Origin of the sequence: Streptomyces sp. GESEQ-35 (genome assembly GCF_017948485.1) — a bacterium.
In the GTDB taxonomy this organism is placed as follows: Bacteria; Actinomycetota; Actinomycetes; order Streptomycetales; family Streptomycetaceae; genus Streptomyces.
Genome location: NZ_JAFFSX010000002.1, coordinates 402684 through 458982, shown reverse-complemented (window position 1 = coordinate 458982; position 56299 = coordinate 402684). Strand labels below are relative to the sequence as shown.

The window sequence follows — 56299 nt, the reverse complement described above, 5'->3', positions numbered from 1 at the left end:
GGTCGCTGTGGTCGATGGCGCCGCCGGGGAGGTCGACCGCCAGGTGACCCCTATCCGCGGCGAAGTCGAAGCCGCCGGTGACGGTGAGGCCGTACACCTGGCCCTCACCCTCCAGTTCGATCTCCTGGCGGAACCCGGCGCTGTCCTCGCGGAGAGCCGCGACGGCCGCTCGTACGGCGGAGCGGGGGCCGGACGACGATGTGGAAGACGGTGACGCGGCCGCGGGCTTGTCACGGCTTCCGGCGTCGGCCGTGGAGCAGCCGGCGCACAGCAGCGCGGCGGCAGCGGTGAGCACGAGAGGACGGCGCATGGGATTCTCCGAACTTCATGGGCGAGCACTCGGCCATTGCGACACCGCCTCGCGCGGAGATCTTACGAAGTTGCGCACAACAGTGCGAACCAAATGTGGTTGGAGCGTGCAGAGACGGCCATGAGGGAAACCTCCGTGCTCTGCGTCGTCATGAGCTGATTGATCAGGCATGGGCAGGCATGGGCGGTCATTGAGCCGTTGCCGGCTCCGCCTCGGATGGGCCGCCCGGTCCGTGACCGGCGGCAGGTCCTCAACGGCATCTTCGTCGAACTGGCTGCCCTGACATTGCGGAAACGACCAAGGGCCCGTGTGATGTCAGCGCGTGATCTTCGAGCGGCGGGACTGGCTCCAGACGTTCCGCCAGGGGGTGCGGCAGGGCCCGAGCCGGGCCATCCTGAGGGCGTGAGGTGCGGCGGTCATTTCACCGCGGCTCTCGGTGACCCGAGTCAGGAGGACACCCCGCCATGGCCGACACGGTCGCTGACCTCATCGTGTCCACGCTCAAGGCGTCCGGGGTGCGGCGGGTCTACGGTCTGCCCGGAGACTCCCTCAACGGCTTCACCGACGCCCTTCGCCGCGACGGCACCATCGCGTGGGGACATGTGCGGCACGAAGAGGCCGCTGCATTCGCCGCCGCTGCCGAAGCGGGCGTGACGGGGCGCCTCGCGGTCGCGGTCGGCAGTTGCGGACCGGGAAACCTGCACCTGATCAACGGGCTGTTCGACGCGCAGCGCAGCCGGGTGCCGGTGCTCGCCGTGGCCGCGCAGATTCCGCAGGAGGAGATCGGCAGCGGCTACTTCCAGGAGACCCATCCGCAGCTGCTGTTCCGCGAGTGCAGCGTGTACTGCGAACTGGCGAGCATCCCCGAGCAGGTGCCGTGGCTGCTTCAGATGGCTGTTCGCGCCGCCCTGGAGCGCGGCGGAGTGGCGGTGCTCGTCGTCCCCGGCGAGCTGTTCCTGGCACCGGCGCCCGACCGGCCCGCTCACCACCCGGTGCTCAAGACGTCCTCCCACATCCGGCCGGACGACACCTCACTGGCCCGTGCGGCGGAGGTCCTCAACGCGGCCGAGCGGGTGACGATCCTGGCCGGGGCCGGCTGCGAAGGGGCACACGACGAGGCCGTGGCGCTGGCCGACGCGCTGAAGGCACCCATGGTGCACTCGCTGCGGGGCAAGGAGTTCCTGGAGTACGACAACCCCTACGACGTGGGACTGACCGGGCTGATCGGCTACAGCTCCGGCTACCGGGCGATGGAGCACTGCGACGCGCTGCTGATGCTGGGCACCGACTTCCCGTACCGCTCGTTCTATCCGCAGAAGGCGTCCGTCGTGCAGGTCGACGTGCGCGGTGAGCACATCGGCCGCCGCACACCGGTGGACGTCCCCCTGGTGGGGACGGTCAAGGACACCGCCCGGGCGCTGCTTCCGCTGCTCGATCGTCGAGACGACGACAGCTTCCTGAAGACGATGAACCGCCACTACCAGCGGGTGCGTTCCCGTCTGGACAAGCTGGCCGAGGGCAGGCCCACCGACTCCCCTCTGCACCCGCAGTACGTCGCCGCCACCATCGACCGGCTGGCAGCCCGCGACGCCGCGTTCACCGCCGATGTCGGATCACCCACCGTGTGGGCGGCGCGCTATCTGCGGATGAACGGGGAGCGGCGGCTCATCGGCTCCTTCAACCACGGCTCGATGGCCAACGCGCTGCCGCACGCGGTCGGGATCCAGGCCAGCCATCCCGGCCGCCAGGTGATCGCGCTCTCGGGTGACGGTGGCCTGGCGATGCTGCTCGGCGAGCTGAGCACGCTGCGGCAGTTGGACCTGCCGGTGAAGGTCGTCGTCTTCAACAACTCGGCCCTGGCCTTCGTCGAGCTGGAGATGAAGGCCGCCGGCGTCGTCACGTACGGCACCGAACTGCACAATCCCGATTTCAGCGCCCAGGCCCGCGCCGCCGGCCTGCACGCGTCCCGTGTCCAACGCGCCGACGAGTTGGAGGACGCGTTGCAGGAGGCCTTCCGGCACGACGGGCCCGCACTGGTCGACGTCCACACCGAGCGCCAGGAGCTCTCGCTTCCTCCGAAGCTCACCCTTGAGCAGGTCAAGGGCTTCACCCTGTTCGCCACCCGCACCATCCTGTCCGGCCGCGGCGACGAGATCCTCGAACTCACCAAGACCAACCTGCGCCAGCTCAGCATTGAGTAAACGGAGTTCGTCGTGATCTTCCTGCTGTCGAACATCGTCCAGAACGCGGTGATCGGCCCGGACGACAGCGTGACCGGCGGGGCCGTAGGAGCGGTGACGCTGATCGTCATGAACGCCGTCATCACCCGTTGGCTCGCCGCCGACGATCGCGCCGCGCGCTGGCTGGAGGGCACCAGCAGCCCCGTCATCGACGACGGCCGGCTCATCCCGGGCACCCTGCGCCATCTCGCCATCCGGCGCGAGGAGATCGAGCACGCGGTCCGCCTCCAGAACGGCGACGGGATCGACGACGTCCAGTCCGCCTGGCTGGAGCCGAGCGGGCACCTGGTCATCGTGCTCACGCCCGCCGCCCAGACCGCCACGCGCGGCGATCTGGAACAGATCGAACGCCGCCTGTCCGCGATGGAAGCACTGCTCGACCGTCGTTCTCAGTAGCCGATGGCGTTGGTGACGAGTTCGCCGACCACCGGCTCACCGACCGGAGTCCGCGTACTCCTCGCCCCGGTCGCCCGCCGCCGGCTCCTCCTGGCGGTGCTTGTCTTCGGCCTTGCGGCCGGGCAGGACCACGACGACGATCACCGTTCCGACGGCCATGATGACCGCGCCGATGAGGCTGGTCTGGGCGACGGCGTGGGCGAAGGATTCATGGACCGCGTCGACCAGGGTCTGGGCCTGCTGGGGTCCCGCGGACGGCGTCTTCGCGATCTGCTCGGCCACGGCGAGGCCGCCGCCCACCGAGTCCTTGGCGGTGTCCATGGCGGTGGCCGGGAGGTGGCCGCCGACCAGGTCGGTCAGCTTGTCCTTGTAGGACGTGGCGAGGAGCGAGCCGAGGATGGCGATGCCCAGGGAGCCGCCGAGTTCCAGCGCGGTGTCGTTGGCGCCGCCGCCGACGCCCAGCTCCGACTCCGGGAAGGAGCCCATGATGGTGTCGGTGGCCGGGGACACGCTCAGGCCGATCGCGAGGCCGAGCAGGAGCAGGGGCGCCAGGAAGTCGGTGTACGTCGAGCCCGACTCGATCTGCGTGAGCAGGAAGACGCCCGCCGTGCCGATCACCATGCCGGTCCCCACCACCAGCTTCACGCCCAGCTTCGGGGCCAGCCGGCCGGTCACCGCGGCGCCGACGAAGACGGCTCCGGCCAGCGGCAGCAGCCGTATGCCGGTCTCCAGCGCGTTGTAGTCGAGGACGAACTGGAGGAACTGGGTGGAGTAGTAGATCGAGCCGAAGGTGCCGAAGAAGAAGAACAGCACCGCGAGCATCGAGCCGCTGAAGGGGCGCTCCCTGAACTTGCGCACGTTCAGCATCGGGTGCGGGTGCTTCAACTCCCAGGCCACGAAGGCCAGCAGGCCGACACCGGCGACCACGGCCGCGGTGACCGGGCCGACGCCCCAGCCGAAGTGCGGGCCCTCGATGGTCGCGTAGACCAGGCTGCCGACGGAGACGATCGAGAGCAGACCGCCGATGTAGTCGATCCGGCCCATCTTCTCCGCCTTCGACGGCGGCACCAGGAGCAGTGCGCCGACGACGCCGACCAGCGCGAGCGGGACGTTCATCAGGAAGGTGGAGCCCCAGGCGTGGTTCTCCAGCAGCCATCCGGCGGCGAGCGGACCGACGGCGATGGCGAGACCGGAGGTGGCGCTCCAGGCGGTGATGGCCTTGGCGCGCTCACCCCTCGGGAACATCGCGACCAGCAGGGACAAGGTGGCCGGCATGACGACGGCGGCTCCGACGCCCATGATCACGCGGGCGACGACGACCAGGCCGGTCTCGTCGACCAGACCGCCCATCACCGCACCGCCGGCGAAGATCAGCAGACCCAGGATCAGCGCACCGCGGCGGCTGTACTTGTCGCCGATCGAGCCGAGCACGAGCATCAGCGCGGCGTACGGGACGGTGTAGCCGTCGATGACCCACTGAAGGTCGCTGCTGGACAGGCCCAGGTCCTTCGTCATGTCCGGTGCCGCCACGATCAGCGACGTGTTCGCCATGACGACGATCAGCAGGCTCAGGCAGAGCACGAGCAGTGCCCACCAGCGCCGGGCGTAGGGCCCGGTCATCTTCTCTACGGGTGTGTCGGCGAGGAACGGCACGGGAGGCTCCCAGAGGCAAGACGTTAATTGCACATCGATGAGCAGACTAGTTTATTGCCCGCCCATGTGCAAGTATCGAGATGCCCGCCTCCATCGACCGGAGATCACCTGCCGAGGGGAACGTCATGCACCAGTCCCAGTCCGACGAGGAGCAGTACGGTCACACGGCCGTTCACGTGAGCTCGCCGGCCCCGGGGAGGCGGCGCAAGATCGTCGCCGTCGCGTCCCTGGCGACGTTGCTGGTCGGCGCTGTCGTCGTCGACCGTGTCGCCGCGGGCCGCGCGGAGAGCCGTACGGCTGAGGCGTTCCAGGAGGGAATGGGAACGCCTCAGCGCCCTTCGGTGCACGTCGGCGGGTTTCCCGTACTGACCCAGCTGGCCCGGGGCACCCTGCGGCACGTCGACATCACCGCCCACGACATACCCGCCCGTGGCACGACCCGGCCGCTACCGGTGACCGAGCTGACCGTCGGCCTGGACGGACTGAAGACCTCGGGGAGCGCCGACGAAGCCCATGCGCGCAGCGTCGACGCGACCGCCTTCCTGTCGTACGAAGACGTGTCGCAGGCGCTCGGCGTGGACATCTCGCAGGGCGACGAGCCGGGCCGGGTGGACGCGACGGTCAGCCTGCCGCTCGTCGGCGACGTGACCGTGAGTGCGGCCGTCTCGGCGGCCTCCGGAAACCACATCGCCTTCACGGACATCCGCGTCGCTCAGGGCGAGTTGATCCCGCCCGCGAAGGCGCTGCTCGACAAGGCCCTTGAGGAGCCCGTCCCCCTGCGGAACATTCCCGAGGGACTGCGCCTCCAGTCGGTCACCACGTCGCAGAGCGGGATCAGCGGCCGCTTCACCGGCGAGGCGGTCACCTTCCGTCCGGGCTCCACGACCGCGTAACCCCCGGAGATGTACGTCAGTCGACGTCGGGCAGGGCGCGCCGGGCGACGTCGCGGGCATCCTCCGGCGGGACGCCCAGCATGCGCAGCAGCATCTCGGCCAGGTTCGACGCGGCCTCGTCGCCGTCGAGGTCGGGCCGGGCGAACCTCAGCTCCACCAGCGCCAGCAGGGAACCGCCCAGGACGGTCAGCGCGACGGTCGGGTCGGTGATGGAGAAGCGGCCGGAGGCGATACCGGCCTCCAGGTCACGCACGGCGCGCGGCGCCAGGCCCGATTCGGCGTGGATGTGGCCGAGGCCGCGATGGCGCAGGACCTGCATCAGTTCAGGTCGGGAGTCGGCCAGGCGGGCGCTGAGACGGAAGCCCGCGGCGACGAGTTCCGCCGGGTCGTCGATGCCCCGCAGGTGCTCGTCGAAGGCTTGGCCGAGTTCTTCGAGGGCGTCTCGCACCGCCGCGTCGAACAGTTCCGTCTTGGACGCGAAGTGGTTGTAGAAGGAGCCGAAGCCGACGTCCGCGCGCTCCGCGATCGTCTGGATGCTCGCGCTGGTGTCCCCGGTCTCGGCGAGGATCTGCCGGGCCGCACGGACGAGCGCCTGACGGGTCTCGGCGCGGCGCCGTTCGAATCGGTTGCGGGGCGGGGCTGACGTCGGCATGCGCGCGAGTCTAGCAACGGCTGCCCGAGGATCGCAGATCTGATGAAACTCTCAGTTAATCACCGGCGAGCTCTTGACGAGGGAAGTCTCAATGCTGATGATTTCCTCATTACAGCAATGTTGCTTGGAGGACGTCATGTCCAAGACGGCTCATCAGGACCTCCACAGTGAGCAGGGCGCCCTGCGCGGCGAACACCCCGGCCGCTCCCGGAACCCGGTGATCAAAGTGGCCGACCTGGCCTGGCTGGAGTTCGAGAAGCCCGACCTGGACCGGGCGGAGCTCTTCGCCCGCGACTTCGGTTTCGGGATCGCCGCCCGCACCGAGCGGGAGCTGTGGCTCCGGGGCACGTTCGCGGGCTCGCCGTGCATGGTGATCCGGCGCGGTCGGACCTCTCGCTTCATCGGCCCGGCGTTCCGCGCGGCCGAGCGGGCCGACCTGGACCGGCTGGCACGGGCGACGGGGTCGGCCGTACGGGACGCGGACGTCCCGGGCGGCGGCGGGACGGTCGGCCTGCTCGACCCCTCGGGCCTCCCGGTGCGCGTGGTGCACTGCGGCGAGCAACTGCCGGCGCTGCCCGAGCAGCAGCCGCTGCTGCTCAACTTCGGCACCGATCACCGTCGTACGAATGCCACGCAGCGGCCTCCGCGGGAACCGTCCCGTATCCAGCGGCTGGGCCATCTGGTGCTGGAGACACGGGTGTTCGCCCGCGCCCTGGACTGGTATCTGGACACCCTGGGGATGGTCGTCAGCGACTTCCTCTTCCTGGACGGGCAGCGGGACCGGGGGCCGACCATGGCGTTCGTCCGCTGCGACCTGGGCAGTGTCCCGGCCGACCACCACACCCTGGCCATGCACCTGGGGCCGGGCAACGGCTATGTCCACTCCGCCTACCAGGTCACCGACCTGGACTCGATCGCCGCCGGCGGCGAGTACCTCAAGGAGCGCGGCTACCGGCGCAGTTGGGGCATCGGTCGGCACATCCAGGGCAGCCAGCTCTTCGACTACTGGCGCGACCCCGACCACTTCATGCTGGAGCACTTCGCCGACGGCGATCTGTTCTCCTGCGACGTCGAACCCGGCTGGGCGCCCATGTCCACGAGCGGACTGGCCCAGTGGGGACCGCCGGCCACCCGGGACTTCCTCGGCGCCACCCCCTCTCCCGCCAAGCTCCGCGAGGTGCTGCACGCCCTGCGCGGTGACAACGAACTCGACCCCGCCCGACTTCTGGGCCTGCTGAAAGCCGTGAACTCATGAGCACCGACGTCCTGCGCACCGCCGACGGGTGGTGGGTCGTCCTCGGCGACCGCGCCGTCCCCGTCGCCACCTTGGCCGGCACCACCGCCGAACTGCTGGCCGACCGGGCCGCCGTCACGGAGGCCGCGGTCTCCGGCGCGGCCGGCACACCCGTCGCCGACCTGGTGGCCCTCTCCCCGGTCACCACCCCCTGCCGCGTGGTCGCCCAGATGGTCAACTACCGCAGCCACGCCCGCGATTCGGGCTTCACCGGCGACATCCCGCCCGCCTTCTTCCGCAAGGCGTCCGGCTCGGTCAGCGGCCCGGGCGAGAGCATCGTCCGCCCGCAGCATGTGCGGTTCCTCGACTACGAGATCGAACTGGGCCTGGTCATGGGTGCGCCCCTGCCGGTCGGCACCGTCGTCGAGGAGCGCGACCTGCCCGGCTACGTCGCCGGGCTCGTGATCACCAACGACGTCAGCGCCCGCGAGGTCCAGCTGACCAAGACGCAGTTCTACGAGAGCAAGTCGTACCCCACCTTCACGCCGACCGGCCCGTACCTCTCCCTGCTCGACCCGGAGGACTTCGCCCACCTCCTCGACCTGCGGCTGAAGCTGTCCGTCAACGGCGAGCTGCGCCAGGACCGCACCCTGGCCGACATGATCGTCCGCCCCGCGCAGGCGCTCACCCTGCTCGCGCGCTTCCAGACCCTGGCCCCCGGCGACCTGCTGCTGACCGGCACGCCCGGCGGCACGGCGCTCAAGGCTCCGCCGAAGGCCGTCGAGAAGATCGGCGCGCTGCTGCCGCCCGCGGTGAAGTGGAAGGCGTTCTTCAAGAGCCAGGCGAAGAACCCGCACTACCTGCGGCAGGGCGATGTGGTGACCGCGACCATCGCCACGCCGGACGGCCGGATCGACCTCGGTGAGCAGCGCACCCCCGTGACCGACGCGAACCGACCGACGCGAACCGAGACCTGAAGTGAGCCGCACATGACCGTCGAGCCCAACTCGGCTGACGTACCCGTGGTGATCGTCGGAGCCGGACCCGTGGGCGTAACCGCCGCCCTGCTGCTGGCCCGGCGTGGCGTGCGGACCGTCGTCCTCGAACGCCACCACGACGTCTACCCCCTTCCGCGCGCCGTCGCCACCGACGACGAGGTGCGCCGCATCCTCCAGGCCGCGGGTGTCGCCGAGGAGTTCGCCGCGGTCGCCCGCCCCGCGCGAGGGCTGCGGCTGCTGGACGCCCGGCACCGGGTGATGGCCGAGTTCCCGCGTGCGGCGCAGGGTCCGCACGGCTTCCCGCAGACCAGCATGTTCGACCAGCCCGAGCTGGAGCGGGTGCTGCGCGAGGCCCTGGCCCGTGCACCGGAGTGCGAACTGCGCGGCGGGGCCGAGGTCGTCGGTGTCGAGCAGGACGGCGACGGGCCGGTCCACGTGACGTACCGCGACGACGAGGGCGAGCATCTGCTGCGGGCGGACGCCGTCCTCGGGTGCGACGGCGCGGGCAGCCTCACCCGTGACGCCATCGGGGCAGGGTGGGAGGACCTGCGCTTCGCGGAGCGCTGGACGGTCATCGACGTGCGTACCAGTCTGCCGGTCCGGTGCTGGGAAGGCGTCGAGCAGATCTGCGATCCGCGGCGCCCTGCAACCTTCATGCGGGTCGGTGAGGACCGCTACCGCTGGGAGTTCCGGCTGCCGGACGACTCAGAACTGGATCACGAGCGCCTGCGGGAGCTGATCGCTCCGTGGGTGGATCTCGCGCACGGCGCCGACTTCACGGTGGTGCGGCAGGCGCAGTACACCTTCCGGGCGCGTCTCGCCGACCGCTGGCGCCGCGGCCGGGTCTTCCTCCTCGGCGACGCGGCCCACCTCACCCCGCCGTTCGTCGGGCAGGGGCTGTGCGCGGGCCTGCGGGACGCCTACAACCTCACCTGGAAGCTCGCCCGTGTCCTCCAACAGGGCGCCGACGAGCGGCTGTTGGAGACATACGAGAGCGAACGCAAGCCGCACGCCCGCCATCTGATCCGGCTCGCGGTCGCCATGGGCTGGGCCATGACAGGCGGCCAGGACGGCGCCGCCGCCCTCCGTCGTGGCGTCCTGAACGCCGCTGTGCGCATCCCCGGTCTGAGTACGGCGGCCGCCCGCGACCTCGGTCCGGCGCTGATCGCCGGCCCCCTCGTGCGGCGCCGTATCCGCCGGGGTCTTGCAGGCACCCACTGCCCGCAGCCGTGGGTGACCGCCGACGGACGGCGCGCCCGCCTCGACGACCTGCTCGGCGACTCCTTCGCCGTCCTGACCGCCGTACCGCTCTCCCCCTCGCTGAAGGCGGTCGCCGACGGACTCGGCGCCCGGACCGTCCCGGTGGCCGGTCTCGGCGACGACGGCCGCCTCGCCGCCTGGTTGCGCGAGGGCCGGGCGGACGCCGTGCTGCTGCGGCCGGACCGCGTCGTCATGGACGTGGTCCCGTCCGGCGGCCGGGAGTTCACGGCCATGGCCGACTGGGCGGCCCTGCTGCACACCACGCGAAGCCCCCGCCCTTCCCCACGGACCGTCGAGAAAAGCCTGCTGAGGAGCGCCGTACGATGACCGAGCCGGACCCCTTCATGGTGCCTGATCCGCAGGCCGTCGCGAGCAGTCGCATCGTGGACTTCGCCCGCCACGTCGGGGTGGACGCCACCGACTACGCCGTTCTGCACCGCTGGTCGGTCACCGACCTGGAGGGCTTCTGGGGCGCGGTGTGGGAGTACTTCGGCATCGACGCGGACACCCCGTACGAGCGGGTGCTGGCCGAGGAGACCATGCCCGGCGCCCGCTGGTTCCCCGGCACCACCCTCAACTACGCCCAGCACGCCCTGCGCAACCTCGCGGACGACGACGTGGCGATCGTCGCCCTGGACGAGGCCGGGTCCGCGTACGAGGTGACCGGGAAGCGGCTGCGCTCCCAGGTCGCCTCGGTCGCCGCCACCCTGCGCGACCTGGGGGTGGGGCGGGGCGACCGGGTCGTCGGCTACCTCCCCAACACCCCGCACGCGATCGTCGCGTTCCTGGCCGCCGCGAGCCTGGGCGCCGTGTGGTCGGTGTGCGGGCAGGACTACGCCCACCAGGCCGCCGCGGACCGGTTCGCGCAGCTCGAGCCGACGGTCCTGGTCGCGGCGGACGGCTATCTGTTCAACGGCACCGCCCACGACCGTCGTGACGCGGCCCTCGAACTGGCCCGCGCGCTGCCGACGTTGAAGGCCATGGTGCTCGTCGACCACGTGGGTCTGCCGTGGCCGTCCGGGATCCGGTCGACGCTGTTCGTCCCCTGGGAGGACGCGGCCACCCGCACCGAGCAACTCGCCTGCACCGCCGTGCCGTTCGACCACCCGCTGTGGGTCGTCTTCTCCTCCGGCACCACCGGCCTGCCCAAGGGCATCGTCCACGGCCACGGCGGCGTCCTGCTGGAGCATCTGAAGACCCTCGGCCTGCACTCCGACCTCGGCCCCGGCGACCGACTCCTCTGGTACACCACCACCCACTGGATGATGTGGAACCTGGTCGCCTCCACCCTCCTGACCGGCGCCACGACCTGTACCTACGAGGGCAGCCCCGCGCCGCTCGCCCGGCCCGGCATCCTCTGGGAGCTGGCCGCCCGCCACCGTGTCACGGTCTTCGGGACCAGCCCCCAGTACCTGCTGGGCATGGCCAAGTTCGGCATCGACCCGTCGGTGTACGACCTGTCGGCCGTCCGCGTCGTCGGCTGCACCGGCTCCGCCCTGCCCGCCTCCGCCTACCCCTGGGTTCGCGATCACGTCGGCGGCCGCGTCCTGCTCGCGTCCATCAGCGGGGGCACCGACATCGTCTCCGGTTTCGCGGGCAGCGCGCCCACGACCCCGGTCTGGGCGGGCGAGCTGTCGGCTCCCCACCTCGGCGTGGCACTGGCCGCGTACGACGGGGAGGGGTTCCCGGTGGTCGACCAGGTCGGCGAACTGGTCGTCACCCGCCCGATGCCCTCGATGCCGCTGCACTTCTGGAACGACCCCGACGGCACCCGCTACCGCGAGGCGTACTTCTCCTCGTACCCCGGCGTATGGCGGCACGGCGACTGGATCACGGTCACGGGTCACGGCTCGGTGATCGTGCACGGACGCTCCGACAGCACGCTGAACCGCAACGGCGTACGCCTGGGCAGCGCCGACATCCACGACGTCGTCGAACGCCTCCCTGAGATCACCGAGGCCCTGGTCATCGGCGCGGAGGAGCCCGACGGCGGCTACTGGATGCCGTTGTTCGTGGTCCCCGCGGCCGATGTGACCCTGGACGACGGTCTGCGCGAGAAGATCAAGGAGGCGATCCGGACCGGCGCCTCACCCCGCCATGTTCCCGACGAGATCCTCGAAGTGCCGGCCATCCCGCACACCCGCACCGGCAAGAAGCTCGAAGTCCCCGTCAAGCGTCTCCTCCAGGGCGCCCCCGCCGAACAGGTCGTGAACCTGGGCGCGGTGGACGCCCCTGAACTCGTCGACCACTTCGCCCGCCTGGGGGCCGAACGCCGCGGCCGGAGAAGCAGCTGAGCCTGAGCAAGCAGCCCGGCCCCCGATCGTGGCTCCCCTTCCGACAGGTCAGCGCACCGGGATCGCCAAGTACTGGTATTCCAGGAACTCGTCGATTCCGACCCGGCCGCCCTCCCGGCCAAGACCGGACTGCTTGACGCCGCCGAACGGAGCGGCCGGGTTGGACACGAGACCGGTGTTGAGGCCGACCATGCCGACCTCCAGGCGTTCGCTGACGCGGATGGCTCGGTCCAGGCCCTCGGTGAAGACGTAGCCGACGAGGCCCCAGGGGGTGTCGTTGGCGCGGTGGACGACCTCGTCCTCGTCGTCGAAGGTGAGGATCGCGGCGACGGGGCCGAAGATCTCCGTCTCCATCAGGCGGCTGCCGGGGTCCACGTCGGTGAGTACGGTCGGCGGGTAGAAGCAGCCGGGGCCGTCCGGCGTGGTCCCGCCGACCAGCACCCGGGCGCCGCGCTCCACCGCGTCGGCGACCAGCTCCTCGACCTTGGTGCGTCCGGCGGTGTCGATCAGCGGGCCGACGTCGACTCCGTCCCGCGTTCCGGGGCCGACGACGAGCGCCCCCATCCGCGCACTCAGGCGCTCCGCGAACTCCTCGGCCACCGACCGGTGGACGAAGAACCGGTTCGCGGCGGTGCACGCCTCGCCCATGTTGCGCATCTTGGCCGTCATCGCGCCGTCCACGGCCACGTCCAGGTCCGCGTCGTCGAAGACGATGAACGGCGCGTTGCCGCCCAGCTCCAAGGACGTGCGTACGACGGTGTCGGCGCACTGCGCCAGCAGCAGCCGGCCGACGGCCGTGGAGCCGGTGAAGGACAGCTTGCGGATACGGCCGCCGCGCAGCAGGGGCTCGCACACCTCGCCGGCGCGCGAGGTGGTGACGACGTTCAGCACACCGTCCGGCAGCCCGGCCTCCTTGAGGATCGCGGCCAGCGCGAGGCTGGACAGCGGGGTCTGCGGGGCCGGCTTGAACACCATCGTGCAGCCCGCCGCGATCGCCGGTCCGATCTTGCGGGTACCCATGGCCAGCGGGAAGTTCCACGGGGTGATCAGCAGACAGGGACCGACCGGGCGGCGGGAGAGCAGCATCCGGTTGCGGCCGTCGGGCAGGGTGCCGTAGCCGCCGTCGATACGGACGGCCTCCTCGGAGAACCAGCGGAAGAACTCGGCGGCATACGCCACCTCTCCCCTGGCCTCAGCAAGGGGCTTGCCCATCTCGGACGTCATCAGACGGGCGAGGTCGTCGGTGCGGTCGAGGATGATCTCGTGGGCGCGGCGCAGGATCTCGCTGCGCGCCCGGGGTGCCGTACGGGCCCACTCCTGCTGCGCCTGGACCGCCGCGTCCTCCGCGAGCCGGGCGTCCTTCGGACCCGCGTCGGCGATCTGGCAGAGGATTTCCCCGGTCGCGGGGTCCTCCACGGGCAGGGTGGCACCGTCCGCGGCGTCCACCCAGGCCCCGCCGATGAACAGTTGCTTCGGTACGTCGGTCATGGGGTCGCTCCCGGTCATGAGGCCGCTCCCGTCTCCACCGCGGCCGCCCACGCCCGCAGGCCCTCGTCGATCGCGGTCTCGTCGATGACGAGCGCGGGGATCATCCGTACGACCTGGTTGTAGGCGCCGCACAGCAGCAGGAGCAGGCCCTCGTCGACGGCGGCCCGCTGCACCCGGGCGGCGGTCTCCGGGTCGGGGCCGCCGTCCTCGGTGACGAACTCGCTGGCCAGCATCAGCCCGAGGCCCCGGACGTCACCGATGCCGGGGGTCCGGCCCGCCACCGCCTCCAGACCCTGCCGCAGCCGCGCGCCCATCGCCTCGGCGTTCTCGACGAGCTTCTCGTCGCGTACGACGTCGAGGGTGGCGCAGGCTGCCGCGCAGGCCACGGCGTTGGCGCCGTAGGTGCCGCCCTGCGAGCCCGGCCACGCCCTGCTCATCAGCTCCTCGGAGGCCGCGATGCCGGACAGCGGGAAACCGCTGGCCAGCCCCTTGGCGGTGATCAGGATGTCGGGGGTGACGCCGAAGTGGTCGTGCCCCCAGAACCGGCCGGTGCGCCCGACGCCGGTCTGCACCTCGTCGAGGATCAGCAGGAAGCCGTGCCGGTCGGCCCGCTCCCGCAACCCCTCCAGGAAGGCCCGGGTCGCGGGCACGTATCCGCCCTCGCCCAGCACCGGTTCGACGATGATCGCGGCGGTGTCGGCGGGCGAGGAGATCGTCTGGAGCGTGTAGTCGAGTTCCTGGAGCGCGAAGCGGGTGGCGGTCTCCTCGTCCCAGCCGTAGCGGTAGGCCGTCGGGAACGGGGTGACGACCACACCGCTCATCAGCGGGGAGAAGCCGGAGCGGAAGCGGGTACCGGAGGTGGTCATGGCGGCCGCGGCGACGGTACGGCCGTGGAAGCCGCCGTGGCAGACCAGGACGTTGGGGCGGCCGGTGGCCTGTCGGGCCAGCCGCAGCGCGGCCTCGACGGCCTCGCTGCCGGAGTTGGTGAAGAACAGACTGTCCAGACCGGCCGGCAGTACCTCGCCGATCTTGTCCACCAGCCGGCGCAGCGGCCGGTGCATGACCGTCGTGTACTGACCGTGGACCAGCGTGCCCACCTGCTCCTGGGCTGCGGCCACCACCGTGGGATGGCAGTGCCCGGTGCTGGTGACACCGATGCCGGCGGTGAAGTCGAGGTAGCGGCGGCCGTCCTCGCCGTAGAGATGGACGCCCTCGCCCCGGACGGCCATCACGGGCGTGGCCTGGCGAAGGTGCGGCGACAGTGCGGTCATGGTCGTCTCCCGGCCTGTGTCGTCGGTCTGCTGCGGTCCTCCGAGCATCCCCACGGCCCTGGACGCCGACAACGCGTGATCTGTCCGGCCGGAACGGGGTATTCGGACGTTGTGTCAACCAGTGACGCTTGTCGGAGTGACGGAGCAGGCAGAGAGGCACTGTGAGCGAGACCCATCCCCCAGGTCCGGGGCCCGCGGGCCGTCCGCCCACCGTCGCCGACGTGCTGGCCCTGCCCGTCCTGGCCGCCGGCCGGCCGCAGGTCGTCACCGGTGAGACCCGCCTCGACCGCCCCGTCCGCTGGGTCCACATCACCGAGCTGACCGATCCCGCGTCCTTCCTCAAGGGCGGCGAACTCGTCCTGACCACCGGCATGCCCCTGCCCGACGAGCCCGCCGGCGTACGCCGGTACGTGGACGAACTCGCCGACATCGGTGCCGCGGCCCTGGTCATCGAGCTCGTCCGCCGCTATCACCGGCCGCCCGAGGCCCTCGTCCAGGCGTGCCGCACGCGCGGTCTCCCCCTGGTCACCCTGGCCGACGACGTCAACTTCCTGGAGGTCACCCAGGTCGTCCACACGCTGATCCTCGGGAACCAGGCGGACGCGATGCGCAGGACCCAGCGCATCCATGAGGCGTTCACCGCTCTGACGCTGCGCGGCGCGGGCCCCGAGGACGTGCTGCGGGCCGCGGCGGAGATGAGCGGCCACACGGTCGTCCTGGAGAACCTCGTCCATCAGGCGCTGATCTGCGAATCCTCCGGCCGCACCGCCGAGACCGCGCTCACCGACTGGGAACAGCGCTCCCGGGCGACCCCGCCCGCCGACCGCACGGGCCGGTCGGGCCCGGAGGGCTGGCTCGTGGCATCCGTGGAGTACCAGGGCGAGGCCTGGGGCAGGGTGGCCATGCTCCCCACGCCGACGGGTACGCCCGCGCCCCCGGTCTTCGGCCCCGAGGACGTCACCGTCCTGGAGAGAACGGCGATGGCCCTCACCATCGCCCGCCTCATCCACGCCACACCCTGGGAACGCACCGCACACCGCAACGCCCTGCGCGACCTCGCCGAGCAGCGCCACCCTTCGCCGGCCGACGCCCGTGCCCGAGTCGCGGCCCTGGGCCTGCCCACCGAGAACGTGTGCTTCGTCGCCGTACTCGCGGACATCCCCACAGCGGAGGACACCGCGAAGGCCGAGGTCCGCCTCCCCGAGGAGCTGAGGACGACGGGAACCAAGGCACTCGTCGGCCGCCTCGCCCCCACCCGCCTCGGCATCCTTCTCGCCCTGCGCCCGTCCCGGCAATGGCGCCCCGCCGTCGAGCAGCTGAGCCGCACCGCGCACCGCGTCGCCCCGGGAGCGACCCTGTGCGCCGGCTCCCCGGCCCCGGACCTCGCCGACGTCGCGCGTTCGTTCCGCGAGGCGGCCCGGGTGGCCGAGGCGACCGAGCCCGGCCGGCCGCTCCCCGCGGACCGCTCCTTCCACGAACGGTCCGACATCGGACTGCGCCGGCTGCTGTTCGCGCTCCGCGACGACACCCGGATCCAGGACTACGCGGAACGGCAGTTGGGCCGGCTCATCGACCACGACACCCGCCATGGCACCGACCTGCTGAGCGTCCTGCGCCAGTACCTGGACGCGGCCGGAAACAAGACCGTCGCCGCCCGCGCGAGCGGTCTGTCCCGTGAGACGGTCTACCAACGTCTGCGCACCATCGAGCGGATACTCGACTGCGACCTCGAATCCGGCGAACAGCGCACCGAGCTCCACGTGGCCCTCAGCGCACTTGACGTCCTGCGGGCCCGCTGACGTCACGACAACCTCCACGCACAAATCGAGGCGAATCGATTTCGCTACAAGTTCCGAAATTATTCGTGACGGGTGCGCCACTTGGCCGAAATGCGCGCTCCATACCTTCCTGAAATCGCACCTCTGCCCAGAGTGCCTTCAGGAGACAGGAGCCCCCGCGTGCCCAATTCCCCGCGCCGCGGCGCCCTACGGCTGACCGCCGGTATAGCGCTCATCTGCACCTTCGCCCTCGCGGGCTGCGGGCGTGGCGGTGACACCGCCGCGACGGGCACCGCCGCGCCCGTCGACGCCTCCCCGGCCACCGGCAGCGTCGACGTCTGGGCCGCTCAGGGCGATGCCGATGTGCTCGAGAAGGTCATCAAGCCCTTCAAGGCCGACAACCCCGATGTCAAGGTCAACTTCACACTGATCCCGAACGCCGAGTACTACACCAAGCTCCAGTCGGCGGTCGCGGCGGGCAAGGGACCGGATGTCGCGCAGTTCTTCCCCGAGTCGCAGGCGCAGTTCCTCGATCCGTCGATCCTGCGGCCCGTGCCGGACGGGCTCGTCGACCGGGGCAGCTTCTTCAAGAGTCTGTGGGACTCGGGGGTGGCCGAGAACGTGGCCTACACGGTGCCCTGGTACGCCTACACCTACGCGCTCGTCTACCGCTCCGACCTCGCCGACAAGGCAGGCGTGAAGGCGCCGACGGCGTGGCAGGACACGGTGCCGTTCTTCAAGGCGCTCCAGGGCGCGGGCGCCGGGCACGGCCTCGGGGCGGACAACGGCTGGGACATCTTCAACGGCCAGGACGTCGCGATGTACGCCTGGCAGGCCGGCGGCTCGCTGGTCTCCTCCGACGGCAAGTGGAACCTGGACACGCCGGAGATGGCCGACGCGATCAAGTACAACGCGTCGTTCTTCACCTCGGGCGCCGCCGACACCAGCACGCCCACCTTCCTCGACGCGCAGCCGTACTTCACCTCCGGCAAGACCGCCGCGATGATCACGGGCCCCTGGGTCATCGGCCAGCTGGACAAGGCCGCGGGCAAGGACGGCTGGACGGCGTCCCACGTCGCCACGGCGCCGCTGCCTGCCGGGGATTCGAGCAGCGCCTCCTTCTCCGCCGGCGGCAGTTGGGGCGTACTCGCGGACAGCGACAACGCGGACGCGTCATGGAAGTTCGTCCGCTACCTCGCGGAGCCGAGCACTCAGGTCGCGCAGTACAAGGCGTACAGCTCGCTGCCGGCCGTGATCTCCGCGTGGGACGACCCGGCCATCGCCCAACAGCCCCTGCTGGACGCCTTCTTCACGCAGATGAAGAACACCCGGGCCTTTCCGCAGGTGAGCACCTGGCAGCAGGTCGCGACCCGGCTGGGCAAGGAGATCGAGGCCGTGGCCAAGGGCACGGAGAGCGCGGAGAAGGCCGCCGCGAACGTCCAGGCGTACGCCGAGAGCGTCGGCACCGGTTCGGAGTGATCGGCGGATGACCACCAGCGCCGTCAAGACGACCACCAGCACCGTCAAAGCGCGCCGTTCCCGGGGCCGCGCCCGCCGTACGGCCGTCGCCTGGCTGTTCCTGGCACCGTTCACCGCCGTGTTCCTGCTCTACACGGCGATCCCCACCGTCGCGGCGCTCGGGTTCAGCCTCACCGACCTGCGGGGCACGGATCTCCGGCATCCGTTCGCGGTCGACTTCACGGGCCTCGAGAACTATCTCCGGCTGCTCAGGGACCAGAGCTTCCTGCGGGACATCCTGAACACCGCCCTGTTCGTGGCCGTCGGCGTGCCGCTGACCATGGGCATCGGGTTCGCGCTGGCCCTCGCGCTGAACTCGGGTATCCGGCGGCTGCGCGGGGTGTTCCGTACGGTCTTCTTCGCGCCGGTCGTCACCAACGTCGTCGCGGTCGCCCTGATCTGGCGGTACGCGTTCAACGACAGCGGCACGGTCAACAAGGTGCTCGACACCGTCGGCTTCGCCGGACCGAACTGGCTGGACGACCCGAACCTGGCCATGCCCGTGGTCATCCTGCTCGGGGTCTGGCGCAACTTCGGCACCGCGATGGTGCTGTTCCTCGCCGGTCTCCAGGCGATCCCCCGGGATGTGTACGAGGCCGCCGCCCTCGACGGGGCGGGCCGGTGGCGGCAGTTGCGGCACATCACCCTGCCGCTGCTGCTGCCCACCACCCTCATGGTCTCGGTGCTGCTGACCGTCTTCTATCTCCAGGTGTTCGACGAGCCGTATCTGCTCACGGACGGGGGCCCGCTCGGCTCCACCGAGTCCGTGGCGCTGTACACCTACCACCAGTTCGGGGCGGGCGAGTTCGGGATGTCGTCGGCCGCGTCCTTCGTGACGCTCGTCCTCGTCGCGCTGGTGAGTCTCGTCCAGTTCCGACTGCTGAGGTCCCGCACATGACCGCCGTCGCCGCGTTCGAAGACGCCCACCTGACCACCGACCGGGTCTCCGTGCGCCGCCGGTCCGTGTCCCGGCCGCTGCTGTACGGCGCGCTGATGCTGTGCGCGCTGCTCACGATGCTGCCGTTCCTCTGGGTGATCAGCGGCTCGTTGCGCAGTCTCGACGAGATCCGCTCCGACCCCGGTGCCTGGCTCCCCCACGACGTCACCCTCGACAACTTCGTGCGGCTGTTCGGCACCGAGGGTTTCGGCCGGTTCATGGTCAACAGCATCGTGGTCGCGACCCTCGTGGTGGCCGGCAACATCGTGGCCGCGTCAGCCGCCGGCTACGCGCTCGCCAAGCTCGACTTCGCGGGCAGGCGGATCGCGTTCGGCGCGGTCATGGCGGCGCTGATGGTGCCGTTCACCGCCGTGTTCGTCCCGCAGTTCGTGATCACCGTGGACCTGGGCCTGGCGGACTCCCTCGCCGGTATCGCCCTGCCGGGCGTGGCTCTGCCACTGTCGGTGTTCATCATGCGGCAGTACGCGATGTCGGTCCCCGACGAACTCCTCGAAGCGGCGCGGATCGACGGCGCGGGCGAGTTCCGGATCTTCTTCCGGATCTTCCTCCCGCTGGCCGGTCCCGCGGTCGCGACGATCACGATCATGTCGTTCCTCACCTCGTGGAACAACTTCATCTGGCCGCTCATCGTCGCCCAGAGCATGTCCAGTTACACGCTGCCGGTGGGCCTCGCCGCCACCAGTCAGGCGGCCGCCCACGTCACCGACTACGGCCTGATGCTCGCCGGCGCGATCGTCGTGATGCTGCCGGTGCTCGTCCTCTTCCTGTTCCTCCAGCGCTACTTCGTGCAGGGCATCTCCGGAACGGGCATGCGGTGACCGCGGTGACCTCCAGAGGCGCGCGGCTGTCCGGCATGAACCAGAGCGCCGTCCGACGCGTCAACACCTCGGTCGTCCTGCGTGCGTTGGCGGTGTCGGCCGGGCCGAGGACACTGACCGCGCTCGCCGAGCAGGCCGAGCTGTCCCGCCGCACCATCGAGCTGATCCTGGACTCGCTCGTCGAGGCGGGCTGGGTCACCGAGCTCGAGCGGGTGCCGACCAGCGGCTGCGCCGGGCGCCCCGCCCGACGGTACGAACTGCGGGCCGAGCACGCGCTGCTGGCCGCCGTACGCATCACCACCTCGGACGCGTCCGCGGCCGTCGCCGACGTACGCGGCCGCATCGTCGGCCGCGCGTACCGGCCGCTGCGCGCCTACCAGGATCCGCAGGTCACCCTCGACGACGTAGCGGCGCTGGTGCGGGAGGCGCTCGACGACGCGGGCGGGTCGGCGGACCGGCTGCGCGCCGGCGCGGTCGCGGGCGGCGGTGCCATCGACGACGAGGGAGTCGTACGGCGCCTGGTGCACACGACGCGCTGGGAAGGCGTGGACCTGCCCGATGAGCTTGCGCGCCGCATCCGCATGCCCTGGTTCGCCGACAACGACACCAACCTCGGTGCCCTCGCGGAGCGTTGGCGCGGTGTGGCCGGCGACCACGACAACGTCGTCTGGGCGATGCTCGGGAACCGCACCGGTCTCGGCATCCTCATCCGAGGCGCCGTACACCGCGGTCTCGACGGCGCCGCCGGTGAGATCGTCGAGGCGGTGTCGATGCCGACGGGCTCGGTCGAGAACCACCCCGTCGCCTGGCTCACCTCACCGGACCCGGCCCAACGCGGCGTCGCACTGGACCGCTTCGACGCCGCTCGGGCCGGTGACGCGACCGCGCTCGCGGAGGTCGACGAGCTCGTGGCGAACATCGCGTCGATCCTCACCACCTTGTCGTGGACGGTCGCGCCGTCGCTGATCGTGCTCGGCGGCGGTCTGGAGGACGCGGCCGATGTGCTGCTGCCCCGGGTGCGCGAGGCGTTGCGCCGTGCCCGCACCCCCGCGGTCGAGCTGCGGGCCACCGTCCTGGGCCGCGACGCCCCGCTGATCGGCGCCGTCAAGCTGGCGCTCGACCGCATGGACACCGAGCTGTTCGGCCCGCTGATCCCGCATGCGTGATCGCGTACGCCCCCCTCACACAGCCCCTTGTGCAAGACAGGAGCCTTCCTTGACCGACACCCCGCGCACCGACGTCCTCGTCGTCGGCAGCGGCATCATGGGATCCGTCGTGGCCCGGCTGCTGCGCGACACCGATCCGGCGCTGCGCATCACGATGGTCGACGGCGGCACCGCGATCGGCGAGGTCCCCGGCCGGCATCTGCACGACGTCGACGACCCGGTGCTGTGGAGGCGCTACAACGAACAGGTCACCACCGGCATCCAGGGCATGTACACGGGCGCCGAGGTGGTGCGCGAGGTGGCGGCCGGTCTCACCGACCTGCCGCCCGGCATGTTCCATGCGCTCGCGTTCGGCGAGGACGCCGAGGCGATGCCCGCGACGGCGCTCGCCTGGAACGCGGGCGGCATGGGCGTGCACTGGACCGCCGCGACCCCCTGGCCCGCGGGAGACGAGGTCTTCGACTTCGGCGACCCGGCCCGCTGGGCGGCGGATCTGGACACCGCGCGCCGGGCGCTCGCGGTCACGCCCGCCCCGATCGGTCCGACCGAGGTCGGCCGACTGGTACTCGACGTACTGCACCGACGCTACGACGGGACCGGACCGGACGACCGTGGGCCGCAGCCGATGCCCATGGCCGTCACCGCGTCGGCATCGGGCCCCCTGCCGCGCACCGCCCCCGGGACGATCTTCCCCGCGCTCGCGACGGGCGGCGACCCCGCCTTCACCTTGGTCACCGGCACACTCGCGACGTCCCTCGTCGTGTCGGACGGCCGGGTCACCGGCGCCCGGCTGCGTCGGGTCGCCGACGGCGCCGAGTCCGAACTCCGGGCGGACGCCGTGGTGGTGTGCGCCGACGCGCTGCGCACCCCGCAGCTGCTGTACGCGTCGGGCATACGGCCCGAGGCGCTCGGCCGTCACCTCAACGAGCACGCCTTCGTCACCGCCCGCGTGCTGCTCGACCTCGACCGATTCGGCCTCGACCTGCACACCCTGCCCCTGCCACGCACCGGCGAGTTCTGCACGGACTCCCTCTGGCTGCCGCAGAACGGCGCGGCGCAGCCGTTCCACGGACAGATCATGAACCGGACCTACGTCGACGACGACGGCCGCCCTCTCGCGCACTCCGTGGGCCTCTCGCTGTACGTCCCCGTCGAGTCACGCCCCGACAACCGGCTGGTGTTCTCCGACACCGAGACCGACCTCGCCGGTATGCCGCGGATCGGCATCGAGTTCGGCTACTCCGACGCCGACCATGCGCTGATCCGGCGGGCACTGGACGAAGTCGGGTCCCTCGCCGAGGAGTTCGGCCCGTTCGACCCGAACACGGAACGCGCACTGCTGCCGCCCGGTTCCTCACTGCACCTCACCGGCACCGTCCGGTCCGGCACCGCCGACGACGGCACCAGCGTGTGCGACCCGGACGGCAGGGTGTGGGGCTTCGACAACCTGTACCTCGCCGGCAACGGCGTGATCCCGACGGCGATGGCCGCCAACGTCACGCTGACGGGCACGGTGACCGCGGTGCGGGCGGCTCGCGCCGTGGCCGAGCGCCATGCACTGACGGGAGTTCAGTAGTGATCGACATAGCGAAGGAGTACCGCGAACTCGTCGGCGTGAACGTCGTGCTCGTCTCTGGGGGGTCCAAGCGGTCCTGGGGAACTCGGGTGCGGAACCGCGCCCCGCAAGGGGCGCGGGGAACTGCGCGACCAGCCCCCACCGGCCCGCGGCGAACGAACCGCCTATGCAGCGAAGCTCTTGGCGCGCACGCCGAGGTCGTCGCACTGGGCCTCGCCCAGCGGGCGACCGGCGGCTGGGACCTCGGCGGCCAGGGCATGCCGGCCCACGAGCTGGTCGTGAACTGGCGTCCGTGCGTGCAGTGTTACGGCGCGACCCTGTGGTCCGGGGTGCGCGGCCTCGTGGTGGCCGGCGAGGGCCCGGAGCTGGAGGAGATCACCACGTTCGACGAGGGCCCGCTCGGCGCGGACTGGGCGGAGCAGTTCGAGGCCCGCGGCATCGAAGTCGTACGGGATGTGCTCCGGTACGAGGCGCTCGCCGTGTTCCGGAACTATCGGGATGCGGTCGACGCCGACGGCGTCGTCTACAACGCGCGTGGAGGTGCCGTATGACACCGCGGTTCGCGACCGACATCATCACCTTCTACCACCCGGATTTCTGGGGCCTCGAATCCGCGGACGCCGTGCGCGACTGGGCTTCGGCGAACCCCGAGGGCTTCTGGGAACGGGTGATGGACGCGCTGGCCGAGGCCGGTGTCACCGGCATCGAGTTGACCTTCGCGCCCGGCGACGTCGACTCGGCGTTGCGCGCCTTCGGCAGCGCACCGGCGTTCCGCCGCGCACTCGATGCCCGGGGCCTGGCCGTGGTGAGCGCCTTCATCGCCGGGAGCGACTGTCCCGACTGGCGAGACGCCGGGAACCTGCCCGCGATCGTCGCCGACGCCGAGCGACGCGCGGCCTTCCTCGCCGACATGGGCGCCGAACTCCTCGTCGCCGGGCTGCCGATGCGGACGACGTTCGGGACACGCCCGCCCTTCTTCGTCGACGCCGCCTACATGACGCGGATGGCCGACATCGCCCACGTGGTCGGCGAGGCCGTCGCCCGGCACGGGGTGAAGCTCGCCTTCCACACGGAGTCGAACAGCACGCTCTGGTACGAGCGCGACATCGACCTGTTCATGGCTCTGACCGATCCACGGTACGTGTGGCTGTGCCCCGACTCCTGCCACATCGCGCTCGGCGGCGGCGACCCCGTAGCCGTTGTACGTCGCCACGCTCAGCGCATCGCGCTGGCGCACTGGAAGGATGCGGTGAAGCCGATCGATGTCCACCTCACCATCGACGAAACGGTCTTCGCCCGACAGCAGCCCTACATGACCGAACTCGGCACGGGCATCGTGGACTGGCAAGGATGGGCCGACGCCATGTCCCGCACACCCGGCGCCGGCACCATCCTCATCGAACTGGACGAGGCTCCCGATCCCGTCGCCGCGCTCCGGGCGGGGACGGCCGTCGCCCGGGAGGCCGGGACATGACCGGCTCCTCGCCCGCGAGCCGGTGCTCGCGGGCGTACCCCGCCAGCAGTTCACGCAGTTGCGTACGCCCCCGGTACAGCCGCGACAGCACCGTGCCGACGGGCGTCCGCATGATGTCGGCGATCTCCCGGACGGCGAAGCCCTCCACGTAGGCGAGGTACACGGCGATCCGGAAGTCCTCCGGGATGGCACGCAGCGCCGCCTCGACGTCGGCGTCGGGAATGTGGTCGAGCGCCTCCGACTCGGCGGACCGCAGCCCCGTCGAGGTGTGCGACGCGGCGCGGGCCAGCTGCCAGTCCTCGACCTCCGTCGTGCCGTCGCGCCGCGGCCGGTGCTGCTGCTTGCGGCAGGAGTTGAGGAACGTGGTGGTGAGGATGCGGTACAACCACGCCTTGAGGTTCGTACCGTCCTGGAACTGGTGGAACGAGGCGTAGGCCCTGGCGTATGTCTCCTGGACCAGGTCCTCGGCGTCGGCCGGGTGGCCGGTCATGCGCAACGCGGCCGAGTAGAGGCGGTCGAGGTGCTCGAGAGCGGGTTCGAAACGGGCCCGGCGGTCGGGCACGCAGGGGCGGCCGTCGTACGTCCTCATGGCGCCCTCAGCCCTCGGTCACGGGCACTGCGGCGGCGGCCCGGGTGAACCGGGGCAGCGCGGCGACGCCGACGGCGAGCAGGGCGACGATGCCCATCTGCGCGTACTCGACGTCCGCGAAGGCGTCCGGGACGCCGTGCGGGGCGAGGCTCACATACAGGGTGCCGAGCGTGGCCACGCCCAGGGCGAGGCCGCTCTGCTGCAAGGTGATGAGGACTCCGCTGCCGATCCCGCCGAGGTGGGCGGGGACATCGGCGAGGACGCTGCGGAACAGGCCGGCGAACAGCATCGACTGCCCGGCACCGACGAGGGCCAGCGGCCCGGCGAGCCCCCACAGACCGACGTACGGCCACTGCGTCACGAGCAGGCCGACCAGCCAGGCCAGCCCCGCCAGTTGCACCACCGCCCCCGCCGACATGGCGGCGCGGCCGAAGCGGCTGATCAGACGCGGGGCCAGCACGGATCCGGCGAGGAACAGCACGGCCATCGGCAGGATCGCCAGCCCGCTGTGGAGGGCGTCGGCGTGCAGCCCGTCCTGCATGGTCAGCGCGAAGACGAACATGAACGCCCCGAAGCCGATACTGAACGCCAGCACCATGAGCAGGCCCCGGGACATCGACGGCAGGCGCAGCAGGGACGGCGGCAACAGCGGTGTCTCACCGCGGAGTTCGGCCCGCTTCTCGACCCAGTAGGTGACGGCGCCGAGCAGCACGGCCACGGCGAACAGCAGCCAGGTCCACCAGGGCCAGGCCAGCGAGTGCCCCTCGGTCAGCGGGACGAGCACGGCGACGAGCGTGGCCGCGAACAGGACGGTGCCGGGCAGATCGATGCCGACCGGGTGCGGGGACCGGGTGGCCGGCACGAGACGGGCCGCGAACAGCAGGACCACCAGCCCGATGGGCACGTTGACCAGGAAGATCGGCCGCCAGGACGTGCCGGCGATGTCCGCGCTGACCAGCAGTCCGCCCACCAGCTGACCGACCACGGCGGCGATGCCGGAGGTCGCCCCGTACAGCGCCAACGCGCGTGCCTTGCGCTCGCCTTCGAGGGTGTGGTGGAACGTCGCGAGGACTTGCGGGATCAGCAGCGCCGCGGTCGCGCCCTGGACGATCCGGGCCGCGATCAGCGCCTCGACGTCGGGCGCGAGGCCACAGGCCAGCGAGGCCAGGACGAAGCCGACGAGGGCCCCCTGGAACAGCCGGTGCCGGCCGAAGCGGTCCCCCAGCCGTCCGCCCAGGACCAGCAGGGCCGCGTAGGCGACGCCGTATCCGGCGATCACCAGCTGGAGCGAGGCCGTCGAGGCGTGCAGGGACGCGTCGATGCTGGGCAGGGCGACATTGGTGATGAAGAAGTCCGTGATCGGCAGGAACGCCCCTGCCAGCAGGATCAGCACGCCGGACGCGTGCAGCTGTTCATTGCGGGCCATGACCGGCCTCTCGCGAGAAAATTAGTTACTTGCGCCAGTAACTATAAAACTTGCGTACGCCAGTAAGCAATATCTAGAGTGGCGTGCATGACCGACAGTGACGATGCAACCCGGCTGTCAGCGGAGGAGTTCGCTCTGATCCGGGAGCTGCGACCGGCGATGACCGCCCTGATGCGGGCCTTCGACGAGGATCTGCGTCGCAGTCAGGGCCTGAGCCACATCGAATACATCACGCTGATGTTCCTGTCCGAGGCGCCCGAGCGCACCATGCGCCTGAGCGACCTGGCCGAGCTGGTGCAGCAGTCGGCCTCCGCGCTGGGCCGCACGGTGCGGCGCCTGGAGGTCGAGGGACTGGTGTCCCGCGAGCAGTCGACGCAGGACGCCCGCTCCTTCCACGCCGTCCTCACCGACGCCGGGCTGACCCGCCTGCGGGAGGCCGAGCCCGTCCATTTCGCCAGCGTCCGCCGCCACTTGTTCGACCGCCTCGAAGACGTGGACCTGACCAAGCTGGCCAAGGCGTTCCAGCGCATCTCGGGCACCGCCTGACGAGTGATCTACCCTTACGTCGGCCTGCGAACTCGCGCTCGCCGTCGCGCCGACCGGAAAGTGGATCCGCCCGCTGTGAACCGCTCCGTGATCCGGTCCGCGCACCGGCCGTGCACGCTCGTGGTGTGCCGGGGCTGCTGCTGCGGCAGTCCGCGCAAGTACCCGGACGCGGACCACGTCTGGCAGCTGGACCGGCTGCGGGCCGCCGCGCTGGACTCGGGCGGCCGGTTCACCGTACGCACGACGGACTGCCTCGGCCCCTGCGACGCGGCGAACGTGATCGTCGTCCAGCCGTCCGGCGCCGGACGACAGGCGGGCGCCAAGCCCGTCTGGATCGGCTTCGCGATGGGCGACGACTGCACGGACGAGCTGCTGAGCTGGGTCTGCGAGGGGGGTCCCGGCGTCGCCGAGCCGCCCGCCGCACTGGAGTTGCAGTTCATCCGCCCGCCTCGCGAGGCACGGGCCCGGGCCCGGCGATGAGGCCGCCGACGGCAAGTACCGCCGCGTACACCGCCGTTGCCATCGCCAGGATCGCGAAGCTGGGCGGCAGGGCCGGGAAGGCATAGCTCAGCGCGAGCCCGGTCCACATGTCGGCGACCGCGAGGGCCGCCGCCAGCCACAGGGCCCGGTACGGCCGGTCGGTGAGCCGGTGCGCGGCTCCCGCCGGGGCGGCGAGCAGGCCGAGGAGGAGCAGGGAGCCGACCGCCTGGGCGGCCTCGGCGGCGCAGACTCCGACCAGGACGAGGAAGGCGATGCCCAGGGCCCGTACGGGCACCCCGCGGGCCGCCGCCACCGCCTCGTCGACGGACGCGAACAGCAGCGGCCGGGCCAGGAGCAGTACGGCGGCACCGACTCCGACCGCTACCGCGGCGGCCGTCCACGCCTGTGCGGCCGACAGCCCGAAGATCGACCCGAACAGCACACTCACCCCTGCCGTCCCGTGCGTGGCGCCGCGCGACGTCGAGTACAGGGTGAGGAAGAAGGCGCCCAGACCCAGCAGCCAGGAGAAGACGCCGCCGATGGCGATGTCGTCCGCCCTCCCCCGCCGCCCCAGCAGCCCGAGCAGCAGCGCCACCCCGATCGTCGCCGCGAACAGCCCCAGCCGCAGATCGACCCCGGCCGCCAGCGCGGCCAGTGCGCCGGTGAACGCGACATGGCTGAGCGCGTCGCCGGTGAACACCTGGGCCCGCAGCACCAGGAAGTAGCCGACCAGTCCGGCCGCGAGCGCGATCGTGGTGCCCGCGAGCAGGGCGTGCACGAAGAAGGGATGGCCGAAGGCGCTCACACCGGCCTCCTGACGGCCCGGACCAGGACGTAGCCTCCGAAGGCGAAGCCGGTGACGTAGAAGCCGATCGGATACGGCGAGTAGTACGCGGCCGTCAACGCGCCCCAGGTCACCGCGACCGCGATCAGCACACCGACGGCCAGGCTCAACACCGGTCTCGCGGTGAGCAGTTGAGCCGTGGCCGCGGGCATCACGAGGAGGGCGAACACGAGCAACGCCCCCGTGATCTGACTCGCCCCCGCCGTGGCCGTCCCCAGCAGCACCAGGAACACGGCGGACAGCGCCCGGACGGGAACACCCCGCGCGGCGGCCACATCGGCGTCCACCGAGGCGAACAGCAGCGGCCGTCCGATGACGGCGAGCACGCCCAGGGCGACGGCCGCGACCAGGGCCAGCACCTCCACCTGCGTCCCGGTGATGCCGAGAAAGCTGCCGAACAACAGGGAGTTGACGCCGCCGAGGAACCCTTTGTACAGGGCGACGAACAGGTAGCCGCAGGCCAGCAGGAACGCCTGCACGGTCCCCGTCAGCGCCGCGTCCTGGCCGGCCTCGCGCCGCGGCACCGCGGCGATCACGAGCGCCGCGGCCACACAGAACGCGAAGTAGCCGTAGCCGGCGGCGACCCCGAGCAGCGTGGCGCAGGCGGCGCCCGGGAAGCTGACCATGGCGAGCGTGTGCCCGGCGAAGCTCTGCCGCCGCAGCACCATGAACCAGCCCATGACGGCGGCCAGTACGGCCACGATCGTGCCCGCGCGGAAGGCGTTGACCATGAAGGGGTACGACCACAGCTCCCGGATCACGGTCACGAGGCGTGCCGACCGACGTCAGGGGTGCCGACGACGACCAGCCGGCCGTCGCCGGCCCGCAGGACCTCGACCGGAGCGCCGTACAGACGCGTGAGTGTCTCCGTCGTGATGACCTCCTCCGGCGGCCCCGCGGCCACCCCGCCCTCGGCGAGATACACGACGCGGTCGAGCCAGGGCAGGATCGGGTTCACGTCGTGCGCGACCAGCACCACGCTCACGCCCCGCTCCCGGCAGATCCGGCCGATCAGTGCGGCGACGGCGCTCTGATGGGAGAGGTCGAGGCTGTCCAGCGGCTCGTCGAGCAGCAGCACTTCGGGCCGTCGTACCAGCGCTTGGGCGATCAGCAGGCGTTGCTGCTCGCCGCCGGAGCAGGCGCCGATGGGCCGGTGGGCGTAGGCGGTGGCGCCGACCAGTTCGATCACCTCGGCGACGCACGCGTCCCGCTCGCGCCGCCGGGCGCTGAAACGGGCGGGCCACGGCACGGGTACGCCCCACCTGTGGCCGTCCAGTCCGAGGCGGACGATGTCGACACCCCGGATCCTGAGCGACGTGTCGAAGCTGCGGCGTTGCGGCAGATACCCCACCCGGTCACCGGCCCGCCCCGGCTCCTCCCCCAGCACCCGCACCTCGCCGAAGGCCGGCGGAACCGCGCCCAGCACCATCCTCACGAGCGTCGACTTGCCCGCCCCGTTCGGGCCGAGCACGGCCACGAACTCGCCCGCGCCGACGTCCAGTTCGACGTCCGACCAGAGGGTACGGCCGCCGACGCGGGCGGCGGCTCCCCGCAGCGAGACGACGGAGGCAGCCTTCACCGGAGCCCGCTCGGCCGTCCTCACTTGCCCGTCGCCTCGGCCAGCGCCTGCTCGATGTCCCGCAGCTGCCGCACCTGCCACTCCTGGAAGGACGCGCCGGCCGGGGTGAGCGTCTCGGTGACGGTGGCCACCGGGATGCCCCTGGCCTCGGCCTCCTTGACCTGGGCCTGCACATCGGGCGTGGAGTTCTGGCTGTTGTAGACGTAGACCTTGATCTTCCTGTCGGCGATCTGCTCGTCGATCGTGGCCTTGTCCTCGGCGGTCGGGTCGGTGCCCTCGCTGATCGCGTCGAGGAAGGTCCCGGGCGTGAGCGTCTTCAGGCCGAGACCGTCGGCGAGGGGGCTGACGATGGACTCGGAGGCGCCGATCGGGGTGCCGGCGTAGGTCTTCTTGATGCTCGATATCAGCCCGTTGTAGGTGGCGAGGGTCGTGTCCTCGAAGGTCTTCTTCCGGGCGTCGAAGTACGAGGCGTGGTCCGGGTCGATCTTCTTGTAGTCGGCGGTGATCCTGTCGATGACCTGGTGGACGTCGTCCGGCGAGTACCAGCGGTGCGGGTTGCCGCCGGACTTGATGCCGACGAGGTCGCCGACGTTCAACTCGGTGCGGTCGGCGGCGGGGTTGGCGGACAGCAGCTTGTCGGCCCAGGCGTCGTAGCCGATGCCGTTGACGACGGCGTACCGGGCGGTGGCCACCGTGCGGCCGTCGGCGGCGGTGGGTTCGTAGTCGTGCGGGTCTGCGTTCGGGTTGTCGATGATGCTCGTGACCTTCACATGGCTGCCGCCGAGCTGCGCGGCTACGGAGCCCCAGAAGTTCTCGGCGGCGACCACCTGGATCGGGCCGTCCGAGGACGAGGAGGAGCCGGTGGCGGAGGAGGCCGCCGTGGAGCAGGCGGCCGCGCCGACGCCGAGAGTTGCGGCCACGAGGGCGGTGGCGAGACGGCGGCGGGACGGGGTGGGGTGCATGGCGGGTCCTCTTCAGTGACGCGTTCGCTCGACGGACTCCCCGCACCCTAGGCCCTTAATGAAAACCATTGCCGTTACTTGGCGGAGTAATGGGATCCATTTTCATGTAGCCTGCGTTCGTGACATTCATTTCCCATAGGGGCGGTTAGGCATGCGCGTGGCCTTCGTCGGCAAGGGCGGCAGCGGCAAGACGACGCTGTCCGCACTCTTCGCCCGTCATCTGGCGCGCTCGGGCGCGCCCGTCGTCGCCATAGACGGCGACATCAACCAGCATCTGGCCTACGCCCTGGGCCTCGACGAGGACGAGGTCTTCGCCGCGCCGCCGCTCAGTGCACGGACCGGTGAGATCAAGGACTGTCTGCGGGGCACGAACCCGCGGATCCCGTCCCGCGAGGCCATGGTGAAGACCACCCCGCCCGGGCGTGGCTCCCGGCTCATCCGGCCGCTCGGCGACGACGAGATCCACTCGCATCACGTCCAACGGGTCGGCGACGTAGCCCTGATGGTCACCGGCGCCTTCGACGAGAGCGACCTCGGGGTGGCCTGCTACCACTCGAAGCTGGGCGCGGTCGAGCTGTATCTCAACCATCTCGTCGACGGCCCCGGCGAGTACGTCGTCGTCGACATGACGGCCGGTGCGGACGCGTTCGCGTCGGGGCTGTTCACCCGGTTCGACATGACGTTCCTGGTCGTCGAGCCGACCCGGAAGAGCGTCTCGGTCTACCGCCAGTACCGCGACCACGCAGCCGAGTTCGGCATCCCGGTGGCCGTGGTCGGCAACAAGGTCACCGGCGCGGACGACCTCGCCTTCCTGCGGAAGCACGTGGGCGACGACCTCCTCGCCCACTGTGAGCAGTCCGCCTTCGTCCGCGCCCAGGAACAGGGCCGCGACCAGGGCGAGCTGGAGCCCGCCAACGCCGAGGCCCTCAAGCGGCTGCGCGCTGCCGTCGACGCCCGCACGAAGGACTGGGCCGCCTTCCAGCGGCACGCCGTCGAGTTCCATCTGCGCAACGCCGCCGCCTGGGCCAACGAGGCCACCGGCCAGAACCTCGCCGACCAGGTCGACCCCGACTTCGAGCACGGCCCCGCCGCGCTCGCGGCCTTCGCCTGACGTCAGCTCACCGCGCTCCCCCTGTTCCACCACCAGCACAACAGACAGGACACCCCCTTCATGTCGCTCGACGTCTCCCCGCAGCTGCTCGCCGAAGCCGAGAACGGCCCGGTGCGGGAAGAGGACTTCGTGGAAACGGTTCGTACGTCCCTGCCTTACGCCTTCGATCTGATCGCCCGTCTGGCCGCTGAACTGCGCGCCGGCCAGGCCGAGTTCGCCGACAACCAGACGCCGCCCTCGGAGAAGGAGCGCGGCCAGCTGCTGCGGGCGCTGTCCAGCGACGCGATCCGGGGCAGCCTGGAGCGGCACTTCGGCGTCGCCCTCGCCTTCCAGAACTGCCACCGCGTGGCCGTGTTCCCGCCCTCGGCGCGCGGCGGCGAGACATACACCCGCTTCACGTCCCTGCGCGCCCAGATCCTCAACCAGTCGCCGGAGTTCCGCGACTGCTGAGGCCGTTCAGCGCAGCGGCTTGAAGTAGTGCGCCAGCGCGAAGGCGCCGATGCGGGTACCGACCTTGTTGGCGACGACGTCACTGGTCCGGAAGTGGATCCCGCCCCAGACCCGGGCGTTGATCACGTCGCGGTTGTACGCGGCCGCGCTGGTGTACGTACGGGTGGTGCCCGTCACCGCCGATGAGATACGGAGGTCGATGTCGCCGCCGGTCAGCCGGGTCAGGACGCTCATGGCGGCGCCGTCGATGACGCAGTGGCCGCTGATGTGGTCCGGGTACGGAGGCGTGTCGAGCAGCGGTGCCCAGGACGGGTCCGGCGCGGTCGCGGGGTTGCCGTCGGTGTCCGCGAGCTGGATCGCGGTGATCGGGCGCCACTGACCGTAGGTCAGCTTGGCGTTCCAGCCGGTGATCGCCGCGTCGGCCACCGCCGTGTTGGCGGCGGCCGCCAGCCGCGCCGCCTCGACGATGTCCAGGCCGTGCCGCTCGGTGTAGCCGCGGTAGGCGGCCTGGAGCTGCACCGGAATGAGATCGCTGAAGAACAGCGCGGTCTCGGTCTGTTCCGCGGTCCGCACCGAGCCGGTCTTCGCTCCCACCGACTTCACCTCGGCGAAGTCCTTGGTGTACGTCTTCGAGGTGAGCGTGGACGGGGGCCCGGGCAGGAAGCGGTCCGGCGAGTTCGCCAGCATCGGCCGCACCTTGGCGAGCCAGGGAAGGGCGAAGGGCGCGTTGGCGGGCGGGGTGGGCCGCCAGATGCCCGGCGAGGGAGGTTTGTCGTACGTCACCGGGGCGCCTCGCCCGTCGTTCTCGCGGAGCTCGATGAGGTGGTGGGCCGCCCGCTCCCCGAAGGCGACGCCCCGGTCCTCGGCCCGCCCGTCCGGGATCTTCGACAGTGAGGCGGTGTAGGCCGCGTCCAGCCGGGCCTGTGACGCCGGGAAGTAGTTCAGCAGAACGCGGTGGGCAGCGGTGGCGGCGGCCGCCTCGGAGGAGGCGGTGCGGGGGCCGCGTTCGTGCCACTTGTACCCGGCGTAACGGCCCTCGATGCCCACCACCGCGTTGTACACGGCGGCCGACACGAAGCCGTACCAGAGAGTCTGCTCCGCCGCCGGCTTCTTCGCGTCACCGTGGATCGTGGCGACGGCGGTCCCGTTCCAGTCGGTGACCACCTCGGAACTCGTAGCCCGGTTCGCGGCGTGGGACGCGGTGCTCGACGCGGTCGCCGGGGTCCAGGGCGCGACGCCGAGCACGAGAACCGTCAGGCCGGCGACGAGCGCACGGCGGACGGTACGGGAGGGTGGTGCTGCTGATCCGTGCTGATCCTTTGTCATGGGGTACCCCTCGGACGGTTTGTTGCGCCCAAGGGTGAAGCCACGACCTGGCCGGACGGGGAGATTCCCCGGTTTGGCCAGCCCGCTGAACCGAGGGCAGCGGGCTGGCAACCAGTCCCCCCGTGGGCCTCAGAAGACGACGCTCCAGCCCTCGCGCCCCGCCTGCTCCCGGGTGTACGAGACGCCGTGCACCTTCAGGCCCGCGGCGTCGAGGAGGTTGATCTCGCCGCCGTTGTTGCCGAGTCGGGCGCCGTCCGCCGTGAGGGCGACGGACAGACAGGCGCCGGGGGCCAGTTGGCCGGACGGTACCGGGGTGCCGTGTCCGATGCGGTCGGTGATGCGCCAGCCGCTGAGGTCCACGGGGTCCGGCGAGGCGTTGATCAGGGTCACGGTCTCCGCCTCGGGCGCGGGGCCCTTGGGGTTGACCAGCGCCGCCAGGACACGCACGCGCTGACCGCCGGGCTCGGGACGCGTACCGTCGGCGCCTTCGAGGGCGTGGCCGGTGCTGTCGTCCGTGTGCCAGGCCTGGCTCTGGAAGGCGAGGAAGATGCCGACCCAGCGCGACTGCTCGGCGGACTCCCCGGGGAAGTGGATCAGGATCCCGCCGTCCTGCCACACACCGTCGTCGCCCCGGAAGCGGCGGCTGTTGCCCTGGTTCATATGGATGTCGTGGACGCCGTTGCCGGGCTTGAAGCCGAACACCTTGTCCTGGACTCCCGTTTCGGGCCCCCAGCGCTCACCGAAGACGTACAGCCGGGCCTGCGGGTCGTCGACCGCGCGCCGCACGTAGTGGTCGAGGACGTCCGCGAGGTCGTTGTCGGGACCGGCGACGTCCGGCGGCAGCGGGCGCATCCGCGCCGGGTCGAAGAGATTGCCCCGCACGAAGTCGAGGTTCGGGCCGCCCGGTCCGGCCGGCAGGGTGTTCCAGCCGCTCACGAGTCCTTCCAGCCGGGCCGTGACGGGGTGCCGGAAGTCCTCGTCGACGAGATACAGCAGCTCGGACGGCCGCTCCTGCGACAGGACGTTGACGGCGGCACGGTAGTGCGTGCCCGCGTCGTCCGTCAGATGGATCTGGTAGTGCGGCGAGTCGTCGGCACCCTCGCGCCGGGTGTCGACCGCTCGTGTGATCAGTACGCCGTACGCCTTCAGCGGCATGACGACCAACTCCCCCTACGGGCGGGCGGATTGCCCGCCTATGGGGGCATCGTAGAGGGACCCCGCCGTACTTCACCGGTACGTGCGGGAAGTTCGGGCGGGAATTCACAAGCAGCTTCCCTACGATCAGCGCGTGGTCACCTTCCTGCTCGAACGCACGGCACCCCTCCCTCTCGACGAGGCGTGGCGCCGACTCACCGAGTGGCCCCGGCACGGCGAGGTCGTGCCGCTGACCCGGGTCACGGTCGTGACACCGCCCCCGACCGGCGAGGGCACGGTGATCGTGGCACGCTCCGGACTCGGGCCGCTCGCCTTCGACGACCGCATGGAGGTCACGGTGTGGCGTCCGCCGGGGGACGGGACACCGGGACTGTGCCGGCTGGAGAAGCGGGGCCGCGTGGTCGTCGGCTGGGCGGAGATCGAGGTGCGACCGGGGCCGGGCGGCCGGACGCGGGTTCTCTGGCGCGAGGAGCTGGGGGTGCGGCCGTTGCCCGGGGTGTTCGATCCGGTGGTGGGGCGAGCGGCACGGTATATGTTCGGACGGGCGGTGAATCGGCTACTCAGGGGGGTGTGATGGGGGACCGCTGGCCGGGGGGCGAAGTCGCTTGCGGTTCGGCAGCGCCCCGAAGGGGCGCGGGGAACTGCGCGACCAGCCACGACGGCGCCGCAGCAGACCGACAACCAGGGGGCTCAGAGACGGAACACCCGTCGCGCGTTGCCGGACAGGAACAGCTCTGTTGTCTCGTCGTCCAGCCCCAGCTCGGGCAGATGCTCCAGCGCCCGACTCGGCATGATCATCGGATAGTTGGTGCCGAACAGGACCTTGCCGCGCCCCCGGCCGCGCAGATAGGCAACCAGCTCGGGCGGATAGCGGCGAGCGGTATACGCGCTGGTGTCGATGTAGACGTTGGGGTGTTTGTCGGCGACCGCGATCATCTCGGTGGTCCACGGGTAGCCGATGTGCCCGCACACGATGGTCAGTTCGGGGAAGTCGAGGGCGACCTGATCGACGTACGGGATGGGGCGGCCCGTCTCGGAGGGGCGCAGTGGCCCGGTGTGGCCGACCTGCGTGCAGAAGGGGACGCCGAGGTCGACGCAGGCGGCGTAGAGCGGGTAGTACAGCCGGTCGGTGGGCGGCAGCTGCCACAGCCAGGGCACGATCCGCAGGGCGACGAAGCCGAGTTCCGCCACGGCGCGGCGCAGTTCGCGCACCGCCTGTACCGGCCGGGTGAGGTCGGCGCCGGCCACCCCGCGCAGTCTGCCGTCGGACCGGGCGACGAACTCTGCCACCTCGTCGTTGCTGATCAGCGGGGACTGCGGGCCGTACCAGGCCGCGGACAGGCCGATTTCGACGTCCGCCGCGGCCATGGCGGCCATCGTGGCCTTGACCGGCAGCGGCTCCTCCAGCAGCTCCATCCCCGTCCAGCGGCGCAGGGACTCGAACATCTCGTGGTTGGAGTGCCGGAGCGTGGGGTGCTGCATCCATACGTCGATGGCGGGCATGCGTTTCAGGCTACCGACCCGATCCGCCCCGGCGGCTCCGGCGCCGCCGTCACATCGTGGTGGATCGGCGTGTGGGCGCCGGTGAGGGAAACCCCACTGCCGCCGCGTCGGCCCGCGACGATCTCCGAGGCGATCGACAGGGCCGTCTCCTCCGGTGTGCGGGCGCCGAGGTCGAGGCCGATCGGGGACCTCAGCCGCGCCAACTCCAGCTCCGTCACGCCGACTTCGCGGAGCCGTTCGTTGCGGTCGAGGTGGGTGCGGCGGGAGCCCATCGCGCCGACGTACGCGACCGGGAGGCGCAGGGCCAGTTGAAGGAGGGGTATGTCGAACTTGGCGTCATGGGTCAGGACGCACAGGACGGTGCGACCGTCCACCTCCGTGCGTTCCAGATACGTGTGGGGCCACTCGACGACGATCTCGTCCGCCTCCGGGAAGCGGGTCTTCGTGGCGAAGACGGGACGGGCGTCGCACAACGTCACGCGGTAGCCCAGGAACTTGCCGATGCGCACCAGCGCCGACGCGAAGTCGATCGCACCGAAGACGATCATCCGGGGAGGCGGGACCGAGGACTCCACCAGGACCGTGAGCGGTGCTCCGCAGCGCGAACCCTGCTCGCCGATCTCCAGGGTGCCGGTGCGGCCGGCGTCCAGGAAGGCGCGGGCCTCCTCGGCGACCGTGCGGTCCAGTTCGGGGTGGGCGCCGAAGCCGCCGTCGTACGAGCCCTCGGGGTGGACGAGCAGGGCGCGGCCCGTCAGCTCCGGCGGGCCGGAGACGATCCGCGCCACCGCCGCCGCCTCCCCGCGCGCGGCGGCGGAGAGCGCGGCCGCGAGCACCGGACGGACGGGGTCGCCGGCCCTGACCGGTGTGACGAGGATGTCGATGATGCCGCCGCAGGTCAGGCCGACGGCGAAGGCGTCCTCGTCGCTGTAGCCGAAGCGTTCCAGGACCGGCTTCCCGTCCTGGAGCGCCTGCCCGCACAGGTCGTAGACCGCACCCTCCACACAGCCGCCGGAGACCGAACCGATCGCCGTGCCCTCGGCGTCCACCGCGAGGGCGGCGCCGGGCAGGCGGGGCGCGCTGCCACCGACGGCCACCACGGTGGCCACGGCGAAGTCGCGTCCCTGCTCGACCCACCGGTGCAACTCTTCGGCGATGTCCAGCATCTCTCGGTCTCCTTGACGGCCGTTGTGCGGAGGGGCGTTCAGAATGCAGTGTCTAGTGCACGCCCATCCAGCTCTCTATGGGATTGAGGGCGAAGAACACCAGGAAGATGCCTGTCAGGGCCCACATGAACGCCCCGATCTCCCGCGCCTTCCCCTGGGCGATCTTGATGGCGACGTAGGAGATGACACCGGCCGCGACGCCCGCCGTGATCGAGTACGTGAACGGCATGATCACGACGGTGAGGAACACCGGGATCGCGGTGGCCCGGTCGGCCCAGTCGACGTGCCGGGCGTTCATCATCATCATCGCGCCGATGACCACGAGGGCCGCGGCGGCCACCTCGCCCGGCACGATCGCCGTCAGCGGGGTGAAGAACAGACAGGCCGCGAAGAAGAGGCCGGTGACGACCGAGGACAGGCCCGTTCGGGCTCCCTCGCCGACGCCCGTCGCCGACTCCACGAACACCGTCTGACCCGAGGCGCCGGAGACGCCGCCGATCGCTCCGCCCGCGCCGTCGATGAACAGCGCCTTGGACAGGCCCGGCATCCGGCCCTTGTCGTCGGCGAGCTTGGCCTCGGTGCCGACGCCGATGATCGTCGCCATCGCGTCGAAGAAGCCGGCCAGCACGAGCGTGAACACGATCATGCCGACCGTCATGGCGCCGACCTGGCCCCAGCCGCCGAACTCGACGTCGCCGAAGATCGAGAAGTCGGGCATGGAGACCGCGCTGCCGTGCAGTTCCGGTGCTCCGCTCGCCCACTGCTTGGGGTCGATGACGTCAAGTGCGTTGAGGACGACGGCGAGTACGGTGCCGCCGACGATGCCGATCAGGATCGCACCGGGGACGGCGCGGGCCTGGAGCATGAAGATCGCGAGCAGGGTGACGGCGAAGAGCAGGACGGGCCAGCCCGCCAGTTCGCCGGCCGGGCCCAGGGTGACGGGGGTCGCCTCGCCCTGGTGCACGAAGCCGGCCTTCACCAGGCCGATCAGGGCGATGAACAGACCGATGCCCATGGTGATCGCGTGCTTCAGCGCCAGCGGAATCGCGTTCATGATCATCTCGCGGAGGCCGGTGACGACCAGCAGCATGATGACCACGCCGTACATCACACACATGCCCATGGCCTGCGGCCAGGTCATCTGCGGGGCGACCTGTGAGGCGAGGACGCCGGAGACGGAGAGGCCGGCGGCCAGGGCGAGCGGCACCTTGCCGAAGAAGCCCATCAGCAGCGTGCTGAGGGCCGCCGCGAACGCCGTCGCGGTGATCAGGGCCTGCTGGCCGAGCGTGTTCCCCGCCGCGTCCTTGCCGGACAGGATCAGGGGGTTGAGCAGGAGGATGTACGCCATCGCCATGAAGGTGGTGACGCCGCCGCGGACTTCGCGTCCGACGGTGGATTCCCGCTTGGATATGTGAAAGTACCGGTCGAGCCAGGACCTGCCGGCGGGGAGACGGGTTCCCTCACCCGCGTCTTCGGCGACGGTTGTTGGCTCGATTGACTGCTGGGTCATGTGGGCCTACTCCCAAGGTTCACAGGGGCACCCGTATGGGGAACCACCGGGCGGCGGCTACGGGATTTGGGAAGGTGCTTCGGCCGCACGACCCGGGGGACGGCCCGAGACGAACGAAACGTTGTACTGGACTTGACCGGCGTCGGGGTGCCCTGGGTTTGGCTGTTACCCGGCGTCGGGGGTGCCGCTTTCTGTGGGACGGGTGCCGCCCAAGCGGCACGACTGCCCGCAGCGGCGGGCGGACGCTACGCGGTTCCCGTCAGATGCTCGGGACGTACCGGCGTCCTGTTCAGCTCCAGGCCCGTCGCGTTGCGGATCGCCGCAAGGACGGCCGGAGTTGAGGACAGGGTTGGTGCCTCACCGACGCCGCGGAGCCCGTACGGGGCGTGGTCGTCGGCGAGTTCGAGGACGTCGACCGGGATGGTCGGCGTGTCGAGGATGGTCGGGAGCAGGTAGTCCGTGAAGGACGGGTTCCTGACCTTCGCGGTCTTGGGGTCGACGACGATCTCCTCCATCACCGCGATGCCCATGCCCTGGATGGTGCCACCCTGGATCTGGCCGATGACGGAGAGCGGGTTGAGGGCCTTGCCGACATCCTGGGCGCAGGCCAGCTCGATGACCTTGACCAGGCCCAGCTCGGTGTCGACCTCGACGACGGCGCGGTGGGCCGCGAAGCTGTACTGGACGTGTCCGCTGCCCTGACCCGTGCGCAGGTCGAAGGCCTCGGTCGGCCGGTGCCGCCACTCCTCCTCGACCTCGACGGCCTCGTCCTCGAGGACGTCCACCAGGTCCGCCAGTACCTCGCCGCCGTCGGTGACGACCTTGCCGCCTTCGAGCAGCAGCTCGGCCGTCGCCCAGGCCGGGTGGTACGTACCGAACTTGCGGCGCCCGATCTCCAGGACCTGCTCGCGGACGATCTCGCAGGCGTTCTTGACCGCACCGCCGGTGACATACGTCTGGCGCGACGCCGACGTCGAACCCGCCGAGCCCACCTGCGTGTCCGCCGGGTGGATGGTCACCTGCCCGACGCCCAGCTCGGTGCGGGCGATCTGCGCGTGGACGGTGACACCGCCCTGGCCGACCTCGGCCATCGCGGTGTGCACGGTGGCGACGGGCTCGCCGCCGACGACTTCCATGCGCACCTTGGCGGTCGAGTAGTCGTCGAAGCCCTCGGAGAAGCCGACGTTCTTGATGCCGACCGCGTAGCCGACACCGCGTACGACGCCTTCACCGTGCGTGGTGTTGGACAGACCGCCGGGCAACTGCCGTACGTCGGAGCCCTCGCTGCTCTCCCACTGGCGCTCCGGCGGCATCGGCATCGCCTTGACGCGGCGCAGGAGTTCGGCGACCGGGGCCGGGGAGTCGACCGGCTGGCCGGTCGGCATGATCGTGCCCTGCTCCATGGCGTTGAGCTGCCGGAGCTGCACCGGGTCCATGCCGAGCTGCGCGGCCAGCTTGTCCATCTGGGCCTCGTAGGCGAAGCACGCCTGGACCGCGCCGAAGCCGCGCATGGCGCCGCAGGGCGGGTTGTTGGAGTAGAGGGCGATGGCCTCGATGTCCACGTCGTCCACGACGTACGGGCCGACGGAGAGGGAGGAGGCGTTGCCGACGACCGCCGGGGAGGCCGACGCGTAGGCGCCGCCGTCCAGGACGATCCGGCACTTCAGGTGCGTGAGCTTGCCGTCCTTGGTCGCCCCGTGCTCGTAGTACAGCTTCGCCGGGTGGCGGTGGACGTGCCCGAAGAAGGACTCGAAGCGGTTGTAGACGATCTTGACGGGCTTGCCGGTGCGCAGCGCGAGCAGACAGGCGTGGATCTGCATCGACAGGTCCTCGCGGCCGCCGAACGCGCCGCCGACGCCGGCCAGCGTCATCCGGACCTTGCTCTCGGGCAGGCCGAGGACGGGGGCGATCTGCCTGAGGTCGGAGTGGAGCCACTGGGTGGCGATGTAGAGGTGGACGCCGCCGTCCTCGTCCGGGACCGCGAGGCCCGACTCGGGGCCGAGGAAGGCCTGGTCCTGCATGCCGAAGGTGTACTCGCCCTCGACGATGACGTCGGCGCGCTCCCGAGCGGCGGCAACGTCTCCTCGTACGATCGGCTGACGGTGCACGATGTTCGGGTGCGGGACGTGGCCGATGTGGTGGTCGTCGCGGCCCTCGTGGACCAGGATCGCGTCAGGCGCGGTCGCGGACAACTCGTCGGTGATGACCGGGAGTTCGCGGTACTCCACCTTGATCTTGGCGGCGGCGCGGCGCGCGGTCTCCGGGTGGTCGGCGGCGACGATCGCGACCGGCTCGCCATGGTGACGCACCTTGCCGTGGGCGAGGACCGGGGTGTCCTGGATCTCCAGGCCGTAGTTCCTGACCTCGGTCGGCAGGTCGTCGTAGGTCATGACGGCGTAGACACCCGGGGTGGCGAGGGCCTCGCCCGTGTCGATGGACACGATCTCCGCGTGCGCGACCGGGGAGCGCAGGATCTGGCCCCAGAGCATGTCCTCGTGCCACATGTCGGACGAGTACGCGAACTCGCCGGTGACCTTGAGGGTGCCGTCCGGGCGGAGCGTGGACTCGCCGATGCCGCCCTTGGTCTGCGAGCCCTGGGTGATCTTCGTGGGAGCGCCGCTGGTGGGCATGGTGCTCAGACCGCCTCTCCCTGCCGGGCGGCCGCCAGGCGGACCGCGTCCATGATCTTCTCGTAGCCGGTGCAGCGGCACAGGTTGCCCGAGAGCGCCTCGCGGATGTCCGCGTCGGTCGGGTTCGGGTTGCTCTCCAGCATCTCGTCGGCCTGGACCAGCAGGCCCGGCGTGCAGAAGCCGCACTGGACGGCGCCGGCGTCGATGAACGCCTGCTGGATCGGAGAGAGCGCTGCGCGCGGGGATGAGCCGGTGCCCTCTCCGGTCTGCGAGTCGGTGCCCTTGGCCTGCCATCCCTTGGCCTCGTCGAGCGAGGTCCCACAGGAGTCGCCGCAGGACCGCTGTTTCGCGTAGTCCGCGAGCCCCTCGACCGTGACGACCTCCCGGCCCTGCACCTGACCGGCCGCGACCAGACACGAACACACCGGTACGCCGTCCAGCCGGACGGTGCACGACCCGCACTCGCCCTGCTCACAGGCGTTCTTCGAACCCGGCAGACCGAGCCGCTCACGCAGCACGTACAGCAGGGACTCGCCCTCCCACACGTCGTCGGCTTCCTGCGAACGGCCGTTGACCGTGAAATTGACACGCATCAGGCGACTCCCTCCGTGTGTGCGGCGGTGCCGCGGTACGACTCCCAGGCCCAGGTCAGCGTGCGGCGGGCCATGACGCCGACCGCGTGCCGGCGGTAGCTCGCGGTGCCCCGGACGTCGTCGATCGGGTTGCAGGCGGCGGCGCAGAGGTCCGCGAACTGCTTGGCGACGGACGGCGTGATGATCTTGCCGTTGTCCCAGAAGCCGCCCTCTTCGAGCGCCGCGTTCAGGAACTCCTCCGCGGCCTTCGCCCGTACGGGGGTGGGGGCGGCCGAGCCGATGCCGGTGCGGACCGTGCGGGACTGCGGGTGCAGCGCCAGACCGAAGGCGCACACCGCGATCACCATGGCGTTGCGCGTGCCGACCTTGGAGTACTGCTGCGGGCCGTCGGCCTTGTTGATGTGTACGGCCCTGATGAGCTCGTCGGCGGCGAGCGCGTTGCGCTTCACACCGGTGAAGAACTCGTCGACCGGGATGAGACGGGAGCCGCGCACCGACTCGACCTCGACCTCGGCGCCGGCCGCGAGGAGGGCGGGGTGGGCGTCGCCGGCCGGGGAGGCGGTGCCGAGGTTGCCGCCGACGCCGCCGCGGTTGCGGATCTGCGGCGAGGCGACCGTGTGCGAGGCGAGGGCCAGCCCCGGCAGCTCGGGACGCAGCCGCTCCATGATCTTGCTGTACGGGACGGAGGCACCGAGCCGTACGGTGTCCGCGCCGACCTCCCACTCGTAGAGGTCGCCGATGCGGTTGAGGTCGAGCAGGTACTCGGGCCGGCGGTGGTCGAAGTTGATCTCGACCATCACATCGGTGCCACCCGCAATCGGCACAGCGGTGGGGTGCTCGGCCTTCGCGGCGAGCGCCTCCTCCCAGCTGGCGGGGCGAAGGAAGTCCATGACCGGCCCTCTTCCTCGTCTCGTGAGTCGTACTGATCGAGCCAGATCGGGTGTGGTGGGACTGGCTCGTTCATGTGCTGTTAACGCGGCGTGAAATCAGTACACAGCGCCGTGAGTCCCCTGAGTCAGTCACGGAAACCATGAAGGAGTTGGCTGGCCAAGGAGGTCATCTTGTAGATTCGTATGAACGAAGGTCACCAGTAACCTCCTTGTTTTACCGGGGAAACATCAGGCACAACCCTTGTGACCTGGGACACCTTCCGGAAGCCGACGAGCACCGCGCACAGCGGCGCTCATCAGCCCGCCGATCGGGCCCTGCCCACAATGGCCCCTCAGGATTCATCGTAGATTTCGAGACAAAGAACGGCGGCGACGAGAATGCGGCTGCGCGCACTGCTGGACACCGACGCGCTGGGCCTCAGGCTGCTCGGCGGCGAGGGCGAGCTGGACCGCACCGTCCGCGGTGTGATGACCACCGACCTCAGGGACCCCAGCCGCTATCTCTCGGGCGGGGAACTGGTGCTCACGGGCCTGGCCTGGCGCCGGGACGCCGCGGACTCCGAGCCTTTCGTACGGATCCTGGTGGCGGCCGGCGTGGCCGCTCTCGCCGCCGGCGAGGCCGAGCTCGGGGACATCCCGGACGATCTGGTGGTCGCCTGCGTCAAGCACCGGCTGCCGCTGTTCGCGGTGCACGAGTCGGTGGCGTTCGCGACGATCACCGAGCATGTCGTACGGCAGGTCTCGGGCGAGCGCGCCGGGGACCTCGCGGCGGTGGTCGACCGGCACCGGCGGATGATGACCTCAGGACCGGCGGGCGGCGGCCCGGACGTGGTCCTGGACCTCCTCGGCTCCGACCTCGACCTGAGCGCCTGGGTGCTGTCGCCGGCCGGACGGCTCATCGCGGGCCCGAAGGTGGGAGGGCCGGGACTGCCCGCCGACGTGTGCGCGAAGCTCGCGGCCGAGCATCTGACGGCCGCCCGCACCGGCCGACGGGGACCGCACCGGGTGACGCTGGGCGCCACGCCGTACGCGCTCTTCCCGATCCGCAGCAGCAGCCGCTCCCCGCAGGGCTCCCGGGACGTGCGCGAGACGGTGCTGTCGGACTGGCTACTGGCCGTCGCGGCGGATGCCGGGGACTGGCCGGAGGAGCGGCTCGACCTGCTCCAGGGCGTCACCCAGCTGATCGCGGTCGAGCGGGACCGGCGGGACGCCGCCCGTACCGTGCGCAGACGGCTCGCGCAGGAGGTGCTGGAGCTGGTGCAGACCGGTGCCGCGCCCGCCGAGATCGCGGCCCGGCTGCGGGTGGCCGCGCCCGTGCTGCTGCCCGGGCTCGGCGCGGCTCCGCACTGGCAGGTCGTCGTGGCCCGGGTGGACTGGGACGGCGGGGACATCGAGGGCGGGCCGGTCGCCCAGTCGCTGCTGGAGGAGATCCTCGTCGACCCGCTGTCGACGGGACCGGAGCCCTCCGACCGCATCGCCGTCGCCCACACCGGCGACGAGGCGATCGCCCTCGTACCCCTCCCGGCGGTGTCGACCGAGCACGACGGGTCCGAGACGGGGATCCAGGCCGACGCGCTCCTGGAGTCCGTACGGGACCCGCTGGCCGCCGGTCTGGACGAGGACGGGCGGGTCACTCTCGGCGTCAGCGCGGCCGTGCACTCGGCGGAGGGACTGCGCGGGGCGCTGGAGGAGGCCCGGCACGCACGGCGGGTGGCGGCGGCGCGGTCCGGCCGGGTGTGCGCCGCGGGCCACCAGGAGCTGGCCTCGCACGTGCTGCTGCTCCCTTTCGTCCCGGACGACGTACGGCGTGCCTTCACGGCGCGTCTGCTGGACCCGTTGCGCGACTACGACCGCCGGCACCGGGCCGAGTTGATCCCGACCCTGGAGGCGTTCCTCGACTGCGACGGCTCGTGGACGCGCTGCGCCGGCCGCCTTCACCTGCACGTCAACACACTGCGGTACCGCGTCGGCAGGATCGAGCAGTTGACGAGCCGTGACCTTTCGCGGCTGGAGGACAAGCTGGATTTCTTCCTGGCGTTGCGGATGAGCTGAAACCTCAAGCTCCGCAGAGTCCCCCGACTTTGTGAAATCCTTCACCCACCCCCTTGGCCCGGCCCCGGGATTCGTGCTGAGATGCGGCCACCACTCAACAGCTCAATGGCGTGCTGGGCCTGTCCTTCGGATCAGGTCGGTTTCAAGGGCGGTGCCTTGCGACGCCGGTGAGCGGGGCTTGGTGCGTGCAGCTGCAAGGCGGAGGAGGGAGTCGACGCGGAGCGTCGGCGACCGACGACAACGCGGCAGATGTGCGTGCCAAGCCCCGCTCACCCGAGCTGATCCGAAGGACAGGACCCTGGGGAGGGCAATGTGGCGCATACCGCCATGTCTGGTTTCGGAACGACCCCTGGTGACGATCCCCTCCAGACCGCGGTATGGCGGCTGCGCTCGCGCGCCTGCTGGGCGGATGCGGCGGCCCTGCTCCAGCCGGTCACCGCGGCGACCGCGTTGCAGCGGGCCGGGCTGTTCGTGGAGCGGTGTCTTTACACCGAGCAGGGGTGGGCGGAGGCGGAGGATGCGCTGCGCGCCGCCGAGGCCCTGGCGCACAGCGACGACGAACGGGGCGCGGCCGCTTGTGAACGCGGGTACTTGGCCTATGCGGCCACGCTGCTCGGCGTGCGTGACCGGGCCGACGAGGCACGTGCGGCTCTCGGGCGGGCGGCCGCACTGATCCTGCCGGACACCCCTGACCGGGCCCTGCTGGACTTCCGTCGCGGTCTGGTCGCCCAGAACCTCAGCGGCTCCCCGCAGGCGGCCCGCGCCGCCTACCGCCGCGCGCACGCGGGTGCCACGGCGCACGCCGACGCGCTGCTGCTGTCCTTCACCTGGCGGCATCTCGCCGGACTCGCCCTGCGGGAGGGGGAGTTGGCCGAGGCGCGGCACGGCTTCGGCGAATCGCTGCGGATTCGGGAGGAGCTGGGGTACCTGGTCGGTACGGCACCGGCCCTGGCGTCGCTGGCCGACGCGGAGGTCGAGCCCGAGGCGTCCCGGTTGCGGGAGGAGGCCCGTCGGCTGTTCCGGCTGCTGGGGGGCGTACCGACGTGGCTGGCACGGGAGTTGACGCCACCGGCGGCCACGGCCTGAGCGGGTTACCGGGCCCCGGCGAAGTGCTCCCCCACCAGTGACCGCACGACTTCGAGGTCCCGTGCGATCAGCGCGTCCAGCAGTGCCGTGTGTTCCGCGGCGTCCGCCAGCAGCTCGGCGCGGCCACGGCCCACGGGACCGCCCACCAGCGGCCACTGGGACCGGCGGTGGAGGTCTTCGGCGATCTGGACCAACTGGTCGTTGCCGGCCAGGGACAGCAGTCCGCGGTGAAAGGCCCGGTCCGACTCCGCGTACGTCGCCCGGCAGCCGGAGGAGGCCGCCCGTACGGTCGCCTCGGCGAGGGGACGCAGGTCCGCCCAGCGTTCGACCGGCATCGACCGCGCCAGTCGCAGCATCACCGGAACCTCGATCAGGGACCTGACCTCGGCCAGCTCGGCCAGCTCGAGGGCGCCGCGCTCGACGACACGGAAGCCACGGTTGGGTACGACCTCGACGGCGCCCTCCTGGGCCAGCTGCTGCATCGCCTCACGTACGGGCGTCGCCGAGACCCCGAAGCGTTCGCCCAGCGCGGGCGCCGAGTAGACCTCGCCCGGGGTCAGTTCGCCCGCGACCAGCGCGGTGCGCAGGGCGTCGAGGATCTGCCCGCGCACCGAGGACCGCTGGACGGCGGGGCGAGGACGCGGGATCGGCGCCTCGCTGTGGGTGTGCTCACCCCGGACGGCTCCGGCCGCCGCGTCCCGCTGCCGGTCCACGTCCGCCGCCCGCGGCTGCTGCGGTACCCGCATTCCGCCGGCCGACAGCTGTGCCCGCTGCGGATTCCCCGTCTCCATGGAGCCCTGCATGCCCTGGTTCACGGGGTCCTCCTCCGGGCTTGTCGGTACTTGGGGTCATTACGGCGGGTTGTTACTCGTCCGTCAAGCACCTTAGGGCCAGAAGCGGCCGGTTCAAATCCCAACGATATTGGGTAAGGTAAGGCTTACCTTTAGGCAACCCCGGCAAGACACCCAGATCGGCGGTCCTGCATGCCCGTGCCCGGCTCGGCCCTCTCGGACGCCTACACGCGTCTGACCACGGCCTTCCCGGCGCTGGCGATCACGGAACTGGGCGCCGGGGAGCAGCTCCCCCGGGAGGGCGGCTGGGTCGCCGCCGACTCGCTCGCGGAGGGCGGGGCCGGGCTCGACGCCTTCCTCGAATGGGACGACGCACAGGTAGTGCGCGACTACGGACAGCGAGCACGACCGGACGTCGTCGCCAGTTTCGCCCTGCACCGGTACGCCTGGCCGGCCTGTCTGCTGATCACCGTGCCGTGGTTCCTGGACCGCCGCGTACCCCGCTTCCCCGTGACCGGAGTCTCGTACGACCGGACGGTCCCGGAACTGCCCGTCGGCCGCATGGCCGTGCGCCCCCACAGCTTCGCCTGTCTGCCCGGCGACCCCGCCGCCGCCCTGCCCGGCGCCCGCGTGGTCGCCGACGAGGAGGCGCTGCGCGACGAGGTGCGGGAGGCCGTCGCCGAGCACCTTCAGCCGGTGCTCTCCGGGTTCGGACCGCGCATGCGGCGGCGCGGGCGCGCACTGTGGGGCATGGCGACCGACGAGGTCGTCGAAGGGCTCTGGTACGTCGCCCATCTGCTCGGCGAGCAGGAGCGGGCGATGCGGGAGCTGGAGCTGCTACTGCCGGGCGCGACCAGGCCGTACGTCGGCTCCGCCGCCTTCCGTGAACTGACCGGGCCGGACGGCGAGTCGCTGCCCACCCGGGACCGGGCGAGCTGCTGCATGTTCTACACGCTGCGCCCCGAGGACACCTGCGCCACCTGCCCGCGCACCTGCGACGCGGACCGGATCGTCAAGCTCGTGGCTACCGCGGCCAGTTGAGGCCCCTCGGACAGAAGCACCACCGTCCGCCCCGTAAGATCAACTGCGATCAGGGCACCCCTCCGGTTACAGGCACTTCACAACTTCCTCACTTGCCGCAGGAACTTTCCGTAGAACCATCCGTACGGGTAGTGTTGTTCGAACTCAACTCCCGCCCCTCAAGCGGCAGTTCGAGCAGAACGCCGCCCTGGGCATCCCCTTGCGCTTACTTGGCGGCCTCTTGCCCCGAAACCCCCTGAGGGGCGGTGGAATTGGGCCACCATGGCGGGCGTTACGCCCTATCCCAATGCAAGGGACCCCAGATGAGATTGACCGACATATCGCTGAACTGGCTGCTTCCTGGCGCCGTACTGCTCCTGGGCATGCTGGCAGCGGTGGCGGTGCTCGCGCGCGGCAAGCGCTCCTCGGGGAAGGATGCCGGCGCGGACGATTCGTGGGAGCGGACCGAGGAGCGCCGCAGGCGCAAGGAGGCCATATACGGCACCGCCTCCTACGTCCTGCTGTTCTGCTGTGCGGCGGTCGCCGCCGCCCTCTCCTTCCACGGCCTGGTCGGCTTCGGCCAGCAGAACCTGAACCTGTCCGGCGGCTGGGAGTACCTGGTCCCGTTCGGCCTGGACGGTGCGGCCATGTTCTGCTCGGTGCTCGCGGTGCGCGAGGCCAGCCACGGCGACGCGGCACTCGGCTCCCGGATACTCGTATGGACGTTCGCGGCCGCCGCGGCCTGGTTCAACTGGGTGCACGCGCCCAGGGGCCTCGGCCACGAGGGCGCGCCGCAGTTCTTCTCCGGCATGTCGCTGTCCGCGGCCGTGCTCTTCGACCGCGCACTGAAGCAGACCCGCAAGGCCGCGCTGCGCGAGCAGGGTCTGGTGCCGCGTCCGCTGCCGCAGATCCGCATCGTGCGCTGGGCGCGGGCGCCCCGCGAGACCTACAGGGCCTGGTCGCTGATGCTCCTGGAGGGCGTGCGCAGCCTGGACGAGGCCGTCGACGAAGTGCGCGAGGACAAGCGGCAGAAGGAGACGGCCCGACTGCGCCGGCGCGAGCAGGAGCGGGTCGAGCGGGCCCAGCTCAAGGCGATCAGCCGGGGCCACCGCGGCTTCGTCGGACGCGGCCACGGACGGCCGATGGAAGTGCCGGCCATGGAGCGCGGCACCGACCGAGTCACCGCGGAGCCTGCCATATCCACCCCGGAGCCGCTGCCCGTACGCTCACGGCCCTCCCTTCAGCCCGTCCGCCAGAGCTCTGACCCGATCACCGTCGACCTCACCGCGGAGGACGACACCATGGCCCTGCCACGCCTGGACTCCCTGGAGCGCAAGCTCAAGGACCTGGAGCAGCAGTTCGGCTAGGAGCCAGGAACGGATGCCGGTGGCGTCAGGGGGTACGGCCCGAGGCCGTGCCCCCTGACGCTTTGTCATACGGCTCCCGCGTCGAGCTCGAACCACACCGCCTTCCCCACCCCGTGCGGCCGTACGCCCCAGGCGTCCGCGAGGGACTGCACCAGGACCAGGCCCCTGCCGTGCGTACCGTCGTCGGCGTTCGGTACGCACAGTCTGGGCCTGCGGGCCACGAAGTCCCGTACTTCCACCCGTAGTCCACGGGGTCCGACGACGGCCGTCAGGACCGCGTCGTGGTCGGTGTGGACGAGCGCGTTGGTGACGAGCTCGCTGGTGAGCAGCTCCGCTATCTCCGACCGCCCCGGTTTCCCCCAGTGCCCCAACAGCTCGCGCAGCGCCCTGCGTGCCTCCGGCACCGCCTGTAGGTCCGCGCGTCCGAATCTGCGCCGCAGTTGCGGCGACTGCGCCGTGGCGCCGCCGGCCTCTTCCCCCGCTGTCCTAGCCGAGGAGGCCCCGATCGCCATGGGACCGCCCCCTCGTGCCTGCCTTTTCATGACCCCCGCCCGCGTGCCGATGTCGGTTCCCCTCCTGCCTCGAACACGTTCACGGGGATCCATGCCCGCTCGGGCTCTCGCCAGTCATGTGGAATCGTCAACGACCGGATGTTCGGCCACGGGTGCGGAGGGCGCCGCCGGTGAATGAGCGCAGGTAGAGGTTCCCTTCGACACGCCGGGCGGCCGCGGGAGGGGTACGGAGACCGGGTCGGGGTCGGCCCAACTGCCGACTGCGCTCTGCCGATCCCGCCGTACTCGACGAAGCCGTGAGGCAGTAGGGCCCGAGCCCTCCCCCAAGCCGGTGAATCTGGCCGGAAAACGCCGCTATTGACCGTTGTTCAGGTGCGTTCCCCCATGGGTCAGTAGAGCTTGGCGACGGCCGTGGTGGTCGTTTTCCTGAAGGCGGTCACCGGTGCGTCGTCGAAGTCGCCCAGTTGCGACCACTCCACGACCGTGACGGTGCGTCCGTCCCGGCCGACCGAGAGGAGGTGGATGTCCGTCGCGCCCCAGGAGGTTTCGGTGTGCAGGCCGTGGACGCGGGCGCCGTCTTCGACGGGCAGCGTGCCGTAGTCCTTGTGGACGGCCTCGGTCTCCGGGTCGCGCTGCTCGATGCGGGTCGGGCAGGACCGGATCTCCGCGTCGAGGCGTGTGGCGAGGGCCTTGGCCTTGGCCGGCGAGCCCGTGACGATCGTCAACTGGCGGGCGCTGGTGTCCAGTTCGGTGTGGAAGGCGCGGTAGCGGGAGTCGTAGCCCGGCAGCGTGTCCGCCAGGCACAGCAGCAGTTCCTCCGGGACGCCGTCGGTGACCTCGCCGGCGGTCCAGGAGGACGAAGGGTGCGGCGGCAGGTCGGCGGCCGAGAGGAAGCCCGTACCGGCTGTCGCGCCGGCCGGTGCGGCCAGTACAGAAGCCAGCGTGAGGCCGGTGAGGGCGAGTAGGGTGAGCGCGCCTGCTCGGATGGGCATGGGCATGGGTGTCCCCCGTGAGTGAGTGCGTGAGTGCGATGCCGGACGCCGCCGCGGTACCAGGTGGCCGGCCCGGTCCTGGTCGGTGCGGCACCAAGAGCATCGGCGGTCACGGCGGGCGGAGGCAACCGCCGGCGCCCCATCGGCGACGGTGGAACCATCCCAGCCCGTCCGACGTGCAGGTACAGGGGAGCCTGGGACGGCGTCCCGGGAGGGGAGATACGGGGGAATGGTGCCGGAAGAGGACGACGTCGATCGGTTCGCGGCGCTGCTGAGGCAGTTGAAGGCGCGTACGGACCGCAGTTACGGTGCGCTGGCCCGCCGCCTGCACATGAACACCTCCACCCTGCACCGCTACTGCGCGGGCGAAGCGGTCCCTCTCGACTTCGCCCCCGTGGAACGCTTCGCCGCACTGTGCGGGGCGTCTTCGGAGGAGCGGTTGGAGCTGCACCGGCTGTGGCTGGCCGCGGTGGCGGCCCGACAGCGCTCCGCGGGGAAGGCGAAGACGACGGAAGCGGACGGTATGGACCGTACGGACTCGGTGGAGCCGACCGACACGGCGCTGGATCCTGTCCCCGCACCCGCCTCCAACTCCGCCGCTCCCCGCACCCCTTGGTACCGCCGCCGACGCATCACGGTCACGACGGCCGCCGTGACGGCCGCGCTGCTCGCCACCCTGGGCAGCCTCGCCGCGCTGCCGGACGGGCGCTCCTCGGTGGACGGCAGTGCACGGTCGGCGGGCCCCGCCGCCACGACGTCGTCCGGCGCACCGAAGAGCCCGTCGGCGAAGTCGCCCAGCGCCTCCCCCGGATCGGCCACACCGTCCCCGTCCGTCAGCGGCAAGGCGACCACGTCCGCACCGCCCAGCGACGGCGGCGGCGCCCCCTCCGGCGACGGCCCGTCGGGCGGCGGCTCCTCCGGCGGCGAACAGCCGCCGACCGGCACGGCCGCCGTGCCGCTCACCTGGACCGCCAACTCCCATGAGTGGGCCCTCGGTTGCGCTCACGACTACATCGTCGACAAGGCGCCGCAACAGGTCCCTCCGCCGCCGGTGTCGCAGGACGCCGCGAACTGGGCCCGGGAGCTCGGGGCGGTGCACGGGCGGGAGCAGCTGGTGGAGATCTCGGTGCAGGGGCGCGACTCCACCGCGGTGGTCCTGGAGGCGCTCCGCGTCCGGGTGGTGGGCCGCGCCGAGCCCGTCGCCGGGAACGTGTACTCCATGGACCAGGGCTGCGGCGGATCGCTCTCCCCGCGCTACTTCGACGTCAACCTGGACATCAGCCGGCCCATCGCCCGCCCGGTCGACGGCGGCGACGAGAACGGCCCGATCCCGGCGGTGCGCATGCCCTACCGGGTCTCCTCCGAGGACCCGGAGGTACTGCTCGTCACCGCGACGACCCGGACCTGCGACTGCCGCTGGTTCCTGGAGCTCGACTGGTCCTCACAGGGGCGCTCCGGAACGGTCCGCATCGACGACCACGGCCGTCCGTTCCGCACGAGCGGCATCGAGGGCCTGCCCCGCTACTGGTACTCCGAGCTTCAGTGGGTTCCCCGGACCGACTGAGCACGATCTTCCTGCCGGCGCACCATCTCGGTGATCCAGGTGGGCGCGAACGGAGACGTGCAGCCCGGGGACGTCGGGTAGTCCTTGAGCACCTCCAGGCGCTCACCGATGTCGAGGGCACGGGCGCGGTGCTCGGCGTGCTCGATGCCGATCTGCGCCAGGCAGTGGTTCATCGCCCACTGGAGGCGGTCCGGGGCGTCCTTCATCTCCGCCTCGATGACGTCGAGCAGCCCGGCGAGGCCGAGTCCCTCGGGCTTCTTCGCCACGCGTTCGGTGGTCAGCGCCCAGCCGGCACTCGCGACCACCGGATCCGGATCGGCGGACCAGGCCAGGCGCAGCTCCTCGGAGTGCGGGCTCTTCTTCACCACGTAGTTCACGAGCCAGTCGTGCACCTTGGGTGCGCGCGCCTCGCGCACCATGGCGTCCAGCTCGGCACGCTCGAAGGCCTTCGGGCGGCAGATCAGAAGCGCCAGCAGTCTCGCCGCGGTGTCATCCGTCTCCCAGAGCCGGCGCGCGAGTTCCTGCTGTGTCTTCAGCCGCTTCGCGAGCGCGCGCAGCTTGCTGAGGTTCACACCGTGATCGTCACCGTGCTTCTCGTTCACCGCGCGTGCCTTCGGGTCGTCGAGCGCGGCCAGCTCGGCCATCACCTCGGCCACCGTCGTCTCGGTCGGCGTCATCCCGGCCACCTCGGCCTCCTGTCCATCGCGTGCGAGAGTCAGCCTACGAGGTCGTGCGGTCACTCCTCCCAGACGGCGGCGGCCGTACGGTCGTCGGCGTATCCCTTGACCCGGGTCTGGGTGTCGGCGAGGAACGCGGCGAGACCGGGCGGGGTGGGGCCCGACCATCGGCCGGTCAGGTACTTGCACAGTTCGGGTTCGCCGCGCAGGGGTTCGGCCAGGCCGCCGGTGCACATCAGGAGCGTGTCACCGGGGCGGGCGACGGAGGCACGGAAGCGGAAGGGTTCGCGGGGCGGCTCGAGTGCGGGTTCGTACGGGCTCGGGGGGGTCGGGATGCCCAGGTCCATGGTGAGCCGGTCGCCCTCGGGGGTCTCGTGCGGGAGCGAGCCGAAGCCGACGACGGGTTCGCCGGTGATGTCGCCGATCTGCGGCTCGATGTCATGCCACTCGCCGTCCCTGAGCCGGAACAGTCCGCCCGCTCCGACGCCGAAGAACACGCGCGTACGGCACTCGGGGTCGGCGGGCAGCAGCAGGCAGCGCAGGGTGGCCGCGTACTCCTCGGGGTCGATGCCCTGCTCGGCGGCGGTGGCGCGGAGCTTGCCGAGGCTGCGGTCGGTGAGCCGGTGCAGCCCGGACTTCAGATCACCGCGCCGGGCGGCCCGGATGTCCTCGCTGAGCCGGGCATGGCTGCGTCCCACGGCCCGTCCGATCCAGTGGCAGGCCTCGGCGGCCGCCCGGTGCGCCCCCGGTGTCGCACGGGCGCCGGTCGCCATCGCCACGAGGATCAACGTGTGGTCGCCGCTGCCGAACCGCGCCATGAGCAACGAATCGCGCCGCGGCTCGCCCCGGTACCGCGCGGAGTCCCCCCGCACGGAGACAGCCCGCAACGAACACGCCCCGTACCGCGCCCCGTCCAGCACGGTGTCCGCGACCAGATCGTCCAGCTCATCCGGATCGGCGGGGGGCAACGCGGTGGGTTCGGCGTCGTAGGTGGGAGGTCCTGAGCCGACGTAGTCGAGGGACGGGGGCGGGGTTGTGGGGATGTCGACGCGCGTGGGCGCGGCATGGCGGGCGGGCGGCGAGGTGGCCGGGGCTTCGGCGCCGGGTCCTGCGGGACGCGGAGGTCTTGCGGGGCGCTCCTCCGAGTCGGGCTCGACGGGGGGACGAGCGGGCACCGGCACGGAAGGAGCCTCGGAAGGCACGTCGGCCGAGTCATCGGCCCCTCCCCGGGGGGAACCGGCTCTCCTGTCGCTGTTCGCCACCGTGTCGTCCCGCGCCGACCCCGGCGGTGTGTCCTCCGGGGTCCATGACGCCGGGGTGGTCGTGGCCGGTGTCTCCGTCGAGGTGCGGGCGGCGCCGGTCGTCGAGGGCGGCTGGTCGGCGAAGCCGGGGGGCTTGGGACCCGGCGGGAACGTCGCCGGGGGCGGAGATGCGGTGGGCGGGGATTCCCAGGGGGCCCGGTGCCGTCCCGGGCCCCCTGTCGGTGAGGCCCCGGCTCGCGGCTGAGGGACTGTCGCCCCCGACGCACTGCCGTCGCCCAAAGCCCCCGAGTCCGACGCACTGCCGTCGCCCACCGCCCCCGCCGCCGAGACGAACCGGTCGTCGACCGAGTCGGGCTCGGCCGTGGGGCCCGTGTCGTCGGTGGAGTCGTTGTACAGCTGTCCCCACCAGTCGTCCTCGTGACCGGTGGGACTTCCCCCCTGCTGGCTCATGCCCCCAATTGTCCACCGCACGGGCCGGATGAAAACGGGGCATCGGGAAAAGAAGTCGCCGGGCGATCCCACCCCCCACGGGAGAACCGCCCGGCGACGCCTGTCGCGCCCCGTGAGGGGCGCGCGTCTCCAGCGGAGCGCTAGCGCACGTCGTAGGCCCGGGTCACGATCTGGGTGACCGCATTGCCGTTCGTGTCGGTCAGCCGGGCCCTGAGTGTGACCTGCTTACCTGAGGCTCCGCTGTGGTTCACCACCGCGTTCCAGCCACCGTCACCCCGCTCCATGCGCGCCTCGGTCCAGGTCTCCCCGCCGTCGTACGAGTAGGCCACCTGCGCGGAGGTCAACCCTCCGGGCTCGTAGCCCGCGTGACCGGTCGCCGTGAGGCCGATGCGCAGCCCGTCCCGCGCCGGGAGCGTCTTGAGCCCGTCCTCCGGCAGTTCGTAGCGCGGGAAGAGCAGCGGGACGCCCTGGGAGTAGACGTCCTCGTCGAGGCCGGAGCGGAAGGACCAGGTCGTCGTCGTGCTCGTCGACCGGTTCCACACACGTGCGGGCGGGCCGATCTTCATGGTGTTCAGGGTGAGTTCGTACGGCGACTCCTCGGCCGGTACCTCGAACACCCCGAACGGATAGGGGCTGTCGCCGATCGTCTCGCCGTCCTGTTTCAGCACCATGTTCCCGATGTCACCGAAACCGCCCTGAACTCCCCGGTGTTGGGCATCGCCCCAGAACCCGGGCGCCACACCGATCAGGTTGCCCTGCCGCTCGGCGGCGAGCGCCTGCTCCCCGCTGTCGTCGAGCGGGGCGACCGGCGAGACGACCCCGCCGTACCACTCCTCGGTCCGGCGCTCCCCCTTCTCGTACGTCCGCACCGGGTCGATCATGAACTCGCCCCACGGGAAGCTGCTGGACACATCGTGCCCCCAGCCGGTCGTGCCGGCCGAGTGGTACTCGGTGCGGGTGAAGGGCGCGGGCACGGTCTCCAAGTCACCGAAGTAGCCGGACAGTCCACTGGGGCGCGTCATCGTCATCAGGTCGATGTAGTCGGTGGCCGTACCCATCGCCTGGTACGTCGCCGTCGTCGCCGCCAGCTCCTTGTCCCGCGCGCGGTAGGCGCGGTCACCGTGGACCGGTCCCGTCTCCGGGAAGGCGAGGCTGTAGACGTACGGGCTCTTGGCCGTGGCCTTCCAGCGCAGGGTCACGTCCGTCGCCGCGAGCAGGGCCGTCGCTTCCTCGGCCGGGATGCCGAGGACGGGCAGCGGGCCGCCGGTGAAGCCCGCCGACGGATACCAGCGGCCGGGCGCCTCGCGGTATCCGAGGACGGCGACCGCACCGGCCGCCTTCGCACGCTCCGCGATCTCGTACGCGCTGCCGCTGTCCGGCAGCTCGACGAGCGCGATCTTCCCGGCGGCGCCCGAAAGGTCCTCCTGGGTACCGGACTTGGCGTCGAACAGCGGCGCCCGGCCCGTGCCGTCCAGGTTCGCCGAACTCGTCGACGCGGTCACCGGATGCAGTGACCGCCCGCCCACGACGGCGAGTTCGGTGATCTGCGGGGCTGCCGCGCGCCAGAAGCTGTCGAACTCGAAGCTGCCGTCGGTGGCCCGGCCGTCGACCGAGGCGTAGTAGCCCCGGACGGTCCGGTTGCCGACCGCGGTGCCGGCGTGCAGCCAGGTGTCGTCCCAGCTGCGCGCGAACCCGAGCGTGGCGGCCCGGATCTCGGACGGCTTGTCCGTCCGCACGCTCAGCCGGTGGGCCTTGCGGGCGTCGAGCACGACGGTCGTGTCCTTGCGGATCT

Annotated in this window: 50 protein-coding genes and 1 pseudogene (2 of these 51 only partly in view); 26 read left to right on the top strand and 25 right to left on the bottom strand. The window is 71.2% G+C overall.

Annotated features, from left to right (window positions below; translation table 11 throughout):
* On the bottom strand, positions 1–310 hold the 5' portion of the coding sequence (locus KCH87_RS05540; RefSeq protein WP_210584611.1) for a hypothetical protein. The gene continues 500 nt to the left of window position 1, outside the view; 310 of the gene's 810 nt are visible here — the first part of the coding sequence; it begins with the start codon at positions 308–310; its stop codon lies off the left edge, out of view.
* Between the two features lie 159 nt (positions 311–469).
* Here KCH87_RS05540 and KCH87_RS50700 point away from each other — a divergent pair.
* The 3 genes and pseudogenes from KCH87_RS50700 to KCH87_RS05530 form a co-directional block, all read left to right on the top strand.
* Positions 470–586 (top strand): annotated as a pseudogene (locus tag KCH87_RS50700) (transposase); the annotation flags it as partial.
* Between the two features lie 188 nt (positions 587–774).
* Positions 775–2511 (top strand): ubiquinone-dependent pyruvate dehydrogenase, encoded by a 1737-nt coding sequence (poxB, locus tag KCH87_RS05535; protein ID WP_210584609.1) that lies wholly within the window; start codon positions 775–777, stop codon positions 2509–2511.
* 12 nt (positions 2512–2523) lie between these two features.
* Positions 2524–2946, top strand: coding sequence for a DUF421 domain-containing protein (locus KCH87_RS05530; RefSeq protein WP_210584607.1), 423 nt, complete (start codon positions 2524–2526; stop codon positions 2944–2946).
* Between the two features lie 36 nt (positions 2947–2982).
* Here KCH87_RS05530 and KCH87_RS05525 read toward each other — a convergent pair whose 3' ends face one another.
* Positions 2983–4599: an MFS transporter gene (locus tag KCH87_RS05525; protein ID WP_210584605.1), complete on the bottom strand. Its 1617-nt coding sequence runs from the start codon at positions 4597–4599 to the stop codon at positions 2983–2985.
* Positions 4600–4724: 125 nt separating this feature from the next.
* Here KCH87_RS05525 and KCH87_RS05520 point away from each other — a divergent pair, with 125 nt between their 5' ends.
* The gene (locus tag KCH87_RS05520; protein WP_210584603.1) at positions 4725–5492 is read left to right on the top strand and encodes a DUF2993 domain-containing protein; all 768 of its coding nucleotides are present in this window, start codon (positions 4725–4727) and stop codon (positions 5490–5492) included.
* 16 nt (positions 5493–5508) lie between these two features.
* On the opposite strand, the gene KCH87_RS05515 is transcribed toward KCH87_RS05520, so the two are convergent.
* Positions 5509–6144, bottom strand: a complete 636-nt coding sequence (locus tag KCH87_RS05515) for a TetR/AcrR family transcriptional regulator (protein WP_210584602.1) — start codon at positions 6142–6144, stop codon at positions 5509–5511.
* 136 nt (positions 6145–6280) lie between these two features.
* Between KCH87_RS05515 and KCH87_RS05510 the strand changes: the two genes are divergently transcribed.
* Genes KCH87_RS05510 through KCH87_RS05495 form a run of 4 tightly spaced genes read left to right on the top strand, consistent with a single transcriptional unit; the run spans position 6281 to position 11930 of the window.
* Entirely contained in the window at positions 6281–7399 is a 1119-nt protein-coding gene (locus KCH87_RS05510; RefSeq protein ID WP_210584600.1) for a VOC family protein, read from the top strand.
* Positions 7396–8355, top strand: coding sequence for a fumarylacetoacetate hydrolase family protein (locus tag KCH87_RS05505; RefSeq protein WP_210584598.1), 960 nt, complete (start codon positions 7396–7398; stop codon positions 8353–8355). Before KCH87_RS05510 ends, KCH87_RS05505 begins: the two co-directional genes overlap by 4 nt.
* A 12-nt stretch (positions 8356–8367) precedes the next feature.
* On the top strand, positions 8368–9963 hold the full coding sequence (locus KCH87_RS05500) for a bifunctional 3-(3-hydroxy-phenyl)propionate/3-hydroxycinnamic acid hydroxylase (protein ID WP_210584596.1): 1596 nt from the start codon (positions 8368–8370) through the stop codon (positions 9961–9963).
* Positions 9960–11930 (top strand): acetoacetate--CoA ligase, encoded by a 1971-nt coding sequence (locus KCH87_RS05495; protein ID WP_210584594.1) that lies wholly within the window; start codon positions 9960–9962, stop codon positions 11928–11930. The genes KCH87_RS05500 and KCH87_RS05495 overlap by 4 nt, the downstream gene beginning before the upstream one ends.
* A gap of 48 nt (positions 11931–11978) precedes the next feature.
* On the opposite strand, the gene KCH87_RS05490 is transcribed toward KCH87_RS05495, so the two are convergent.
* Both KCH87_RS05490 and KCH87_RS05485 read right to left on the bottom strand, forming a co-directional pair.
* On the bottom strand, positions 11979–13418 hold the full coding sequence (locus KCH87_RS05490) for an NAD-dependent succinate-semialdehyde dehydrogenase (RefSeq protein ID WP_210584592.1): 1440 nt from the start codon (positions 13416–13418) through the stop codon (positions 11979–11981).
* 14 nt (positions 13419–13432) lie between these two features.
* Positions 13433–14689 carry an aspartate aminotransferase family protein gene (locus KCH87_RS05485; protein WP_210584590.1) on the bottom strand — a complete coding sequence of 419 codons (1257 nt, stop codon included), beginning with the start codon at positions 14687–14689 and terminating at the stop codon, positions 13433–13435.
* A gap of 161 nt (positions 14690–14850) precedes the next feature.
* Here KCH87_RS05485 and KCH87_RS05480 point away from each other — a divergent pair, with 161 nt between their 5' ends.
* From KCH87_RS05480 to KCH87_RS05445, 8 genes are all read left to right on the top strand, one after another.
* The gene (locus tag KCH87_RS05480) at positions 14851–16488 is read left to right on the top strand and encodes a PucR family transcriptional regulator ligand-binding domain-containing protein (protein ID WP_210584587.1); all 1638 of its coding nucleotides are present in this window, start codon (positions 14851–14853) and stop codon (positions 16486–16488) included.
* 159 nt (positions 16489–16647) lie between these two features.
* Entirely contained in the window at positions 16648–17946 is a 1299-nt protein-coding gene (locus tag KCH87_RS05475) for an extracellular solute-binding protein (RefSeq protein ID WP_210584585.1), read from the top strand.
* Positions 17947–17953: 7 nt separating this feature from the next.
* A complete protein-coding gene (locus tag KCH87_RS05470; RefSeq protein WP_210584584.1) occupies positions 17954–18883 on the top strand; it encodes a carbohydrate ABC transporter permease in 930 nt (309 codons plus the stop codon).
* The gene (locus tag KCH87_RS05465; protein WP_210584582.1) at positions 18880–19761 is read left to right on the top strand and encodes a carbohydrate ABC transporter permease; all 882 of its coding nucleotides are present in this window, start codon (positions 18880–18882) and stop codon (positions 19759–19761) included. The genes KCH87_RS05470 and KCH87_RS05465 overlap by 4 nt, the downstream gene beginning before the upstream one ends.
* A gap of 35 nt (positions 19762–19796) precedes the next feature.
* The gene (locus KCH87_RS05460) at positions 19797–20927 is read left to right on the top strand and encodes an ROK family transcriptional regulator (protein WP_210584999.1); all 1131 of its coding nucleotides are present in this window, start codon (positions 19797–19799) and stop codon (positions 20925–20927) included.
* A gap of 49 nt (positions 20928–20976) precedes the next feature.
* The gene (locus tag KCH87_RS05455; protein ID WP_210584580.1) at positions 20977–22503 is read left to right on the top strand and encodes a GMC oxidoreductase; all 1527 of its coding nucleotides are present in this window, start codon (positions 20977–20979) and stop codon (positions 22501–22503) included.
* Complete coding sequence (locus tag KCH87_RS05450; RefSeq protein WP_308298752.1) at positions 22503–23054, top strand: nucleoside deaminase; 552 nt, start codon at positions 22503–22505, stop codon at positions 23052–23054. Before KCH87_RS05455 ends, KCH87_RS05450 begins: the two co-directional genes overlap by 1 nt.
* Positions 23051–23977, top strand: coding sequence for a sugar phosphate isomerase/epimerase (locus KCH87_RS05445; protein WP_210584578.1), 927 nt, complete (start codon positions 23051–23053; stop codon positions 23975–23977). The genes KCH87_RS05450 and KCH87_RS05445 overlap by 4 nt, the downstream gene beginning before the upstream one ends.
* Here KCH87_RS05445 and KCH87_RS05440 read toward each other — a convergent pair.
* Positions 23898–24566, bottom strand: a complete 669-nt coding sequence (locus tag KCH87_RS05440) for a sigma-70 family RNA polymerase sigma factor (RefSeq protein WP_210584577.1) — start codon at positions 24564–24566, stop codon at positions 23898–23900. The two genes, KCH87_RS05445 and KCH87_RS05440, sit on opposite strands and share 80 nt — an antisense overlap.
* 7 nt (positions 24567–24573) lie before the next feature.
* Positions 24574–25992, bottom strand: coding sequence for an MFS transporter (locus tag KCH87_RS05435; RefSeq protein WP_210584576.1), 1419 nt, complete (start codon positions 25990–25992; stop codon positions 24574–24576).
* A gap of 87 nt (positions 25993–26079) precedes the next feature.
* On the opposite strand from KCH87_RS05435, the gene KCH87_RS05430 reads away from it, so the two are divergent.
* Both KCH87_RS05430 and KCH87_RS05425 read left to right on the top strand, forming a co-directional pair.
* The gene (locus KCH87_RS05430; protein ID WP_210584575.1) at positions 26080–26538 is read left to right on the top strand and encodes a MarR family winged helix-turn-helix transcriptional regulator; all 459 of its coding nucleotides are present in this window, start codon (positions 26080–26082) and stop codon (positions 26536–26538) included.
* A gap of 75 nt (positions 26539–26613) precedes the next feature.
* Positions 26614–27018: a (2Fe-2S) ferredoxin domain-containing protein gene (locus tag KCH87_RS05425; RefSeq protein ID WP_210584574.1), complete on the top strand. Its 405-nt coding sequence runs from the start codon at positions 26614–26616 to the stop codon at positions 27016–27018.
* Here the strand turns inward: KCH87_RS05425 and KCH87_RS05420 are convergent.
* Genes KCH87_RS05420 through KCH87_RS05405 form a run of 4 tightly spaced genes read right to left on the bottom strand, consistent with a single transcriptional unit; the run spans position 26975 to position 30403 of the window.
* The gene (locus KCH87_RS05420; RefSeq protein ID WP_210584573.1) at positions 26975–27823 is read right to left on the bottom strand and encodes a metal ABC transporter permease; all 849 of its coding nucleotides are present in this window, start codon (positions 27821–27823) and stop codon (positions 26975–26977) included. The two genes, KCH87_RS05425 and KCH87_RS05420, sit on opposite strands and share 44 nt — an antisense overlap.
* Positions 27820–28629, bottom strand: coding sequence for a metal ABC transporter permease (locus KCH87_RS05415; protein WP_308298751.1), 810 nt, complete (start codon positions 28627–28629; stop codon positions 27820–27822). The genes KCH87_RS05420 and KCH87_RS05415 overlap by 4 nt, the downstream gene beginning before the upstream one ends.
* A complete protein-coding gene (locus tag KCH87_RS05410) occupies positions 28626–29465 on the bottom strand; it encodes a metal ABC transporter ATP-binding protein (RefSeq protein WP_308298750.1) in 840 nt (279 codons plus the stop codon). Before KCH87_RS05410 ends, KCH87_RS05415 begins: the two co-directional genes overlap by 4 nt.
* Positions 29462–30403, bottom strand: a complete 942-nt coding sequence (locus KCH87_RS05405) for a metal ABC transporter solute-binding protein, Zn/Mn family (RefSeq protein WP_210584572.1) — start codon at positions 30401–30403, stop codon at positions 29462–29464. Before KCH87_RS05405 ends, KCH87_RS05410 begins: the two co-directional genes overlap by 4 nt.
* Positions 30404–30554: 151 nt before the next feature.
* Between KCH87_RS05405 and KCH87_RS05400 the strand changes: the two genes are divergently transcribed.
* A complete protein-coding gene (locus KCH87_RS05400; protein WP_210584571.1) occupies positions 30555–31514 on the top strand; it encodes an ATP-binding protein in 960 nt (319 codons plus the stop codon).
* Between the two features lie 60 nt (positions 31515–31574).
* The gene (locus KCH87_RS05395) at positions 31575–31964 is read left to right on the top strand and encodes an SCO5389 family protein (RefSeq protein WP_210584570.1); all 390 of its coding nucleotides are present in this window, start codon (positions 31575–31577) and stop codon (positions 31962–31964) included.
* Between the two features lie 6 nt (positions 31965–31970).
* On the opposite strand, the gene KCH87_RS05390 is transcribed toward KCH87_RS05395, so the two are convergent.
* Both KCH87_RS05390 and KCH87_RS05385 read right to left on the bottom strand, forming a co-directional pair.
* Positions 31971–33290: a vanadium-dependent haloperoxidase gene (locus tag KCH87_RS05390; protein ID WP_210584568.1), complete on the bottom strand. Its 1320-nt coding sequence runs from the start codon at positions 33288–33290 to the stop codon at positions 31971–31973.
* Positions 33291–33419: 129 nt separating this feature from the next.
* On the bottom strand, positions 33420–34445 hold the full coding sequence (locus KCH87_RS05385) for a DUF2278 family protein (RefSeq protein WP_210584566.1): 1026 nt from the start codon (positions 34443–34445) through the stop codon (positions 33420–33422).
* A gap of 133 nt (positions 34446–34578) precedes the next feature.
* Here KCH87_RS05385 and KCH87_RS05380 point away from each other — a divergent pair, with 133 nt between their 5' ends.
* Positions 34579–35019, top strand: coding sequence for an SRPBCC family protein (locus KCH87_RS05380; protein ID WP_210584565.1), 441 nt, complete (start codon positions 34579–34581; stop codon positions 35017–35019).
* A 116-nt stretch (positions 35020–35135) separates the two neighbouring features.
* Here KCH87_RS05380 and KCH87_RS05375 read toward each other — a convergent pair whose 3' ends face one another.
* The 6 genes from KCH87_RS05375 to KCH87_RS05350 all read right to left on the bottom strand — a co-directional run bounded on the left by KCH87_RS05375 (position 35136) and on the right by KCH87_RS05350 (position 42734).
* The gene (locus tag KCH87_RS05375; protein WP_210584563.1) at positions 35136–35948 is read right to left on the bottom strand and encodes an amidohydrolase family protein; all 813 of its coding nucleotides are present in this window, start codon (positions 35946–35948) and stop codon (positions 35136–35138) included.
* A gap of 5 nt (positions 35949–35953) precedes the next feature.
* Positions 35954–37111 (bottom strand): XdhC family protein, encoded by a 1158-nt coding sequence (locus KCH87_RS05370; protein WP_210584561.1) that lies wholly within the window; start codon positions 37109–37111, stop codon positions 35954–35956.
* Positions 37112–37163: 52 nt separating this feature from the next.
* Positions 37164–38621, bottom strand: a complete 1458-nt coding sequence (locus tag KCH87_RS05365) for an NCS2 family permease (RefSeq protein WP_210584560.1) — start codon at positions 38619–38621, stop codon at positions 37164–37166.
* A gap of 245 nt (positions 38622–38866) precedes the next feature.
* Positions 38867–41251, bottom strand: a complete 2385-nt coding sequence (locus tag KCH87_RS05360) for a xanthine dehydrogenase family protein molybdopterin-binding subunit (protein ID WP_210584558.1) — start codon at positions 41249–41251, stop codon at positions 38867–38869.
* Positions 41252–41256: 5 nt separating this feature from the next.
* On the bottom strand, positions 41257–41844 hold the full coding sequence (locus KCH87_RS05355; protein ID WP_210584556.1) for a (2Fe-2S)-binding protein: 588 nt from the start codon (positions 41842–41844) through the stop codon (positions 41257–41259).
* Positions 41844–42734 carry a xanthine dehydrogenase family protein subunit M gene (locus tag KCH87_RS05350; protein ID WP_210584554.1) on the bottom strand — a complete coding sequence of 297 codons (891 nt, stop codon included), beginning with the start codon at positions 42732–42734 and terminating at the stop codon, positions 41844–41846. The genes KCH87_RS05355 and KCH87_RS05350 overlap by 1 nt, the downstream gene beginning before the upstream one ends.
* Before the next feature lie 378 nt (positions 42735–43112).
* On the opposite strand from KCH87_RS05350, the gene KCH87_RS05345 reads away from it, so the two are divergent.
* On the top strand, positions 43113–44786 hold the full coding sequence (locus KCH87_RS05345; RefSeq protein ID WP_210584552.1) for a PucR family transcriptional regulator ligand-binding domain-containing protein: 1674 nt from the start codon (positions 43113–43115) through the stop codon (positions 44784–44786).
* Positions 44787–45098: 312 nt separating this feature from the next.
* A complete protein-coding gene (locus KCH87_RS05340) occupies positions 45099–45872 on the top strand; it encodes a hypothetical protein (RefSeq protein ID WP_210584551.1) in 774 nt (257 codons plus the stop codon).
* A 5-nt stretch (positions 45873–45877) separates the two neighbouring features.
* Here the strand turns inward: KCH87_RS05340 and KCH87_RS05335 are convergent, their stop codons facing one another.
* Entirely contained in the window at positions 45878–46687 is an 810-nt protein-coding gene (locus KCH87_RS05335) for a GntR family transcriptional regulator (protein WP_308298749.1), read from the bottom strand.
* 168 nt (positions 46688–46855) lie between these two features.
* On the opposite strand from KCH87_RS05335, the gene KCH87_RS05330 reads away from it, so the two are divergent.
* On the top strand, positions 46856–47704 hold the full coding sequence (locus tag KCH87_RS05330) for a (2Fe-2S)-binding protein (protein WP_210584549.1): 849 nt from the start codon (positions 46856–46858) through the stop codon (positions 47702–47704).
* A gap of 302 nt (positions 47705–48006) precedes the next feature.
* Positions 48007–49050 carry a DUF2637 domain-containing protein gene (locus KCH87_RS05325; protein ID WP_210584547.1) on the top strand — a complete coding sequence of 348 codons (1044 nt, stop codon included), beginning with the start codon at positions 48007–48009 and terminating at the stop codon, positions 49048–49050.
* Between the two features lie 65 nt (positions 49051–49115).
* On the opposite strand, the gene KCH87_RS05320 is transcribed toward KCH87_RS05325, so the two are convergent.
* Both KCH87_RS05320 and KCH87_RS05315 read right to left on the bottom strand, forming a co-directional pair.
* The gene (locus KCH87_RS05320; RefSeq protein WP_210584546.1) at positions 49116–49562 is read right to left on the bottom strand and encodes an ATP-binding protein; all 447 of its coding nucleotides are present in this window, start codon (positions 49560–49562) and stop codon (positions 49116–49118) included.
* Positions 49563–49951: 389 nt separating this feature from the next.
* Positions 49952–50560: a hypothetical protein gene (locus KCH87_RS05315; RefSeq protein ID WP_210584545.1), complete on the bottom strand. Its 609-nt coding sequence runs from the start codon at positions 50558–50560 to the stop codon at positions 49952–49954.
* Between the two features lie 223 nt (positions 50561–50783).
* Between KCH87_RS05315 and KCH87_RS05310 the strand changes: the two genes are divergently transcribed.
* On the top strand, positions 50784–52118 hold the full coding sequence (locus tag KCH87_RS05310) for a helix-turn-helix transcriptional regulator (RefSeq protein WP_210584544.1): 1335 nt from the start codon (positions 50784–50786) through the stop codon (positions 52116–52118).
* Here KCH87_RS05310 and KCH87_RS05305 read toward each other — a convergent pair.
* From KCH87_RS05305 to KCH87_RS05295, 3 genes are all read right to left on the bottom strand, one after another.
* The gene (locus KCH87_RS05305) at positions 52094–52795 is read right to left on the bottom strand and encodes a DNA alkylation repair protein (protein ID WP_247195711.1); all 702 of its coding nucleotides are present in this window, start codon (positions 52793–52795) and stop codon (positions 52094–52096) included. The two genes, KCH87_RS05310 and KCH87_RS05305, sit on opposite strands and share 25 nt — an antisense overlap.
* Before the next feature lie 59 nt (positions 52796–52854).
* Positions 52855–54507 carry a protein phosphatase 2C domain-containing protein gene (locus KCH87_RS05300; RefSeq protein WP_210584542.1) on the bottom strand — a complete coding sequence of 551 codons (1653 nt, stop codon included), beginning with the start codon at positions 54505–54507 and terminating at the stop codon, positions 52855–52857.
* Between the two features lie 140 nt (positions 54508–54647).
* Positions 54648–56299, bottom strand: partial view of a S8 family serine peptidase gene (locus KCH87_RS05295; protein ID WP_210584541.1) — the 3' end only. It continues 2143 nt past the right edge of the window; only the last 1652 of its 3795 coding nucleotides appear in the window; the start codon falls outside the window, past its right edge; it ends in the stop codon at positions 54648–54650.

What these genes read in the sequence shown, in the direction of transcription:
- KCH87_RS05430 (WP_210584575.1), top strand. Translation starts at nt 26,080, where the DNA reads ATGACCGACAGTGACGATGCAACCCGGCTGTCAGCGGAGGAGTTCGCT.
- KCH87_RS05300 (WP_210584542.1), bottom strand. Translation starts at nt 54,507, where the DNA reads ATGAGCCAGCAGGGGGGAAGTCCCACCGGTCACGAGGACGACTGGTGG.
- KCH87_RS05470 (WP_210584584.1), top strand. Translation starts at nt 17,954, where the DNA reads ATGACCACCAGCGCCGTCAAGACGACCACCAGCACCGTCAAAGCGCGC.
- KCH87_RS05325 (WP_210584547.1), top strand. Translation starts at nt 48,007, where the DNA reads ATGAGATTGACCGACATATCGCTGAACTGGCTGCTTCCTGGCGCCGTA.
- KCH87_RS05370 (WP_210584561.1), bottom strand. Translation starts at nt 37,111, where the DNA reads ATGCTGGACATCGCCGAAGAGTTGCACCGGTGGGTCGAGCAGGGACGC.
- KCH87_RS05500 (WP_210584596.1), top strand. Translation starts at nt 8,368, where the DNA reads ATGACCGTCGAGCCCAACTCGGCTGACGTACCCGTGGTGATCGTCGGA.
- KCH87_RS05440 (WP_210584577.1), bottom strand. Translation starts at nt 24,566, where the DNA reads ATGAGGACGTACGACGGCCGCCCCTGCGTGCCCGACCGCCGGGCCCGT.
- KCH87_RS05375 (WP_210584563.1), bottom strand. Translation starts at nt 35,948, where the DNA reads ATGCCCGCCATCGACGTATGGATGCAGCACCCCACGCTCCGGCACTCC.
- KCH87_RS05520 (WP_210584603.1), top strand. Translation starts at nt 4,725, where the DNA reads ATGCACCAGTCCCAGTCCGACGAGGAGCAGTACGGTCACACGGCCGTT.
- KCH87_RS05485 (WP_210584590.1), bottom strand. Translation starts at nt 14,689, where the DNA reads ATGACCGCACTGTCGCCGCACCTTCGCCAGGCCACGCCCGTGATGGCC.
- KCH87_RS05395 (WP_210584570.1), top strand. Translation starts at nt 31,575, where the DNA reads ATGTCGCTCGACGTCTCCCCGCAGCTGCTCGCCGAAGCCGAGAACGGC.
- KCH87_RS05490 (WP_210584592.1), bottom strand. Translation starts at nt 13,418, where the DNA reads ATGACCGACGTACCGAAGCAACTGTTCATCGGCGGGGCCTGGGTGGAC.
- KCH87_RS05345 (WP_210584552.1), top strand. Translation starts at nt 43,113, where the DNA reads ATGCGGCTGCGCGCACTGCTGGACACCGACGCGCTGGGCCTCAGGCTG.
- KCH87_RS05355 (WP_210584556.1), bottom strand. Translation starts at nt 41,844, where the DNA reads ATGCGTGTCAATTTCACGGTCAACGGCCGTTCGCAGGAAGCCGACGAC.
- KCH87_RS05400 (WP_210584571.1), top strand. Translation starts at nt 30,555, where the DNA reads ATGCGCGTGGCCTTCGTCGGCAAGGGCGGCAGCGGCAAGACGACGCTG.
- KCH87_RS05390 (WP_210584568.1), bottom strand. Translation starts at nt 33,290, where the DNA reads ATGACAAAGGATCAGCACGGATCAGCAGCACCACCCTCCCGTACCGTC.
- KCH87_RS05350 (WP_210584554.1), bottom strand. Translation starts at nt 42,734, where the DNA reads ATGGACTTCCTTCGCCCCGCCAGCTGGGAGGAGGCGCTCGCCGCGAAG.
- KCH87_RS05365 (WP_210584560.1), bottom strand. Translation starts at nt 38,621, where the DNA reads ATGACCCAGCAGTCAATCGAGCCAACAACCGTCGCCGAAGACGCGGGT.
- KCH87_RS05315 (WP_210584545.1), bottom strand. Translation starts at nt 50,560, where the DNA reads ATGCCCATGCCCATCCGAGCAGGCGCGCTCACCCTACTCGCCCTCACC.
- KCH87_RS05305 (WP_247195711.1), bottom strand. Translation starts at nt 52,795, where the DNA reads ATGACGCCGACCGAGACGACGGTGGCCGAGGTGATGGCCGAGCTGGCC.
- KCH87_RS05465 (WP_210584582.1), top strand. Translation starts at nt 18,880, where the DNA reads ATGACCGCCGTCGCCGCGTTCGAAGACGCCCACCTGACCACCGACCGG.
- KCH87_RS05360 (WP_210584558.1), bottom strand. Translation starts at nt 41,251, where the DNA reads ATGCCCACCAGCGGCGCTCCCACGAAGATCACCCAGGGCTCGCAGACC.
- KCH87_RS05460 (WP_210584999.1), top strand. Translation starts at nt 19,797, where the DNA reads ATGAACCAGAGCGCCGTCCGACGCGTCAACACCTCGGTCGTCCTGCGT.
- KCH87_RS05510 (WP_210584600.1), top strand. Translation starts at nt 6,281, where the DNA reads ATGTCCAAGACGGCTCATCAGGACCTCCACAGTGAGCAGGGCGCCCTG.
- poxB (WP_210584609.1), top strand. Translation starts at nt 775, where the DNA reads ATGGCCGACACGGTCGCTGACCTCATCGTGTCCACGCTCAAGGCGTCC.
- KCH87_RS05445 (WP_210584578.1), top strand. Translation starts at nt 23,051, where the DNA reads ATGACACCGCGGTTCGCGACCGACATCATCACCTTCTACCACCCGGAT.
- KCH87_RS05515 (WP_210584602.1), bottom strand. Translation starts at nt 6,144, where the DNA reads ATGCCGACGTCAGCCCCGCCCCGCAACCGATTCGAACGGCGCCGCGCC.
- KCH87_RS05330 (WP_210584549.1), top strand. Translation starts at nt 46,856, where the DNA reads ATGCCCGTGCCCGGCTCGGCCCTCTCGGACGCCTACACGCGTCTGACC.
- KCH87_RS05385 (WP_210584566.1), bottom strand. Translation starts at nt 34,445, where the DNA reads ATGCCGCTGAAGGCGTACGGCGTACTGATCACACGAGCGGTCGACACC.
- KCH87_RS05435 (WP_210584576.1), bottom strand. Translation starts at nt 25,992, where the DNA reads ATGGCCCGCAATGAACAGCTGCACGCGTCCGGCGTGCTGATCCTGCTG.
- KCH87_RS05310 (WP_210584544.1), top strand. Translation starts at nt 50,784, where the DNA reads ATGGTGCCGGAAGAGGACGACGTCGATCGGTTCGCGGCGCTGCTGAGG.
- KCH87_RS05405 (WP_210584572.1), bottom strand. Translation starts at nt 30,403, where the DNA reads ATGCACCCCACCCCGTCCCGCCGCCGTCTCGCCACCGCCCTCGTGGCC.
- KCH87_RS05505 (WP_210584598.1), top strand. Translation starts at nt 7,396, where the DNA reads ATGAGCACCGACGTCCTGCGCACCGCCGACGGGTGGTGGGTCGTCCTC.
- KCH87_RS05495 (WP_210584594.1), top strand. Translation starts at nt 9,960, where the DNA reads ATGACCGAGCCGGACCCCTTCATGGTGCCTGATCCGCAGGCCGTCGCG.
- KCH87_RS05320 (WP_210584546.1), bottom strand. Translation starts at nt 49,562, where the DNA reads ATGGCGATCGGGGCCTCCTCGGCTAGGACAGCGGGGGAAGAGGCCGGC.